Below are 54,000 nucleotides of genomic sequence, written 5' to 3'. Positions count from 1 at the left end.
ATGGATCATCCGTTCCATATCCACGGCACGCAGTTCCAGGTTGTCGAGCACGAACGCGACGGCACGATCGCCAAACCGCCCTATCTGGCGTGGAAGGACACGGTCAACGTGGCGCGCGGCGAGACGGCTCACGCGCCAGGAGCGGCCGGGCGCGCGCATGTACCACTGCCACATCCGGGAGCATGAGCAGCTCGGCATGATGGGCATCATCGACGTTAAGGCATGAGGTCTCGCATCATTCTGAGGGCGGTTTTGCTGGCGCTCGCCGGCCCGTCGCTGGCCGCGGGGCCCGGCGACACCATCGTGGCCGCTCGCCAGGCCTCGATGAAGGAGATGGCGGCCGCCGCCAGGGCGATCGCCGAAATGTTCGACGGCAAGCGCGCCTATGAACCAGCGGCTTTCAAGGCGGCGGCGGACACGCTGAGCGCCCGCGCCGGCGGCCTGACCGGGGAATTCCCGCAGGGCACGCTTGGCGCGCCATCGGCCGCCAGACCGGAGATCGACCAGGCCCGGCCGGAGTTCGAGGCGCTCGCCCGCCATATCGGCCGGCTCGCCGACGCGCTCGCGATCAAGGCGGGGAACGCGCCGCCGGGTATCACCGCCGACATGCGGATGACCGGCCCGCCGATGGATGGCGGCAGCCTGCTCGGCAAGCGCCCGGGCGCGGCTGAAGCCGATCCGGCCAGGATGCCGGCGGAACATCTCCTGCACCTCATCCTGCAGGACTGCACGAGCTGCCATTCGAAGTTCCGGCAAAAGCAACAGTAAACGCGGTCACCGACACGCGCTTTTCCGCACAATCAAATCAGTTTGTGCTAATATGCTGAGGCCATGCTCATCCGTGCATGACAGGTTTAGGGAGGATGCGATGAAGACGATGAATCGCAGGTCTGCAATCGCGCTCGGCGTGTCGGCCGCAACGGTTGCTCCCCTGTTCGCAACGGCAACATTTGCGAAAACCAAGAAGTACGGTGCGAACGAAGGCAAGGAGATTGCGCCGGGCGTCAGAGTGGTCGAGGTCGGCACCGGCAACTCCGACATTCCCGCCTATAAGAGCATCTCGATTGTTGACGTGGTGTTTCAGCCCGGAGCGCACGCTCCTCAAAGTGTGATGGATAACGACATGGTATGCACCATTACTTCCGGCGCATTCACCATCAAGAAGGCGGACAAGGAGTTCAAGCTCAAGGTCGGTGACATGTACACCTGCTCCAAAGGCAAGACCGACGAGGCGACGAATACCAGCAAGGAAGTCGGCGTGCATCGCATCGCCGTCCTTGTGCCCGCGTAAAGGATAGAGCGACCCAGCTCTTTGATAGAGCCCCCGAACTTCAACGGAAGGCCTTGGCGATTTGCCAAGGCCGGCCCGCAGGGACATATCGCGGCCGCCCTGGCCGTGCGGCTTTGCTATGGCGAGAATTCACGGCTGGATGCCTGCGCCATGAGTTCTTTAGGCTAGAGGCCGAGGGTCGCGGCCGCCACCGGCAGGTACCGGCCGGTCTTGGCAACGGTGACGATGGCGATAAAGCTCCATAGGGGCTCGCGCAGCACGCCGGCCATCACCGTCAGCGGATCGCCGATAAATGGAGCCCAGCTCAGCAGCAGGCTCCATCGTCCGTAACGGTGATAGCGCGCCGCCGCGCGGTCGAGCGCGGCAGGCTTTGCCGGAAACCATTTGCGGTCGCCGAAGCGATCGATGCCGCGGCCCAGCAGCCAGTTGACCACCGAACCAAGCACGTTGCCGATCGTCGCGACCAGAACCAGCGCGGCCGGCGAATGGGTCCCGGCCAGGAGAAAGCCGACCAGCGCTGCTTCCGATTGCAGCGGCAGGATGGTCGCGGCGGCGAAGGCGGTCAGGAAAAGTCCGCCGAAAGCGGCAAGGTCACCAAGCATTGCCGTCCGTCAGTTCGCCTCTCGCCATTTCGGATCCTGACTATCGACGGCTTGGGTCATGGCGACCGTCGCCCAGCTCCCGGCGCGTATCACGAAAGTGACGCGCTCGCTCCCCTATATGCTAGGCTTATGTCGTCAAAACAGGGTCATCGTTATGGATGCCAGCGAATTGCAGGCCATAGGCGACACGCTGATGCGCCTCGTCACCCCCGATATGAAGCCGAAAGACCTGCTCAAGGCGGTGCGCAAGGAGCATCCCGACGCCAGGAAGAAGGACATCGCCCGCGCCGCCTTCCATGCCATCATCGCCAATGCCGACCAGGATCCCGGCAAATCGCGCAACCTCCAGGCTTTCGCGCTTGCCGAGCGCACCCAGCAATCGGAATAAATTGCCGCGAATTGTAGCATTGGGCTTGCTGGAAACTTAATAAGCGACTTCTAATTTATGGCTCCGCCGGCAACTGGCCCCAACCGGTACTAAGCCCATGACCAAAAACCTCGGCAATGCCAAACCCAGCGCTCCAGCCAAGGAGATAAGCGCCTCGCTGTTCAGCAGGGCGGCGCCGGCGCTGTTTCCGCTGGTGGTCGCGGCGCTCGGCTATCTTTTCGGCCAGCATTATTTCGGCTTTTGACGCGCGGCCGGCTTCAGGTGGTTTACAGCCTGATTGTGATTGGTCCGTCTCGGCCCCTGCGCTTGCAGCTTTGGTCCTAGGGCCTAGGTCGTTCTTGCCCTCGCATGGGCGCGAGCGCATCCTTTCCTGCAGCCGGCGGCCTCGCAAACTCCGGTCAGGCCCGGCCGCCGAACCCAGTATCACCCCCAAGGCAGCCGGGCCGCCCATCGCTCCCCACCACTCCGTGAGTTATTGTAGTCTTTGCTCGACGGGGCGACGTAGGCGCCATAGTCGTTTTTATCCGTCAGATTTCAAAAATCTACTGAGTATCGGCGAGTGCCTTCGCACTAAATGTCGATCAGCTCCGCTTTCGACAACTTAAGGCGCTCTAGAGCACTTCCTGTGATCGATGAATCGATTGTGATGTGACGGCTGCGTTTTGTGCTGATTCAACGTCCACCTCGATGGAGGTTGACGATGGGAAAAGCATTGAGCATGGATCTTCGGTCGCGGGTCTTGAAGGCTTCGGACGAGGGCATGTCGGCGCGGCAAGCGGCGGCGCGGTTCGGCGTGGGAGTGTCCAGCGCGATCCGCTGGATTGCGCGGGCGAAGATCGGCGAACTGGCGCCCCGCCCGCAGGGCCGCCGCCGCGCCTCCAGCCTCGATGCGCATGAACCCTTCATCGTCAGGCTGATCGAGGAGCGCAAGGACATCACGCTGAACGAGATGGTGGAGCGGCTCGTCGCCGAGCAGTCGGTGCGCATCAGCCGCAGCGCCTTGAGCGCCTGGCTTCGCCGCCACGGCTGGACATTCAAAAAAAGTCCGCGCACGCACTGGAGCAGGATCGCCCCGACATCCTGAACCGGCGCCGGGACTGGTTCGACGGCCAGCTCGACCTCGATCCGGCGAAGCTCGTGTTCATCGATGAGACCGGCCTCTCCACAAAGATGGCCCGCCTGCGTGGAAGAGCGCCGCGCGGCGAGCGCTGCCGGGCCGGCGTGCCGCATGGCCACTGGAAGACCACGACCTTCACCGGAGCGCTGCGGCTGACGGGCATGACTGCGCCCTTCGTCTACGACGGCGCCATGAACGGCAACGTGTTCCTGGCCTATGTCGAACAGGTGCTGGTCCCGACATTGTCGGAGGGCGACGTAGTCGTCATGGACAACCTGCCCGCCCACAAGGCCGCCGGCGTGCGCGACGCGATTGAGGCCGCAGGCGCGAGCCTGCTCTACCTGCCGCCTTACAGTCCCGACTTCAATCCGATTGAGAACGCCTTCGCCAAACTCAAGGCGCTGCTGCGAGCAAAGGCCGAGAGGACCATCAACGCTTTGTGGGACGCGGTCGGTGCGGTCGTCGACCTCTTCACCCCAGCCGAATGTGCCAACTACTTCAAAGCCGCAGGATATGAACCGGATTAAACAGGACGCGCTCTAGATCGTATTGGGTCTAGGCACCAGATACTTGGGCCGAAGGCAGGAGCCGTATGATAACAAGCGAGCCAGACAGTGTGCGTGTGAAAACCGTCAATGGCCAATGGATCGTGCGCATCGTCGACGGTGGCAGGCTGACGCAGCAAGTGTTCGACATTCACGAGCAGGCCGAGAGCTTCGCCGAGGAGGAGCGGCTGCGATTGGGGCTCCCCGGGGAGCCACCGGCCGAGGAGCCGGCGGGGCCGCCGCGGAGCGGACAGGCTGGCTGAGATCGTCGACGCTCATGGCCAACTGTGAAAATGCGAGACAAATCGGCGGACGGCACGCGGGTGTTGCATTTGCCTTCGACGCACTGGCCACGCAACGCCGCTCGCTGACCCAAGCGTTTGAACACAGGTCGCCGGCGGAGCGCGGTGTTCCGACTCCGCTATCCCATATGTTGCGCCCTGAGCGTCTCCTTCATCCGCTCGAGCGCCGGCTCGCCGCCGGTCGCGAGGTCATCGGCGATTCGGGCAAGCTTGTCGTCGGCCTTGCGGTGTTTGCTGCCCCAGGCGCCTAGCGTCGCCAGCACCGGCAACAGGTCGATGCCGGCCTCTGTCAGCCGGTAGATCGCCTTCAGGCCATGGCTGGGGTCGTCGCTTCGCGTGAGGATGCCTTCGTCCTGCAGCGTCTGCAGCCGCTCGGCCAGCGTGCGCGACGAGATGCCTTCGTCGGACTGCAGGAATTCGCGAAAATGCCGTTTCCCGGCGAAAGCCAGGTCGCGGATGATGAGCAGTGTCCAGCGGTCGCCGAGCAATTCGAGCGAGAGGCTGATCGGGCAGCCAGACCGTCCCTTGGTCGCCATCAACATACTTCCATTTGTAAATCAATTTACTATTGACACCATTGCCGCTTTGCGTCAAACGGTTCCAAAAGTAAATCATTGGCGAGGAGAATGAGCATGAGGAAGCTGATCCTTCAGATGCAAATGTCGGTCGACGGCTTTGTCGGCTCCGATGAGGATCGTCGCTGGCAGCTTTGGGAATGGGGCGACGACAGCGACTGGGACGAGGAGTTGAAGCAGGATTTCAATGCCGTCTTCACGACCGTCGGCACCATCCTGTTGAGCCGCAAGATGGTGGAAGAGGGCTACCTTGCCCATTGGGGCAATGCGGCCAAGAAATATCCGAAGGATCGCTTCTATGCTTTCGCGCAGCGTATCGTCGAGGCTGAGAAGGTCGTCGCGAGCGACAAGCTTGCAGCGTCGCGCTGGGAACGGACATGGGTCGTAAGCGGCGACCTGCCGCGCGAGGTCGACGCGCTGAAGCAGGGCGAGGGCGGCGACATCGCCGTGTTCGGCGGCGCCGGCTTCGCCTCGGCGCTGATCGCCGCCGGCCTGGTCGACGAGTTCCAGCTCTTCATCAATCCGGCGGTGCTGGGGAAAGGCCGCCGCATCTTCGACAAAAGCGGGTTCGCCAGGCTGACGCTCCTCGGCTCGAAGTCCTATGCCTGCGGCATGGTGGTGAGCCGCTACGCGCTCGCGCAATGAGAAGCGGCAACCGAGCCCGCACCGCCTTGAATCAATCTCGCGGCGCGCCTTTCTGACTGGCCCCCAGCCTCAGTGCCCCGCCTGGTCGGCGTCGGTCAGCGTGCCGAGGAAGGCGACGATGTCGTCGATCTCGGCATCGGTCAGCGCCGGCTTGTCGCCGGGCTTTCTGCCGTTGAACGGCGGGTCGGTGTTGAGGTTCGGCCAGTAAGCTCTTGGCAGATCGTCGAATTTGTCGACCGTGCCGTCGGCATTCTTCGGGTACCAGCGCGCCGGATCGCTGTCGCGGCTGGAATAGAAGGCGACCGCGTCGCGCAGCGTGTGGAAATAACCATTGTGGAAGAAGCTTTTGCGCAAGGCCACGTTGCGCAGCGTCGGCGTCTCGAACAGGCCGCAATACTCGGCGCGGCCCTTGAAGTCGGTGCGCAGCGGGCCACACAGGCCGAGGTCGAAGTAATCAGGATCGGAATTGGCGGGGATCGCCGGATTGCGCGGCACGGCAATCGCGATCAGGCCGTAGTCGGTGAACTGCGGCGGCTCGCCGTCATTGGCGGGCTCGCTCAAATGGCAGCTCGCGCAATTGCCCTTCGCCTCGTCCTCGAACAGCATCCGGCCGCGCAATTCCTGCGCCGAGAGCTGCGCCTTGCCGGCGAGGAAGGCGTCATAGCGGCTGGAATAGGGATAGAAATCGGCGCTGCTCTGCTCGAAGGTGCCGAGCGCTTCCACCGCGGCATCAAAAGCGTCCTGCGGATGGTCGAAGACATCGGCGCCGAAGGCGGCCTTGAAGGCGTCGGCATAGGGCGCCTTGCGCAGGCTGGCGGCCACCTGGGCCTCGTCCTTGTTGCCCATCTCGAAGGGCGACAGCAGCGGGATTCTCGCCTGGTCCTTGCCGTGGTCGGCGCGGCCGTCCCAGGTCAGGCCGCCGGTCGGGCCGTTGTCGACGCTCTCGTCGCCTTCGTCCTCGGAGTCGTAGAAATGCTCGCTGAAGGCTGGCGCTGCCTGCAAATAGCGCAGCGACGGCACGGCGCGCACGCCGGGCTGGTCGAGCCTGGCTCCGCCCATCTCGACCGGCGAGGCCGAGGCCGGTCCGAAGGCGTGATTGGGATCGTGGCAGGACGAGCAGGCCTGCTTGCCGGAAGCAGAGAGCGAAAGGTCGAAGAACATCTGCCGTCCGAGCGCCGTCAGCGCGTCGACGCGGGCATAAGCTTCCCGGCGCGACATCGGGCCAGGATGGACGCCCAATGGCTCCGCGGTATTGGCGGGTGCGGTCAAGCCGACGATCGAAGCTGCCAGCAGGGCGATCGCGTGATTTTTCCGTCTCATCTGCGCGGCGACATCCCTGATTTCCTTCGCGACGTAAGGTTCAAGTGCAACGGATTGATGACTGGCCGTCCCGCTCACGAAACCGTGTTTGACGGGGACGGAACTGTCACAAAGGTGACAAGGCATCGAAGTAGCTGGGCATTGATGCATCTGCGTTCCTGCATTGCCGTCCTCCAGCCATTCCCCAGCCACGAGGCATCCTTCAATGACCCGGTCCCTTCTCTCCCTTTGCCTCGCCACCACGGCGCTGGCATCGCTCTCCGCCGCTGCCCACGCGGCTCCCCCCGGCTACGACAAGATCGACACCGTCGTCGTCATCTACGCCGAGAACCGCAGCTTCGATAACCTCTATGGCGGCTTCCCCGGTGCCAACGGCTTGGCGAATGTGTCGCCCGGCCAGGCGCGCCAGCTCGACCGTGACGGCAAGCTGCTTTCCGAGTTGCCGCCGGCCTGGGGCGGGCTGACCGGCAAGGGCGTCACGCCGGCGGTGACGGAAGCGCAGAGCGCGCATCTCGCCAACGCGACATTCGCCATCGACGATCCCAACGGCTTCAACGAGGGCACCAACGTCGTCACGCATGACCTCTGGCACCGCTTCTACCAGGAGCAGATGCAGATCGACGGCGGCAAGAACGACAAGTTCGTCGCCTGGGCCGATTCCGGCTCGCTGGTAATGGGCCATTACGACGGCTCCAACCTGCCGATGTGGGCGATCGCCAAGAAGTACGTTCTGGCCGACAATTTCTTCCAAGGCGCCTTCGGCGGCTCCTTCCTCAACCACTTCATGCTCGCCTGCGCCTGCGTGCCCTACTATCCGAATGCCGACACCAGCCCGGTGAAGGGCCAGATCGCCGTCGTCGAGCCGGATGGCGTGACGCTGAAGCCGGCCGACAATTCACCGGCCTCCGCACTCGGCGGCGTGCCGAAATTCGCCAATGACGGCGCAATCACTCCAGACTTTTATGCCGTCAACACCATGCAGCCGCCCTACCAGCCGAGCGCCAACAAGCCGGCCGAAGGCGGCGACAAGGCGCTCGCCGATCCGGCTGCGCCGACCACGCTGCCGCCGCAGCACGAGATCACCGTCGGCGATCTCCTGTCGCTGAAGGGCGTTTCCTGGGCGTGGTATTCAGGCGCCTGGCAGGTGGCGCTCGACGGCAAGAACGCGACGCCCGTGCCGAACTTCCAGTTCCATCACCAGCCCTACAACTATTTCGCGGCTTACGCGCCGGGCACAGCCGCGCGCGCCGAGCACATCAAGGATGGCGGCCTCGGCGGCGAAGAGTTCATCAAGGCGATCGACGACGGCAAGCTGCCGCAGGTCTCCTTCTACAAGCCGCAGGGCAACCTCAACGAACATGCCGGCTATGCCGACGTGACCTCGGGCGACCAGCATCTGGCCGACATCGTTTCGCATCTGGAGAAGAGCCCGCGATGGGCGCATATGCTGGTGGTCGTCACCTATGACGAGAATGGCGGCTTCTGGGATCACGTCGCGCCGCCCAAGGCCGACCGCTGGGGCCCGGGCAACCGCGTCCCGGCCTTCATCATCTCGCCCTATGCGAAGATGGGCATGGTCGACCACACGCAGTACGACACCACCTCGATCCTGCGCTTCATCACCAACCGCTACGAGCTGCCGGTGCTGCAAGGCATCGTCGCCCGCGACAAGGCGCTGCGCAACGACGACCAGCCGCCGATGGGCGATCTGACGGCGGCGCTGGATCTGACGAAGTAGCGTTTTCCTCGCCCCGCCAAAGGCGGGGAGAGGTGTCCGCGAAGCGGACGGAGAGGGGGCCTTCGTAGGGCGCCCACGCTGCCTTTTAGGCGCCGGCGCCGCCCCTCATCCGCCCTTCGGGCACCTTCTCCCCATGAACGGGGAGAAGGCGAGGACGCGACGCCCGCGAAAAGTGTCCAGCGGATAGATGGGTAACACTTTGAACCGGATACATAGGTAACAGTTTTCTCTCCCTATGATGCGGTCGCCGCAGCGCCAAGCGGTCGGCTTGGCGCGGCGCTGCGGCGAACCAGTTTCATGTGCTTCTCATCGATGAAGCCGAGCGGATGGGTGTGGAAGCGCATCGTCCACTCGCCATCCTCGGTCTCTTCAATGGCAATCGGTTCGCCGGCCAACGTGGCCGAGACATAGATCTCGGTGCCCCGCCATTTGACCGCGCCGTTCTGGCGCACGCCGCGCACCGCTGCCTCGGTCGGATAATCGGGTTCAGGGGCTGTCTTCGGCATCGGTCGGGTCGAGGGGCGGTAATGCTGTGCCGGGGTGTCCATGCCCAGCGCCTCGTGCGGACGCTCCTCATTGTAGCTGCGCCGGAAGTTCTCGAAGGCCCTGGCTTGAGCCGCTTTGTCAGCCTTCGGTGCATCGGCCATCGGCAGCATGGTCAGATGGAAACGCTCATGGCGCCCGTTCTGCTGCGGCTTGCCTGGCTGGATGCGCTCCAGGGCGATGCCGAGCTTAATGAAGCGCACTGCCAGCGGCGTCAGCCCTGTGACGCCGGCCGACGCAAAGGGTGGGCCATTGTCGCTTCGAATGCGATCCGGCAGACCGTTTTCCTCAAACAATCGCTCAAACACCGGCCACGCCTCCTCGTCGGCCGTCGAGCCCGTCGCCTCGAGCCCCAGCAGGTAGCGGCTCAATGCATCCATCACCGTCAATGGCTCGCAGCGCCAGCCGTCACGGGTCCGGAACCAGCCCTTGTGGTCTACCGTCCACACCGCATTCGGCGCCGCAGGCTCCGGCCATGGCCCATTGCCCACAGCCCGCCAGCGCCGGCGCCGGCGTCCCACAAGACCATGCCGCTTCAGGATCTCGCCAGCTGTCGAGACTGCCGGCCAGCCACAACTGGGCTCCGCCCGCTTCAGCCGCGCCATGATCTTCTTCGGCCCCCACAGCGGATGCGCTTCCTTCTCCGCCACGATCCGCTCCACCAGCTCGGCTGCCGTTGCTCGGCCGTGATCGAGCGGCGCCCGCGGCCGGTCGTGCAGGCCTTCCGGCCCGGTCTCCCGGTAACGCCCAAGCCATTTGTAGCCGGTCTTGCGTGAGATCTCGAAGGCCGCGCAAAGCTGCGTCATCGTCTCCTCGCCAGCTAGGCATTCAACAACAAAACGAAGCCGCTCATCCATGATGCCAGTCTCTCGCCAAACCATCGCCGGTCCTCCCGGCTGGCAAGAAAACTGTCACCCATCTAATCGGTCCATTCTGTTACCTATCTATCCGGTTCGGACACCAGCCCCTTCTCCCCGTCACTATACGGGGAGAAGATGCCGGCAGGACAATGAGGGGCAGCGCTGACGTTGCAGGTTGTCCTCGTCAATTCGCGTCCGCTATCAATAGCCTCCAAAGTGGAGACGACACGATGGCTGACTTCAAGATCAGAACCCGCAACGCCGGCGCGCTCGCCGTCATGCCGCTGGGCGGCCTGCCGACGATAACCACTCCGACCGGTGGCATGGTCGATGTCGTTACACAAGTCAGCGCCCCCGGCTTCAGCCCGCTTGACCTGCTCTATGCCTCCTTGGCCGCCTGCATGGTGCTCAGCGCCCGCATCGCCGCGACCCGCCTCGGCGTCGCCGACAGGCTCGGCGAGGTGAGGGCGGACGTGACCGGTGAGAAGGCGAAGGAAGAGCCGTCGCGCGTAGAGACGTTCACCGTTAGATTGGAGATCACCGGCGACCTCGACGCGGCCACCAAAAAGCGCATCCTGGCGGATGCGGAAGACATCTGCACCGTCTCCAACACGCTGCGCGGCGCGCCGGCGCTTCATGCGACGCTGGGATGATCGCGATGGCGCATATCTCCGCAATCGACTACGCCACCGCCTCCGACGACATCCGCGCCGAGCATGACCGCGAGCTCAAGCTGCGCGGCCGCATGACCAACATGAAGCGCATCCTGCTGCATTCGCCCGCCGCGCATCGCATCTACGCCGAATGGTTCACGCTGCGAGACCTGCTGAAGCCCGCGCTCGACGACCGCGCCATCTGGCTGTTCTCGAAGGCGATTGCCGAGACGATGCGCGCCGAGGTCCCGGTCACCTTCTTCCGCCGCGCGCTGATCGATAGCGGCCTCGATCCAGAGGCGATCGAGCCGACCGTGGATGAGACGCTTTTGATCGACTTCGGCAAGGCGGTTGCCGCCGATACGAACGCCGTTCCGGACGAGACCTGGGCCGCGCTCAAGGCCCGCTACGACGAAACGCTGCTGGTCAATCTCACCGCCTTCGCCGGCATCATGGTGGCGACCTGCGTGTTCACCAATGCGGTGAAGGTGGATCTCGACCCGGAGCTGGATGGGTATCGGAGGAAAGCCTAGGTCGAGTTCCTTCGCGCCCCCCTCTGTCCTGCCGGACATCTCCCCACAAGGAGGGTTTTGCATGGGAGTCGATATTTAGCGCACGAGGCGGATGGGCGTTTTTTGAAAGGCGCTCTGGCCGCTTTGGCGGGTTATTTTGCCTCGCTCTTGGGGCCTCAGGCCGCCTTGGCAGTGGATTTTGGGCGGACTGCGCCTCATGCCGGCTTCCTCTTCGGGAAAAGGACTGCGGCCGCTCGCTGCAGATTGTAGCCGCAGCCGGCAAGCATGCACTGCGTCCTGTTGGTGGCAAGGTTGAAGAAGCGCAGTCGCCGCATGCCGTAGCGCTGTTTGAACACTGCAAACGGCCGCTCCACTGCCGCCCGCACCTTCGAGATCAGCCGGTTGCGCTGCTTCTGACGCGGCGTCAGCGGATGGTGCTTGTTGGCTCTGTGCATCAGCCGGTCCTTGATGCCGGCCTGCTTCAGCCGGGCATGGCGGGCATGGGTGTAGTAGGCTTGGTCGCCATAGGCCGCCTTCTCGTCCCCGATGATCAGGCCGTCGGCCGGCTCGGTATCGGTGACCGATGCATCCGTGAAGTCCATGCGCCGGATCAGCGTATGAGCATCGTCGACGCCGTTGTGCACCTTATAGCCGAACACGGTCTTGGTGCCCTTGCGTCCCCAACGTGCCTCGCCATCAGCCGATGGCCGCGCCGTCGCCTCCTCACCCTTCTTCGGCTTCGCCGGCGGGCGCGCGGCGGCCTGCATGAAGGAGGCATCAATCAACGTGCCGCGCTTGACGATCAGCCCCTTCTGCTCAAGCTGCCGCGTGATCTCATAAAACACCCGGTCGATCAGCCCATCGCACTTCAGCTCCTCGCGGAAACGCCACAACGTCGAATGGTCCGGCGTGGGGTCCGACAGGCTGAAACCGGCAAAGCGGCGGAACGACAGCCGGTCGCGCAGTTGTGCCTCCAGCGAAGGATCGCTGAGATTGTTCCACACGCCAAGCAGCAGACAGCGCAGCAAGGCCTCGGCCGGATAGCTAATATTGCCCCGTCCTGGTCCGCTGCGCTGACCAAGAAGCGCCTTGATCGGCACCCAGTCGATCACTCGCGAGATCTGGTCAAGCTCCGTCACATCCGACCACACCAGCCCATCCGCAAGGCTCAGTTGTCCAAGCACGCGATCGACCATCCGAATCATCTCCCCTTCATGCCGGACATACGGAATCACCAACTCAGTTCCGTGCAAAGCCCTCACAAGGGGGGAGATCAGCTGTCATCGCCGCTTTCGCCAATCACCGGCGTCGCAAGAAGGAGCGCCGCCGCCTCAGCTGCCAATCTCCCCCCAAGTGGGGGAGATGTCCGGCAGGACAGAGGGGGGCGCTGTCCCGCCGGCTTCTCCAACGATCTCATTCACTCCGCAGGAATCGGGTGGCCCTTACATTGGCTTCGCCCCACTTTGGTTCGCATCGAAGGAGCCGACCCATGACCATCCATTCCCTGAGCACCAAGCGCGCCAGCCGCTCCGCCGAATCCCGCGTCGCCGCGCAGGATTGGCGCGGCGTCGTCTCCGACCTCAATGCGCATGGCTGCGCCGTCATGCCCGGCCTGCTGACGGCCGAAGAATGCGCCGAAATCGCCAGCCTCTACCCGCATGAGGAGCATTTCCGCAGCCATGTGATCATGGCTCGTCACGGCTTCGGCAAAGGCGAATATGGCTACTTCAAATACCCGCTGCCGGACCTGATCGAAGGCCTGCGCACTGCGCTCTATCCGCGCCTAGCCGCGGTCGCCAACGATTGGAACGAGAAGATGGGCGTGGCGCTTCGCTATCCGGCCGACCACGCCGCTTTCCTAAAGCGCTGCCACGATGAAGGCCAGACCAGACCGACGCCGCTTCTCCTGCAATACGGCCCCGGCGACTTCAACTGCCTGCACCAGGACCTTTACGGCGCGCTCGCCTTTCCGCTGCAGGTGGCGATCCTGTTGTCCGAGCCCGGCGAGGATTTCACCGGCGGCGAATTCGTGCTCACCGAACAGCGCCCGCGCATGCAAAGCCGCGCCGAGGTGGTGCCGCTGAAGCGCGGCGACGCGGTGATTTTCGCCGCGCACAACCGGCCGGTGCAGGGTACGAGGGGGTTTTATCGGGTGAATCTGCGCCACGGCGTGAGTCGGTTGCGGTCGGGGCGGCGGCATACGGTGGGCATTATCTTCCACGACGCGAAGTAGGGCGCAGCGCCGTTCCTCGCCCCCGCCGAGGCGGGGGAGAGGTGTCCGCGAAGCGGACGGAGAGGGGGTCTTCGTAGGGCGCTCCCCCTCTCCGTCTCGGCTTCGCCGAGCCACCTCTCCCCCACTTCGTGGGGGCGAGGAACCTTCATCCTGCGGCGCTTCTGCCTCTTCCCCTCGCACCCTCATTCGCGTACACGCCGGGCCAAATCCCGCCACATCAGCGCAGTTTCCCGGACCGCCCCATGATCCGTCTCGAAAATATCGGCAAGCAGAACGGCCGACAGATCGTCTTCATCGAAGCTTCGGCCGCCTTGCAGAAGGGCGAGAAGGTCGGGCTGGTCGGCCCGAACGGCGCCGGCAAGACGACCTTGTTCCGCATGATCATCGGTGAGGAACAGCCGGACGAGGGCCAGGTCTCGGTCGATCGCGGCGTCACCATAGGCTATTTCAGCCAGGATGTCGGCGACATGGGCGGTATGAGCGCCGTAGCCGAGGTCATGGAAGGCGCGGGGCCGGTGAGCGCGGTGGCGGCTGAGATGCGCGAGCTCGAGCACGCCATGGGCGATCCCGAGCGCGCCGACGAGATGGACGCAATCATCGAGCGCTACGGCGAATTGCAGCACCGTTTCGAGGAGCTCGACGGCTATGCGCTGGACGGCCGCGCCCGCGAGGTGCTGGACGGGCTCGGCTTCAGCCAGGAGATGATGGACGGCGACGTCTCAAAGCTCTCAGGCGGCTGGAAGATGCGCGTCGCGCTGGCACGCATCCTGTTGATGCGACCCGACGTCATGCTGCTCGACGAGCCATCGAACCATCTCGACCTCGAAAGCCTGATCTGGCTGGAGAAATTCCTGAAGGACTATGACGGCGCGCTTTTGATGACCTCGCACGACCGCGAGTTCATGAACCGCATCGTCAACAAGATCATCGAGATCGATGCCGGCGCGCTCACGTCCTATTCCGGCAATTACGAATTCTACCAGGAGCAGCGGGCTCTCGCCGACAAGCAGTTGCAGGCGCAGTTCGAGCGCCAGCAGGCGATGCTGGCCAAGGAGATCGCCTTCATCGAGCGCTTCAAGGCGCGCGCCTCGCACGCCGCGCAGGTGCAGAGCCGGGTGAAGAAGCTCGACAAGATAGACCGCGTCGAGCCGCCCAAGCGCCGCCAGACGGTGGCCTTCGAGTTCCAGCCGGCGCCGCGCTGCGGCGAGGACGTGGCGACGCTGAAAGGCATCCACAAATCCTATGGCAGCCGCTCGATCTATTCGGGCCTCGACTTCCAGATCCGCCGCCGCGAGCGCTGGTGCGTGATGGGCGTCAACGGCGCCGGCAAGTCGACGCTGCTCAAGCTTGTGGCCGGCGCCTCCGAGCCCGACGAGGGCTCCGTCGCGCGCGGTCCGAGCGTCAAGATGGGCTATTTCGCCCAGCACGCCATGGAACTGCTCGACGGCGAGCGCACCGTCTTCCAGACGCTGGAGGATAATTTCCCGCAGGCCGGCCAGGCGCCGCTGCGCGCGCTTGCCGGCTGCTTCGGCTTTTCCGGCGACGAGATCGAGAAGAAGTGCCGCGTGCTGTCGGGCGGCGAGAAGGCCCGCCTGGTGATGGCGCTGATGCTGTTCGACCCGCCCAACCTCCTGGTGCTCGACGAGCCGACCAACCACCTCGACATCACGACCAAGCAGATGCTGATCGAGGCGCTGTCGCAGTATGAAGGCACGATGCTCTTCGTCTCGCACGACCGCCATTTCCTGGCGGCGCTGTCGAACCGCGTGCTGGAGCTCACGCCCGACGGCATCCACACCTATGGCGGCGGCTACACCGAATATGTCGCGCGCACGGGGCAGGAGGCACCGGGGCTGAGAAGCTAGGGATCTTTTTCAGAGCGCGTCGTAGACGGCGTCGATCAGCGCCTTGCGGCGCGGGTCGACATCGTCGAACCCCAGCATGCGGTTGGTGACGTAGCCGAACCCGACACCGGCGCCGGGATCGGCAAAGCCGATGGCGCCGCCCCAGCCGGTATGGCCGAAGCTTTGCGGCGATGCGCGACCGGCATAGACGGGATCCTCGATCTGATAGCCGGCGGCGAAGGCGGCCGGCAGCGCGAAGCTGTCGTCCATGCCGCGAAAGCGCGGCCTCCCGGCCTCCTCGATCGCCGCGCGGCCGATCAGGCGCTTGCCTTCAAACGTCCCGCCTGCCGCCATCATTCCGTAGATGCGCGCCAGCGCATGGGCGGTGGACTGGCCGTTGCCACCGGGCACCTCTGCGGCGCGCCAGGCGCGGTCGTTGGGCGCCAGGGCGCGGGGCGCCGGGTTGTCGCATGCATGGGGAAAGGGCGAGGCGCGCACGATGTCGACCCACTCCGAAGCCTTCGGGCCCTCGATCATCTCGGCGGCTCGGAAATCGTCCGTTTGCGGCAGGCCGACATGGAAATCGGCCCCAAGCGGGCCGGCGATTTCTTCCGCGATGAAGCGGCCGACGCTGCGCCCGTCGACGCGCCGCAGCACCTCGCCGGCAAGATGGCCGTAGCTGAGCGCATGATAGACGCAACGGCTGCCGGGCTCCCACAGCGGCGCCATGGCGGCAAGCGCATCGGCATAGGGCGTCCAGGCGAGCAGGCCTGCCTCGTCCATCGGCACGGCAAGGCCGTTCAGCCCGGACTGGTGCGACATGACCTGATCGAGTGTGATGCGCTCCTTGCCGCCGGCCGCGAATTCCGGCCAATAGCGCGCGACCGGCGCGGCATAGTCCAGCTTGCCGCGCTCCACCAGCATGGCGATCGCCAGCGCCACGACGCCCTTGGTGCAAGACCAGACATTGACCAGCGTGTCACGCCGCCATGGCCGGGTGCGCGCGGCATCGGCATGACCGCCCCAAAGGTCGACGACGGTCTTGCCGTCGGCCACGACTGAGACGCCGCCGCCATGTTCGAGGCCTTGGGAGAAACACCAGGCGAACGCGTCGCGCACGCCGGCAAAACGCGGATCGCAGAAACCCTCTATGGTCATGCGCGGATTCCCACCTAATGCGCCTCAGCCGAACAGCTTGGTCACAAAGCCGCTGAACCAGGCAAGCTGCCAGCATCCAATTAGCGCTGGACGCTGGCAAGCCATTCAAGCGCGCCGCCGGCGCTTACCCCTTCGCCAAGCCGCGGTCGATCAGCCGCGCCAGACGCGCCGAGAAGGCTTTGGCGTCGGCTGGCTTGTCGCCGTCGAGCACGCGCGCTTCGTCATAGAGCAGATGCGCGGCGTCCTCCTTGAACGCCTTGTCGCCGTCGCCGAGCTTTGCCAGCGCCGCCACGCGCTCATGGCGCGGGTTGATCTCGAGGATCGGCTTGGCGGCCTTGTCGAGCCGGCCGGCGGCGTTGAGCAGGCGCTCGAACTGGCGGTCCGGGCCATGCTCGGGCGCGACCAGGCAGACGGCGCTTTCGGTCAGCCGGTCGGAGGCCTTCACGTCCGACACCTCGTCGCCGAGCGTCGTCTTCACGAAGGCGAGGAACGCCGCGATATCCGACGACGTCTCGGCATCAGGCTTGGCCGCGTCGTCGGGCAGCGGGATATCCGCAAGCTCGGCCGCGCCCTGCGTCACCGACTTGAACGGCTTGCCGTCGAATTCCGGCGTCATCGTCACCCAGAAACTGTCGACCGGGTCGGTCAAGAGCAGCACCTCGATACCGCGCGCGCGAAACCCTTCGAGCTGCGGCGAGGCCTCCAGCCGGGCGCGGTCGTCGCCCGCCATGAAGAAGATCGCCTTCTGGCCTTCCTTCATCGCGGCGACGTAGTCGGCAAGGCTGCGCCAGCCTTCGCCCGAAGCGGTCGAACGGAAGCGGGCAAGCTTCAGCAGCTGTTCGCGCCGCTCGTAATCCTCATAGAGACCTTCCTTGAGGACGACGCCGAAATTCTCCCAGATCTTGGCATAGGTTTCGGCGTCGTTTTCGGTCGTCTTGGCAAGATCGCCGAGAACGCGGTTGGTCACGCCCTTGCGGATCGCGGCGAGCAGCGGGCTTTCCTGGATCATCTCGCGCGAGACGTTGAGCGGCAGGTCGGCGGAATCGACCAGGCCGCGCACAAAGCGCAAATAGCGCGGCAGGAGATCGGCATCGTCGGTGATGAAGACGCGCCGCACATAGAGCTTCATGCGGCCTTTGCGATCTTGGTCGAACAGGTCGAACGGCCGCGATCCGGGCACGAAGGCGAGCACGCTGTATTCCTGCCGGCCCTCGGCGCGGAAATGGATGGTCGAGGCCGGCTCGTCATATTGCCCGGCGACGCTGCGGTAGAAGTCGGTATATTCCTCCGGCTTGATCTCGCTCTTCTGCCGCACCCAGAGCGCCGTGCCGTCGGCGATGTCGCGCGGCTCGGCGCCGGGCTTCTCGACAAGCGTGATCGGCACCGGCACATGGCCCGACTGCGACTTCGCCAGCCCTTCGAGCCGGTATGGCGTGGCGTAGGAGGTGGCGTCCTCCATCAGATGCAGCACCACGCGGGTACCGCGCTTGGGCGCCGCCTCAAGCGGCACCGGCGCGATTTCATAAGTGCCCTTGCCGTCGGACGACCAGCGGAAGGCCTCGTCGCTGCCGGCCAGGCGGCTGATCACGTCGACCCGGTCGGCGACCATGAAGGCCGAGTAGAAGCCGACGCCGAACTGCCCGATGAGCTGCGTGTCCTCCGTCGCCTTGCCGGCCTCGACGCGCTCCATGAAAGCGCGCGTGCCGGAGCGCGCGATGGTGCCCAGCGCCTCCGCCATCTCCTCGCGGCTCATGCCGATGCCGTTATCCTCGACGACAAGCTCTTTGTTGTCCGGATCGGCGGCAATCATGATGCGCGGCTTCGGATCGTCGCCCAGAAGCTCGGGACGGCTGACCGCCTCGAAGCGCAGCTTCTCGCAGGCGTCCGCCGCGTTTGAGATCAGCTCGCGCAGGAAAACATCCCTGTCCGAATAGACCGAATGCACCATCATGTGCAGCAGCCGCGAGACGTCCGCCTCGAATGTCCTGGTTTCCGCCGTCTTTGTGTCCGTCGTCATTCAGAGTTCCTGGGTTGGTCGTTTTGTCCGCCGCGCCAACACGCGCCCGGGTTAAAATCTTCAGCCATTGTTTCTTGTGCCATTGCTGCTTGTGGATGCGCGCCCTGCCAGTGCCGCGGGCGCCAGCGAGACCATGTCGGGCGCCAGAATATCGTTGCGGCGGGCGAAGGCAACAAGGGTCGCTCGCACCGTCTCCGCGTCGATTTCGCCGGCAATGCCGGCTTTGCAGGCATTGAGCGCGATCGCATGCGCGCTGCTCCTGCTCGCGGCCGGCCAATCCTGCAGCAGGGCATAGGCTTCCGCCACGCTCTCCAGCCGCACCGGCAAGCCCATGCCGACAAGCACCGTGACAGGCTCTTCAAAGCGGTCGTGGTTCATGGTCTGGCCCTTCTTTCGGATGGATGCCCACAGTACCCGGGCGAAGCCCGCCGGCGAACGTATGCCTGCGCGGGTAGGGTGGTTGCAGGACGATGCCATGCGACCGCGGCTGGCCTATGCCGGGGAGGGCCTGCACATTGAGCGCGCCCGCCGGCGTGGTGTGCGTCGCTGAAATCTGCTGGTTCAGGCGCGGCGCCGGCAGCGCGCTGTGCGCCTTGGTCAAGACTTCGATCCAGGCGGCAACGGCCAGCGGCACCGGCGCGCGCCCCTCGATCCAGCGCGTCGCATCGGTCCGGGAACAGCCAAGCTCCTGCGCAAGGTCGCCGGCGTCCCATCGCAAGCTTCTCAGGCATTCCCGCAAGCGTCCTGCAATCATGGCAATCGCAATTCCCTTCGCCCAAATCCCATCGCGACATAGTTGGACGGCCCCCGCTGTGGCGGGGGCCGATTTCGCTCAGCTTCGCGCCGATGTTTCGGTGGACGACACCTGCTGCGCGGCAAGGAACATCAGCGTCGAGGCGACCGTCCGCCGGTTCCACCCGGTGGCTTCGGCCGCGTCGAGCAGTCCTGCCAGCAGCGGTTTCAGCGCGCTCCGGCATTCGGCTTCATAGGCGAGGAATTCGCTTGCCGAATGCGTCGGCGCGGGAATCGAGCCATCTGCGCTCATCATGTTCATAACGCCCTCCCAAGTTTTGGCGGAACGCCCGCTCCCGTAGCCGGGAGCGGGCTCTCGTCAGCGTCTCAGAAGTCCATGCCGGCGCCGGCCGGCACGGCCGGGGCGGCTTCCTTCTTCGGCTTTTCGGCCACCATCGCCTCAGTGGTGACGAGCAGACCGGCGACCGAGGCCGCATCCTGCAGCGCGGTGCGCACCACCTTGGCGGGGTCGATCACGCCCTGCTTGTAGAGGTCGCCATACTGGCCGGTCTGGGCGTTCCAGCCGTAGGCGAAGTCCGTCTTCTCGCGCAGCTTGCCGACGATGATCGAGCCTTCCGATCCGGCATTCTCGGCGATCTGGCGCGCCGGAGCCTCGATCGCGCGCCGCACGATGTCGACGCCGTATCTCTGATCGGGATTGTCGACAGCGACCGCGTCGAGCGCCTTGGCCGCCCTCAGCAGGGCAACGCCGCCGCCGGGCAGGATGCCTTCCTCGACCGCGGCGCGGGTGGCGTGCAGCGCGTCGTCGACACGGTCCTTCTTCTCCTTGACCTCGACTTCCGTCGCGCCGCCGACGCGGATCACCGCGACGCCGCCGGCGAGCTTGGCCAGCCGCTCCTGCAGCTTCTCGCGATCATAGTCGGAGGTGGTCTCCTCGATCTGGGCCTTGATCTGCGTGACGCGGCCCTGGATCTCCTCCTTCTTGCCGGCGCCGTCGACGATGGTGGTGTTCTCCTTCTCGATCGCGACCTTCTTGGCGCGGCCGAGCATCTCCAGCGTGACGTTCTCCAGCTTGATGCCGAGATCCTCGCTGATGGCCGTGCCGCCTGTCAGGATGGCGATGTCCTCCAGCATGGCCTTGCGGCGGTCGCCGAAGCCCGGAGCCTTGACGGCGGCGACCTTCAGCCCGCCGCGCAGCTTGTTGACCACCAGCGTGGCCAGAGCCTCGCCCTCGACATCCTCGGCGATGATCAGCAGCGGCTTGCCCGACTGGACGACGGCCTCGAGCACGGGAAGCAGCGCCTGGAGGTTGCCGAGCTTCTTCTCATGGATCAGCACATAGGGCTCGTCGAGCTCGACGCGCATCTTGTCCTGGTTGGTGATGAAGTAGGGCGAGAGATAACCGCGGTCGAACTGCATGCCTTCGACGACTTCCAGCTCGGTCTCGGCGGTCTTGGCTTCCTCGACGGTGATGACGCCTTCGTTGCCGACCTTTTCCATAGCCTCGGCCAGGAAACGTCCGATCTCGGCATCGCCATTGGCCGAGATGGTGCCGACCTGGGCGATCTCGTCGTTTCTGGTGATCTTGCGCGCATTGGTCTTGAGTTCGGCGACCACCGCATCCACCGATTTGTCGATGCCGCGTTTTAGATCCATCGGGTTCATGCCCGAGGCGACCGCCTTGGCGCCTTCGCGAACGATCGCTTGGGCAAGCACGGTGGCAGTCGTGGTGCCGTCGCCGGCGAGGTCGTTGGTCTTCGAGGCGACTTCGCGGACCATCTGGGCGCCCATATTCTCGAACTTGTCCTCAAGCTCGATCTCCTTGGCGACGGTGACGCCGTCCTTGGTGATGCGCGGGGCGCCGAACGACTTGTCGATGACGACGTTGCGGCCCTTGGGACCAAGCGTCACCTTCACCGCGTCGGCGAGGATGTTGACACCGCGCAGCATGCGCTCACGGGCGTCGGAATGGAATTTGACTTCCTTGGCGGCCATTGGATCACTCCTTGTCTAGGCAGCTTTCATTGACTGGGTTGCGGTTCGGTCGAAGCCCCGGTCAGGCGGCTTTCTTCAGCGTCGCGGCCTGCTCGATCACGCCCATCACGTCGCTTTCCTTCATGATGAGCAGATCCTCGCCGTTGAGCTTGATCTCGGTGCCCGACCACTTGCCGAACAGGATGCGGTCGCCGACCTTCACGTCGAGGGCCACGAGCTTGCCGCTCTCGTCGCGGGCGCCCGGGCCGACGGCGATGACTTCGCCTTCCTGCGGCTTTTCCTTGGCGGTGTCGGGGATGATGATGCCGCCGGCCGTCTTCTCTTCGGCCTCGATGCGGCGGACGAGCACGCGGTCATGCAGTGGACGGAACGTCATATCGTTCTCCTTCAGGACAAACGGATTGCGAGAGGTCCCTCCGCTCCGGACCGGGAGGACCGGAGCGGGGCTCGCGACCCTTTCGGCGTCGCGCGCATGTCGAGCTAATTTTGCCTTCTTCTACTTTCAAGGGGGTGCCAAAAAAATTTTGGCACTCTCGATCGTCGAGTGCTAGCGTGCTGAAAACATGCGGTAAATTGGGTCGCTCCGACAAAGGAAAGGCTTGAATTCGCGATTGAGCTGAACAAGATTATCGGCGCCCGGCAGCGCCGGACCGCTGAGAAATTTGGAACCCGAACCAAGGAGTTTTTGGAGACGGAGGACAGAAATGGACCGACAGACGCTCTCGCCGATCATTCCTTCCCTTGCTCCCGAAATATCAGACCTTTCGCTCGACCGGCTGCTGTCGCCGGCCAGCCATTTTCAGCACCCGCGGGATGTGCTGGAGGACGGCTCGCTCGACATATGGGAAAAGCGGGCGATCCTTTCGTCCTGGGCGTCCGACGCCTGCGCCGTGGAATCGATGCCGGCGCTGCGCCAGCCGCCGGGCGCCGAGCGGCCGGTCTCTTTCGACGACATCATGGATGCGCTGCGCCGGCTCGACGCAACCGTCCCGCCGCCCAGCGGCCCTGCCGATGACGACCACCGGCAGCTGGTCTACCGGCTGAGCGCGTGAGGGCGGAAGACAATGGTGAACGCGGTCAGCGCGGAAATCCGCTTGCAGCAGTCGGACGCTCGCGCAACGCTGGTCTTGGGCGGTCGATCGGGGGCGCCCGCATAGAGAAGATCCACACCAACCGAGCTTCTCTGTTCCGTCGCAAAGTCTTCGTATCCGCCATATGAATGATGCCAAGCGGCTCGATGAATGATGCCAAGCAGCTCGGTGCCTTCTCCCTTTTACAGCGGCGAATTTCAGCATCCATCGAGAGATGAAGTTAACATATGTTATGCCCGGCAGACGGATCACCTGGCAGCGGTTCCGCATAAGTTGCGACCGGCGATAACCTTAATTTCGGTTTCGGTTGCATAGGCTTCCCGAAAGGAAGGTAAAGGGCTAGATTAGCAATTCATTAAGTACGCGTGGGGCGTGAGTAAGGGATGTGTGGTGATGAATTTCAAGTCTCTGATCAAGCGGGCCGAGGACGTCGATAAGGAATTTCAGGAACTCCAATCGGATCTGGCGGAAGCATTCGAGGACGTTCTGAAGGATGATGAACAACCGCCGTCGGGAGACGATGCCGCTGCCGGTCAGGAACTCGTGGCAAGCGACGAGAATCCGCCGCCCGAAGAACAGCAGCCCGAGGCAGCGCCATCGCGGTTGACGCCCCATACCCAGACGCGGCTCGCCGCGCTGGAGGCCGTCGCCGGGCTTTTCCGCGATGGGCAGGGCCATCTGCAGGAGATCGAGGCGAAGCTGGCGGAGATCGCCACCGCGCATCACATGACGCGCGAGGTCCTCAACGTCTTCCATCGCGACGTGTTGCGCTCCAACGAGCTGGAGCTGGCAAATCTCGCTCTTACCGCCGAACACAAAACGCTTTCGGAACAATTGCTTGACGCCGCCCGCAAGCAGCGCGAGCGCGACGGCGCGGCCGAGGCCTGGCAACAGCGCGAGGCGAGCCTCGTCCAGGACCGCGAGCAGTTGCGCTCGGCGCTGGCGGCCGTGCGCCTGGAACTGGTGGAGATGAGCAATGAGAACGCCAGGCGCGAGACGGAGTTCGGTGAGATCGTCAAAGCCTTGACCGCTAAGACCGTCGAAGTCGACAGGCGCGGCGCCGAGAACAAGCTGCTGCGCGAGAAGCAGGTCGGCCTCACGGTCGACCTGGAGCAAGCGCAAAGACGCGAGGCTGAGGCCCGCCACAAGTTCGACGAGTTCGCGGCAACCCACGCCAGCGAAACCGCCCATATTGCCGAGCTGATGGCTCAGATCGGCAATCACGAAAAGGAAGAAACCCGGCTGCAGAAGGCGCTGGAGGCAACCCAGGCCAGGCTCGCCGAAACAGCCGAGGCGGCGCGGATCGCCGAAAGCGACAGCGCCGCCGAATTGGCGCGCAGCCAGGCCGAGATGCGTGGTTTGCGCGCCGAAATGCAGGAACTGCAGTCGCGCCTGGACAAGGTCTCGACCGACAATGGCGAAGCCTCGGCCGAAATCACCAGGCTCAAGGGGCAGTTGAACGATGCCGTCACCGAACGCCAGATCGCCGAGGAAAGGCTCGCCGTTCTCAGGGAAGAGAGCGAAGCCGACAAGAAGAATTTGTCGGAGGTCAGCACCAATCTCTCACAGCTTTCGTTGCAGCAGGCGTCCGAGCAGATCCAGCTCGATATCCAGAAGCAGGAATGCGAGGATCTGCACGCCGAGGTCGAAGCGCTCAATGCGCGCATCCGGGAATTGCTGCCTTACGAGCGGCTGCATCGGGTGACCGACGCAAGGTCGCGCAAGGATGCCGCGCCTCAGGCCAACGGGATCATCGCGGAAGCAGCGCGCCCGGCCGCGCGGCGTGTTCCGCGGCGGAACTTGCGAGCCAACGCGGGCTGAGAAAACCGCCGCGCCTGGAACTGCTGTGGCGGGCTACTTGCCCGTCATGCCGTCGGCAAGGTCCTGAGCTTGCTTGAGCAGCGCCGGGAAGGACGGATCGCCGGGCAGACGCTCAGCCATGCAGGCGCGGTAGTCGGCATCGCCCTTTTCCCAGGCGGCGTTGGCGGGATCGGAAGCCTGCGAGTCGTCCTGGTCCGAGCCCTCGTTGCCCTGCTGGGCTTTCTGCGCGGCGGCGTCGGCGGCTGCCCAGATCGAATCGCAGGCCGCGATCTTCGGCACGGCGGGGGAGGCGGGCGCCTCGGCGATCAGCGCTCGGTCACCTTTGACCACCGCCACCACGACATGCTGCTCGTAGATCGGCCCGACATCCTGCGTCCAGCCGCCGAGCCGGGCCACCACCATGTCGGCGCCGTCGGGCTTCTTCAGCGGAAAGTCGAGCGTGCCGGAGAAGGCGGCGTCGCTGCCGATGGCCTGGGTGTAGAAGCTGTCGAGCTTCAGCGCCGCCCCGATATCGGTGGGCAGCTTGAAATCCGCTTCCGCCTCGGTCGATTTGGACTTGAGCCAGCGCTCGGTCAGCCCGCGCGTCGAGACGACGATGCTCGGGCCGTCGTCGCTCTGGGCATAGCGCAGCCCGTCGAGCATGCCATAGCCGATATCGGAGGCGTTGAGGCTTTCGATGTTGTTGGTGCCGGTCGCCGGAAAACCCTTGACCGAAAGCGGGCCGAGAATGGCGGCGAGACGCTGCTTCAGGTCGGCCAGCGCCTTCTCGTTCTGCGCGTCGATGGTTTCGATGGCCGTGTTGGCGCTTACCTGCGCGGTGATGTCGGCAATCGCCTTGTCGCGCGCCGCGATATAATCGTCTTCCGGCGAGGCGGCGAGCGCCGCGCTGCCCGCCAGCGCGAGGAGAAGTGTCAAGACCAGCCGCATGATGTGCCCCGTTTCGCCGAAAACCGTATGCATGTCTTGCAGGCAAGATTGGGCTAAAAAAAGACTTAGGCGCTGCCGCTGAAGCTGCCAATCTCCCCCACAAGGGGGGAGATGCCCGGCAGGGCAGAGGGGGGCGCGAAGGAACGCAAACCATTGAGGTCGTCATCCTAGGGCGAAGCAAGGAGCGAAGCGACGCAGCGCAGACCCTAGGATCCATGCCGTAACGCTAAGGTGTTGCAACGGTTCAGAATTCTGCTCCGCTGCGTCCTCCGGAGAAGGTCACGGCATGGATCCTCGGGTCAAGCCCGAGGATGACGAAGCGCTGGGACGGGCCGATCCAAGTACCGATCCGTCGGCGGGACAGCGCCCCCTCTGTCCTGCCGGACATCTCCCCCACAAGGGGGGAGATCAGCAGTTCCCGTGCTGCACCTGGCTCAACTGTCCTTGCGCTTGTCGACTTCCGCCTTGCGCAACAGGAACCGCTGGATTTTGCCGCTCGGCGTCTTCGGCAGCTCGCTCACGAACTCGACCTCGCGCGGATAGGAGTGTGCCGAGAGCTGCTTCTTCACATGCTGGGCGAGTTCCTCGGCCAGCGCCTCGCTGCCTTTGTAAGCGGGCGCCAGCACCACGAAGGCCTTGACGATTTCGGTGCGCTGCGGATCGGGCACGCCGACCACCGCCGCCTCGTTGACCGCCGGGTGCTCGATCAGCGCGCTTTCGACATCGAAAGGCCCGATGCGGTAGCCGGAAGAGGTGATGACGTCGTCGGCCCGGCCGATAAAGGAGACCGAGCCGTCCGGCTCGTACTCCACCGTGTCGCCGGTGCGATAATAGCCGCCAGCGATCGCCGGCGTTTCCGCCTGGTGGTAGCCGTCGAACCAGCGCAGCGGCGAGTTGGCGATGTCGACGGCAAGCACGCCCGGCTGGTTGGGGCCGAGCTCGTTGCCTTCATCGTCCAGCACCACCATGCGATAGCCCGGCATGGCGAAACCGGCCGAGCCCGCGCGTACCGGATGCCTGAGCCCGTGATGGTTGTTGACCATCATGCCGTTCTCGGTCTGGCCGTAATGGTCGTGGATCGGCGCGGCGAGATGGGCGTCGAACCAGCGGATCACTTCCGGGTTGAGCGGCTCGCCGGCGCTGCTCGCCACGCGCAGCTTTCCTTTGACGCGGGCCGCGGCCTCGGGCCCTTCCGCCATCAGCAGGCGGTAGGCCGTCGGCGAGCCGGCAAGGCTCGTGACGCCCAGCCGCTCGATGATGTCGTAGGTCGATTTGGCGTTGAAGGCGCCTTCGTAGAAGGTGGTGGCGATGCCGAGCAGCAAGGGCCCGGTGATGGCGTAGTAGAGCCCGTAGGCCCAGCCGGGATCGGCGATGTTCCAGAAGACGTCGTCGGGGCGAAGCCCGATCGCGTCGCGCATATAGGCGCCGAAGGCAAGAAGCGCGCTGAGCGGCACCGGCACGCCTTTCGGGTGCCCGGTGGTGCCGGAGGTCGACATCATCATGAACAGGTCCGAGCCCTTGCGCATCACCGGCTCGCAGTCGGGGGAGGCGGCGGCGAGCGCCGCGCGGAAATCGATGTCGCCTGCGGGCAGCGTCTCGCCGGGGGCGAGAATGGTCGCGATGCGCGGGCGGTTTTCCACCTCATCGAGCTTGCCGCGGTTGGCGGGGTTGGTCACCACCAGCTTCGCCTTGCTGTAGCTCAAGCGATGCTCGATCGCCTTCGGTCCGAAGGCGGTGAACAGCGGCTGATAGACGGCGCCGATCCGCCATGTGCCGAGGATCAGCGCTACAAGCTCGGGAATGCGTGGCAGCATGCCGGCCACGACATCGCCGGGGCCGACGCCGAGACTTTTGAGCAGGGTGCCGACACGGCCCGACATGTCGGCGAGGTCTTCGAAGGAATATTCGCGCAATTCGCCGCCGGCCGAGATCGCGCGCAGCGCCAGCCGGTTCTCGCCTGTATAGCGGCCGCAGCATTCGACATAGGCGTTGATGCCGGTCGCCGGATCGCCGTGAAGCCTGGCGATCTCGTCCTCGATGCGGAAGCGCTCGACGGCATCCTCATAGCGCGGCAGCGCCGCCGGCGTGTCGGTCATGGCAATCCTCCCTTGGCGGCGGTCATCTCCCATGATCGCCGCCAAGGGAGATTGCCCGAAAAGAGGGCGCTGGTCGATTGCGGCGAAAGTCGATGGACCTTGGCAAGCGAGTGAGGTCGCGCTCCACGGCGCCCCCTCTGTCCTGCCGAACATCTCCCCACAAGGGGGGAGATTGGCAGCTTCAGCGCCGGCCCTCCCTTACTACATCGGCGATTGGCGAAACCCGGCGCGACATCCGATCTCCCCCAAGTGGGGGAGATGTCCGGCAGGACAGAGGGGGCGCGAAGGAATGCAAACCCTCTATGGCCGCCTACGCCGCGAGCTAAGGCAAGCGCAGCCCCTGCGCCTCCATATGCCGCTTCCAGCGGTTGCGCAGCTCTCCCGGCCGGCAGCCGATGCGCTCGTCGAGGAACTCCGCCGCGCTGACGCGGTCGGTGCGGAAATGGCGGAAATTCTGGCGCAGCTCGCACCAGGCGGCGAGCAGCCGCACCGTCTCGGCGTAGCCGATCATGGTCGGCCAGATCACGCGCTCGCTCTCGTCGCCCTGTTCGTTGCGGTAGCGGATCCGGATCTTGTGGCCCTTGCGGATCGAAGCCCGCGCCTTGGCGATATCCAGCCCGTCCGGCAGGCTCGCGCGGCTGAGCGGCGCGCCGACGGTTGGATTGCTGACGAAGGGGCGCAGCCGCTCGGGCACGACGGTGGCGATCTTGGCGATCAGGTCGCGCGCCGCGCCCGCCAGCACGGGGTCGCCCTTGTCGGCCACCCATTGCGCGCCGAGCACCGCCGCCTCCAGCTCGTCCGGCGTCAGCATCAGCGGCGGCATGTCGTAGTCGCGGTCGAGCACATAGCCGAGGCCGGCCTCGCCTCGGATCGGCACGCGCTGTCCGATGAGGTCGGCGATGTCGCGATAGACCGACCGGCGCGAGGTCTCGAGCTCCTCGGCGATCCGGCTGGCGGTGATCGGCCGGCTCGAGCGCCGCAGGATCTGGATGATCTGGAACAGTCTGTCGGCGCGGCGCAAGGCAAGTCTCCTGTTGCCACTATGCTGGCAGCAGGCCTGGTCCACAAGCCGGGGCAGGGCTCCTGAACGGGCGCGCCCAGCCGCGAAGATCTCTTCGTCGGCCAGCCGACGGAGAAGACCAGATGAATTTCGTTTCGACCCGCATCATCACCGCCGACGTCAAGCGGCTCGTCGCCTTCTACGAGACAGTCACGGGCATGAAGCTCACGCTCTACACCGAGGACTTCGCCGAGCTGGTCACGGAAGCGGGCACGCTGGCGATCGGCAGCACGCGCACGCTTGCGCTCTTCGGCGGCGACCACGTGGCAAGCCCGGCGGCAAATCGCACCGCCATCATCGAGTTCCGCGTGGCCGATGTCGATGAGGAATACCGCAGGCTTGCCGGGAGTCTGGGCGAAGCGCTGGTGCAGGCGCCGACCACAATGCCCTGGGGCAACCGCTCGCTACTGTTTCGCGATCCCAACGGCAATCTGGTGAACTTCTTCACGCCGGTGACGGAGGCGGCGATAGCGAAGTTTGGCGGGTGAGGGATTGCTATGCCCAGCGCGAAGGAATGAGACGCGGCCGGCTAGCGTGCTTGGCTCTGCGTCAACCGTGCGGTTGACGCCGTGCGCCATCCATCCGATATCCCGCGCAAATCTGTTCCGGGATGTCCATGACTACCGATCTCAAACAACCGGCCGCCGACGCCGCCTGGCAGGACGATGTCCGCGCCGGCGTGCGCCATGTGCGCGACCTTGCCCCGCTGCCGCTCTCGCCGGCCGAGCGCGCCGCCGCGCAGGAGGCCGCCGCGGCCCACAAGGTGCGCGTGCCAAAACCCTATCTCGACCTGATCGACTGGAACGACCCGGACGATCCGATCCGCGCCCAGGTGATCCCTTCGCCCGACGAGCTGGTCGCCGCCGAGGGCGAGCTCGACGACCCGATCGGCGACCATGCCTTCAGCCCGGCGCCCAGGCTGACGCACCGCCATGCCGACCGCGTGCTTCTGTTCCCCACCTATCAATGCGCGGTCTATTGCCGTTTCTGCTTCAGGAAGGAGTCGCTGACCTCGATCGGCCGCGGCTATACGCGGGAAGCCCTGGAGCCGGCGCTGGCCTATATCGCCGGGCATCCCGAAATCCGCGAGGTGATCCTGACCGGCGGTGATCCGCTGTCGCTGCCCGACAAGGCGTTGGCCGAGATCCGCGCCCGCCTGGAGGCGATCCCGCATCTGAGGCTCCTGCGCATCCACACCCGCGTGCCGGTGGCGCTGCCGTCGCGCATCACGCCCGGCCTGGTCGAGGCGCTGCAGGGCCGGCTGATGGTGAGCGTGGTCACGCACTTCAACCACGCGCGGGAAATCACACAGGCCACGGAGGAAGCTTGCCGCGCGATGCGGCAGGCGGGTTTCGTGCTGCTCAACCAGAGCGTTTTGCTGAAAGGCGTCAACGATAAGGTCGAGGTGCTGGAGGAGCTCTGCCGCGAGCTGATGTACCGTCTCGGCGTGAAACCCTATTACCTGCACCACGGCGACCTCGCGCGCGGCATGGCGCACCGTCGCACAACGATCGCCGAGGGCCAGGCGCTGGTGGCGGAACTGCGCCGGCGGCTCTCCGGCATCTGCATCCCGACCTATGTCATCGACCTGCCGGACGGCTGCGGCAAGGTGCCGCTGGCGGCGAGCCATATCGAGGGCCGCGACGGTGACACCTGGCTGATCAGAGGCCAGGACGGCAAGGTGCGGGAATACAAGGAAGTGGTTGGCCAGGACTGACGCCGTATCTGTCTTGCCGGCGTCCGGCGACGGCGCTTGCCCGCCCGACTTTGGCCCCCATTGCGCAGCAGAAGGAACTCCATCTCGCGCCCCGCATTCTATGAGCGGGGACTGAAGGAGCGCCGCGTGAAGGCTTTGTTGGGAATTGCCGGTGGGTTCGTGCTGACCTTGGCCGTGTTCGCCAGCGGGCTTGCCTTCGCCACCTGGATGCTGGCCGCCAAGCCGGTGCGCCAGGCAACCCCCACGATCGGCGTTTCCGAGCTCTGGACGAAGGACGCGCAGCCGGTCGATCCGCAGAAGCAGAATCTCGAGCGCATTCCCGCCCAGCAGGCCGCGCCCGCCAAGGCGGGCGGCGAGCCGACCCCGGGCGAACCAGCCAAGGCGGCTGGCGCCACCCAGCTCGCGGCGCCGGCGGCGACCGCACAGCCGAAGCTGCAGCCATTGCCGGACGTTTCCGCTCCCATCCAGCCCGCGCCGGCCGCCAACGCGGCCCAGCAGCCGACGCCGGCCGATCAGCAGGCTCAGCAACAATTGCCCGTCGCCCATCTGCAATGGTGCGCGACGCGCTACCGCAGCTACCGCCCGGACGAAAACAGCTACCGTTCCTACAGGGGCGAGCTGCGCCCCTGCATCTCGCCCTATTACGATCCCGGCGACCGCACCGCCTCGACCGGCCAAAGCGATCAGACCAGCGATCAGGGCGCGAACGACCGGCAGGCCGCCACGGCCGGCGACGGGATCAACGAGACGAGCGACGACCAGGCCGAGATGCAGGGCTATGCCCCGTTCGGCGACGGCTACGCCACAACCTATGGCGGCCCGCCGGAGGAGATCTCGCCGGAGGCGGAGGCCGCCCAGGCCTCCAGCCGGCCGGTCTCGGCCGACCATATCGACTATTGCTTCAGCCGCTACCGCTCCTACGATCCGCGCGACAACACCTACCAACCCTTCGACGGCGGCCCGCGCCGCCAGTGCGAGTAGGGCCAACGCTTTTCCTCGCCTCCGCCAGCGGCGGGGGGTCCGAACGACGGGCGAGACCCGTGGCCGGAACGGTGGCCGCGAAGCGGCCGGAGAGGGGGCCTGCGGCGCCGGCGGGCTCGCTCAGCATCCTTACGTCGGCGCTCCCCCTCTCCGTTTCGGCTTCGCCGAGCCACCTCTCCCCCGATCGACGGGGTAGAGGAAGGCGCCAAGCTTTTTGCCGTCAACGCTCGTCCAGCAACGCTCCCCTCCTTTCCCTCCGGAGGAGGGGAAAGGTGGCGCTGCGAAGCAGCGACGGATTGGGGGAACCACCTGGCAATCGAGCCGAGGCCTGATCAGTCACGCCCGTCACAGAAGATGTGTGCATCCCCTGGCCACATTCGTGGGGGCCAAGAAAAGAGGGCAGCGCCGCGTTCCGCCACACCCCTCTGTCCTGATTGCTTTCGAGCGACGAAAGCCGGCAGGCCAGAGGGGGCGCTCTCCCGCCCGCATCTCAAGGCTAGCCCACCGATCTCACCCCACGACCTTCCCCGGATTCATCACATGACCCGGATCGATCAGCGCCTTGATCGCCTTCGCCAAATCCCGCTTCACTGGGTCGGCGTAGCGCTCATACGCCTCGCGCTTCTCCAGCCCGACGCCATGCTCGGCCGAGAACGAGCCGCCGGCTTCGCGCAGGCCCTGGTAAAGCACGTCCTCGATCGCCGCGTGCCGCTCATGCGGAAGCGGGCCGTCGCAATTGATCGAGATGTGCAGATTGCCGTCGGCGAGATGGCCGTAGACATAGGGCGCGTAGGCGGCGTCGATCCGCTTCAGCCCGGCCTCGATGCGCGCCACATAGGCGTCCAGCGCGCCGCCCGGCACCGACACGTCGAAGGAGGGCGCCATCGGGTGCGCGCGCTCGATCTCAACTGTCTCCTCGCGCAGCCGCCACATCTGGGCGGCTTGCGCCTCGGAGCTCGCGACCAGCCCGTCGATGATGCCGGCCTCTTCCCAGATCGCCGCCAGCCCGTCCTCAAACACCCCTCTGGCCGCCTCGACACTGTCCGCGCTGAGCCCCAGCACCAGTAGGCAGGGCGCATCGAGCGGCAGCTGCCCGGGCGCATAGCCCAGCCCCCGCTGCATCAGCGAGGCGAAATTGCGCCACAGGATCTCGGCGGCGCTGAGCCGCGCGCTGGTCGAGCCCAGAAAATGCCGCACGATGCGCTGGGCGCTTGCCGCATCCGGCACGCCGACCAGCGCCGTGGCGCTGGCGCCTGCCACCGGGTCGAGCCGCACCGCCACGCGCGTGACCATCCCAAGCGTGCCCTCCGCGCCAATGAAGAGATGTTTTAGATCATAGCCGGCGCTGGTCTTGAGCACCCTTGTGAGGTCGGAAAACACCCGCCCGTCCGGCAACACGGCTTCAAGGCCGAGCACGCGGTGGCGCATCGTGCCGTTGCGAAACGCCATGATGCCGCCGGCATTGGTGGAAACCATGCCGCCGATCGTGGCGCTGCCGCGCGCCGCAAGATCGATGCCCGGGTCGAGCCCATGCGCCGCCGCCGCCTCCCGCAGCCCCCAGCGTCACCCCCGCCTGCACGATCGCCACCCGCGCGAACGGATCGATCTCCTCGATTTGGGCAAGCCCGCCGAGATCGCAGATGATCTGCCCTTGGGAAGTCGCTGCCCCGCCCGCCAGCCCCGTGCGCCCGCCTTGGGCGACAAGGCTGATGCCACGCTCCGCGCAAAACCGCACCAGCGCCGCGACGCCCTCGACATCACGCGGCCGCACCAGCGCCGAAGCGCCGAAATTGCGGGCATCGAAGCCGGGATCGCGCGAGGCGAGCTCGGCGGCGTCCCAGATGGTGGTGGAGGGCAGGGCGGCGCGCAAAGCGGCGATGAGGGAGGCGGACATGCGAAGGCTCCGGGGCGGGAAGCGATATTCTATAGAGGAACCGGAGCCTCCGAGTCACGGAGCTTACCGAAGAGCCCGCGCGAAGACAGCGCCATCCAAACCCGTCACCGGGCTGGGCGCGAGATCGGCAAAAAAGACGCGCCTGACGGTCTGGCGTCAGCCCTTTTTGGCAAAGCCGGCGGTAACCTCGTCCTTGTGCGCAGCGAAGGCCTTCAGGACCTCCGACTTTTCGGCCTCCGGCACCTTGAAGTGGTCTAGGGTCCGCCCCAGTTCCGCCGCGACCTCGTCGAATTCCGCCGGAGAGATCCGCAAGTCGCGATGCGCCTCCTCGAGGCCGAGCGGCGTCGCGCCGGGCCTCGTGGCCACGAACTTATAGGGGCCGCCGGAAACGTCGCAGACCCACAGCGTGCGCATGAATTTGAGGCCGGGGAGCCGTTCAAGGTTCTTGGTGTGCCATTTCCGTAGCTGTGGGTTCTTGGACTTCTTGCCGACAATGGGATTCTTCACTACGGCGTCGCTGAAGTAATCCACCACCGCGGCGATGGCGAACACGCCCCCCAACCGCTCGTACAGGCTTTTGTCAGGCGTGGTTTGCTTGTTCTGCGCGCGCGCCATGTCGGCCGGCAATACAGCGGTCGATGCGGCGGCCACCGTCAGCCCTGCGACGACACATCGTCTTGTGAAAAAGGTCGAAACAGCCGTTGTCATCTCTGGTTCCCTTTGAGGTTATGCCAGAGCAAGCCGCGGCCTGTCTGGCGGCGACAATGAGTTAGATCTTCGGATATGTCCACTTTGCCTTACCTGGCATCGTCTGAGAAACTAACGAGTCCCCAGTGCCAAATATTCCGGTCGAGGCCTGTTTCATGGCCACGCCAGTTTAAAGACCCGCGCTAGCGCGTCGTCCAGGTTCAGGAACATTCCGCGTCGAACGGAGTTTGAAACGACGGCCCCCGCTCGCAGTGGCCAAGATCGGTCGATGAGGCGAGCTTATGTCGTCTCGGTGAGAAATGCGATGAACGTCAGCGGCGAAGCGACCAGATCTTTTTGGATGCTCGATACCAGCTTCCCCAGCGCTCCCCGCCTCGAACAGGACGAGCAGTGCGACGTGGCCGTCATCGGAGCCGGCATCGCCGGAGTTTCCGTCGCCTACGAGCTGGCCTTGGCAGGTCGCAAGGTGGTGCTTGTGGATCGCGGCCCTCTGCTCGGCGGCATGACTTCCCGCACGACCGCCCATTTGGCGCCCATCTGCGATGACGGTTTGAGCGCTCTGGTTAAGATGCGCGGCGAGGCCCTCGCGCGCGGATTTCAGGAAAGCCAGCAAGCCGCCGTCGACTGTATCGAACAGCATGTCGGCAGGCTGGAGATCGACTGCGACTTCCGGCGGCTGGACGGCTTCCTTTTCCCCGCCGCCTGGATGGATGAGAAAGAGGCCGCCAGAGAATGCAACAAGGAATATGCCGCCGCGGCAAAGATCGGCGTCGCGGTTGAGCATGGCAAGGGTGTAGCGCTCAAGGGCCATGAAAAGGCGCCCATCCTGCGCTATCCGAACCAGGCCACTTTCCATCCGCTGAAATATCTTCGCGCGCTGCTCGCCGATTTCCAGAAGCGAGGCGGCAAGGCATTCACCGATAGCGCCGTCGTCGAAATCGAGGAGGGAACGCAGGTTCGCCTGAAATGCGACGGCGGCTCCACCATCACCGCTTCGAACGCGGTGTTCGCCACCAATTCGCCGATCAACACCTGGGTAAAGATCCATAGCAAGATGGCGCCTTACCGCACCTATGCGATGGCTTTCGACATTGAAAGGGGAATTCTTCCCGACGCGCTCTACTGGGACATGGACGATCCCTATTATTATGTCCGACTCAATCCCGGCCCCAGCGAGACCGACTGTCTCATTGCCGGCGGCCGCGATCACAAATCGGGCGAAGCCGATGACGGCGAGGCTCGCTTTACTGCGCTCGAAGCCTGGATCAGGGCATTGGTGCCCGATCTTGGCAGAGAAAGAGCGAGATGGTCCGGTCAGGTTCTCGATACGATCGACTATTGCGGCTTCATAGGCCGCAGCCCCGGCAACGGCAACGTCTTCATCGCCACCGGCGACTCCGGACAGGGCATGACGCACGGCGCATTGGCCGGACTGCTGATCCGCGATTTGATCGTGGAAGGATCGAACCCCTGGGAAGCCGTGTACGCCCCGGACCGGACGCCGCCCGCAGCCTTTGCGCAATACGTCAATGAGAACCTCACGACGGTGAAGAACCTTGCTGGCTATTTGCTGCCCGGCGAGATCAAATCGGCTGACGATCTCAAGCCTGGTGAAGGCGGCATCCTTCAGGACGGCTTGAGCAAGCTCGCCGTATGTCGCGACTGCGACGGAACGCTGCACCGGCATTCGGCGAGCTGCACGCATCTGGGCTGCATCGTGCATTGGAATTCCACGGAGCAGTGCTGGGATTGCCCCTGCCATGGCTCGCAGTTCTCGCCAGACGGAACCGTCCTCAACGGGCCGGCGATCCGGCCTTTGGCCTAGCCCGGCGGGAGAGGCTTGACCGCTGCAATTCGCCCAATATTCGTCGGTTATAGCGCCCCAGCCACCGGCTCCGATTGTTCTGTTTCGTAGGATTCGCCTATCCCACCCAAACCGAGCACCCGACCTTCTGCCCTGTAGCGCTGTCCCGCACAACCTTCGCATCCACGCGCTGCAAGCCCACCCGGTTGGCCCGCACTTCCTTGCTCGCGAGATAGGCCGGATCGCCCACTTCCCAGTGGTAGCGTGTGTTGGCGGGCGCCCGCGTCCAGGTGAATTTCGAGAGGTAGGCCACCTGTCCTGGCGTGGTGTCGGCGAAGCGGCAGTCGATGGTGGCGGGCATCAGGCCCTTCGCGGCCATCGCGTTGACGACCTTGTCGGCGTCGGCCGTCGCCAGCCATTGGTCGATGCCGCTCGTCTGGTATGCATCTATGCCTGTCGGCTGGTGCGTCATGCATCCTCCCAGCAACATCAGCGCCGCCAGTGCCGTGCCTGCCTTGCCTGCTCGCCTGCAGTCTTCCCGATAAATGCCCATTGCCCGTCTCCTTGTCCCTGAAGAGTGGAAAGTCCCGGGCGGGATGGTGCTCGGCTGCAGATCGCCTGTATATTAGCCGCTTCACATGCGCGACTCGATCGGGCTTGGCCGTTCTATCTGCTTGCGCGGGCAGGGGGAGCGATCGCGCCTGGGACGATGTCGGTGTTCTGGGCCACCTTGATCCGCCATCCAAGCTGTTCCTTCTTCACCACCAGAAGCAGGATGCCTTCCCGCGTTCCGGCGGGCGAGCCGTCCGGGGCGGATGCGCCGGTCAGGGTCCATCTGTAGTGCACCGATCCGAGGCCGGGAGACAGCTCGACGACCGACGCGGCGACACCCTCAAGCCGGCTGTCGCGAAACATGGTCTTGTGAGTCGCGCGGTGCGCCGCTTCGATCTCGGCCCGGTCTTTCCACCACATGCCAACGACATTGACGAAATTGGCGTCCTCGCAAAACAGCGCCGCGAAGTCGTCCATGTCATGCTTGTTCCAGGCATCGGCGAAGGCGGCCGCGGCGTCCTCGGGCTTGCTGATCTCCATGACATGATCTCCCTTGCTTTCCGCCAGGCTGGGGTGAGACGATAGCGGCATCGGCAGGCCCTGTCACCGTGCGGCCACAGAACTTGGCCGCGCCACTTCCTTAACGGCCCTGATCCCCAAAATTAACCTTTTGTTAACCATTCGCCCGGCACCCTTTAACCATTGAGTAAGGATTCGCCTGGACGTGACCTTCGCCGCCCCCCTGCACAACAAATCGATCCGCTTCCGCGCCCGTTCCTTCGTCGCTTTCACGCTGACGCCGGAGGCGCCGATCGCCGACTGGCTGGAGGGGCTGGATCGCTGGATCGCCAACTCGCCGGGCTATTTCAACGGTCGCCCGGTGGTGCTGGATCTCAACCTCCTCCAGCCGGGACCGGAGGAGATCGGCGCGCTGGTCGGCGTGCTCGGCTCGCGCGGCATCCGCGTCTATGCCATCGAGCTGGAAGGCGCCGAGCTCGGGCCTGAGCTGCCGCCGCTCTTGGCCGGCGCCAAGGAGGCGACCGCCGAGGGGCTGCTGGGCCGGGCCGCGCGCAAGGCGCGGGCCGAGGAATTGGAAGTCGTCGCCGGGGAGCAGGCTCAGGCGGCTGGAGAGATCCAGCCGGTCGCGGAGGCGGCGCCTGCCGAGGCTCCGCAGATCGCGATGTCCGCCGACGAGCCGGTCGACCCCGAGCTGGCGAAGCTCGAAGCGGTCAGGATCGAACCGGCGCAAGCCGCAAGCGCGGGCGCCGAGCCGGCGCGGCATTCCGCCGGCACGCTGATGATCAAGGCGCCGATCCGCTCGGGACAGTCGGTGTTCCATCCGCATGGCGACGTCATCGTGCTCGGCTCGGTCGCGTCCGGCTCGGAAATCGTCGCCGGCGGCTCGATCCATGTCTATGGCACGCTGCGCGGCCGCGCGATCGCCGGCTCGGAAGGCAATGTTTCGGCGCGCATCTTCTGCCGCAAGAACGAGGCCGAGCTGCTCGCCGTCGACGGCTGGTACACGACCGCCGAGGAGATGGAAGGGGTGTCGCGCGGCAAGGCCGTGCAGGCCTTCCTCGACAATGATGCGCTCTGCGTGGTGCCGCTCGGCTGAGGCCGCAAGCTTCGGACCGGTTTCGCGTGCCAAAGTTGTTAACGAGTCCGCCGTGCCCGGCACGGTCATGAATAAAAATCGCCAACGGAGGCTGTATAAATGGGCAAGGTAGTCGTGGTCACATCGGGCAAGGGGGGCGTCGGCAAGACGACCTCGACGGCCGCGCTCGGCGCCGCCGTGGCCAAGACCGGCAAGAAGGTGGCGCTGGTCGATTTCGACGTCGGCCTGCGCAACCTCGACCTCATCATGGGCGCCGAGCGCCGCGTGGTGTTCGACCTCGTCAACGTCATCCAGGGTACCGCGAAGCTGTCGCAGGCGCTGATCCGCGACAAGCGGCTGGAGACGCTCTATCTGCTGCCGGCCTCGCAGACCCGCGACAAGGACGCACTCACCGAAGAGGGCGTGGCGGAAGTCATCGCCCGGCTGCGCTCGGTGTTCGACTATGTCTTCTGCGACAGCCCGGCCGGCATCGAGCGCGGCGCGCAGCTCGCCATGCGCTTCGCCGACGAGGCGGTCATCGTCACCAACCCGGAAGTGTCGTCGGTGCGCGACTCCGACCGCATCATCGGCCTGCTCGACGCCCGCACCATGAAGGCCGAGCAGGGCGAGCTGGTGCAAAAACACGTGCTGGTCACGCGCTACGACGCGGCGCGCGCCTCGCGCGGCGAGATGCTGTCGATCGACGACGTGCTGGAGATCCTCTCCACGCCGCTGCTCGGCATCATCCCGGAAAGCCAGGATGTGCTGCGGGCCTCCAATCTAGGCTCGCCCGTCACGCTCTCGGAACCGCTCAATGGGGCCGCAAAGGCTTACCTCGAAGCGGCAAGACGCCTTGAAGGCGAAGACCTGCCGGTGGTCGTCCCCTTCGAACGCAAGGGCTTCCTCGACCGGCTGCTCGGAAGGAGGGCCGCATGAGCATCCTCGACCTCTTCAAGCGGCGCACCAGCGCGCCGGTGGCGCGCGAGCGGCTGCAGCTGCTGCTCGCCTATGAGCGCCAGAGCCGCGGCCAGCCCGACCTCGTCTCCATCCTGCGCGAGGAGATCATGGCGGTCATTGCCAAACATGTGCAGATCGACCAGGACTATCTCCAGGTCTCGATGGACCGCGGCGCGACCATGTCGACGCTGGAGATCGACATCCAGATCCCCAACAAGAGCGCCGCCCCGCTGGCGATGGCGGGATAGGACTTGGGTTCCTCGCCCCCGCCAAGGCGGGGGAGAGGTGCCCCGCGCAGCGGGGCGGAGAGGGGGCCTGCGACGCTGGCGGGTTCCCTCCGACTGCTTTCCAGGCCGGCGCGTTTCCCCCTCTCCGTCGCGGCTTCGCCGCGCCACCTCTCCCCACCTTCGTGGGGGCGAGGAACCAAGGTTCCGAAGCGCCTCGATCCTTCGCGCTCCTCACTCCGGCTGGTACAACTCATCCATGCTGCGCGCCGCCAACTCGGCGAACGGCGCCTGCTTCCGCACCCGTCCATGCTCCAGGATCACCAGGTCGTCGCAGAACGAGATCGTCGAATGGTGGTGGCTGATGACGATCGTGGTGCGGCGTCCGGCGCGCGACTTCAGTGTTTCCACGATCGCCGCTTCCGAAAGCCCGTCGACAGCGTTGGTGGCCTCGTCGAGGATCAGGATGTCGGGGTCGCGCACCAGCGCGCGGGCGAGCGCGATGCGCTGTCTCTGGCCGGCCGACAGGTTGACGCCGCGATAGCCGACGACCGTCTGGTAGCCCTGCGGCAGGCGCTCGATGAATTCATGCGCCTCGGCAAGCTCTGCCGCGCGCCGCGCTTCTTCCTCGCTCGCTGTGTCCTTGCCGTAGGTGATGTTGTCGAGGATCGTGCCGTCCACCAGCTCCAGCTCTTGGCTGGCGAGGGCGATGTGCGCCCGCCATGCGGCCGGATCGATCTCGCCAAGCGGCGCGCCGTCGACGAGGATGCGGCCGCCGTCCGGCTCGACGAAGCGGCAGAGCAGGTTGACGATGGTCGTCTTGCCGGCGCCGGAGCGGCCGATCAGGGCGGTGGAGCGGCCGCTTCTTATGTCGAAGCTCGCCGCGTGCAGCACCGCCGCGCGCTGCTCCTCATTGACATAGCTGAAGCTCACGCCCTCGAAGGCGATTTTTTCGCCTAAAGACGCGAACGGCCGGCGGCCTTGCGGCGCGGCCGGCTTGCCCTCGGGATCGAGCAGCCAGGTCACTTCCTCCAGCGAGCCGGAAAGCCCCTGTAATTGGCTCCATGTCATCTGCAGGGCCCTGGCATGCGGCTGCAGCCGATAGAGCAGGATGAGGAAGGCGGCGACCATCGGGAAGCTCAGGCCCGCCAGCCAGGCCCCGATCACCACCGCCAGGAACAACATGGCGTGCAGCACTTCGGTCAGCGGCGCCAGCGCGCCCTGGCGGTTGGAAAGCTGGAAGGCCGCCCGGCGCACGCCGTCCGACGCCGCCTCGAACGCCGCCTTCTCGCGCGCCTCCTGGCCGAAGATGCGGATCAGCCGGCCGGCATGGACCAGGTGCAGCATCCGTGAGGCCAAGGCGCTGTTGCGCGAGGCAACGCTTCGGCTTGGCTTTCTCAGATGCGCCGACAGCGCCATATGCGCAAGCTGGACCAGCGCCAGCCCGAGCATCACCAGCAGCGTCATCTGCCAGGAGAGCAGCAGCAGGAAGACGAGCAGGATGAGCGACGCCGAGGCGCTGACGATCGAGCCCAGCATCGCCTGGATGGCGTCCGAGGCCCGCCAGGATTCGCTGGAGATGATGTTGAGCAGCCGCCCGGGGCTCTCCTTCAGGAAGAACGGATAGCCGACATTGAGCAGCCGCTCGGCGAGCGCGCCGCGGATCGCCTGGCTGGCCTTGCCGTAGATATGTGCGGTCAGCACCGAATTGGCGAAGCCGAGCAGGTTCTTCAAGAGGATCGAGCCAAGGATCGCGGCCGCGATGGCAATCAACCGCTCGCGCTCGCCGAGCCCGGCGCCGACCTTCTGCAGGAGGGCCGAGAAGCCCGCCATGCCGGCTGTGTCGCCATGCCCCATGATGATGCCGAGCAGCGGGATGATCAGCCCGATGCCGAAGCCTTCGAGCGCCGCGCTTGCAAGCCCGAGCGCGACGACGGCGGGCAGCAGGCCAAGCTGCCGGCTGCCGAGCGCCCGGCGCAGCATCGACAGGGTCGGGCGCCCGCTCATCGCGCGCCGGCCTCCGCCCTGGCCTCGTTGGTCTCATTGCCCGACTGAGGCTTTCGAGCCGGCCGCTTGACAAGCACGAGAGCGATGAACTTCGCCGCGCCCGCGAGGTTCATCAGAACGATCGGCCAATGCGACAGTTTGAGCTCCTGGTCGAAGCGCGGCCCGCCGACGAGCTCGCGCATGGCGGCCCGGGCCGCCCAGTAGAAATGGCGCAGCAGCCAGGGCGCGCGGCGAAAATGCTTCAGCAACAGCGCGCCGTTGCCGAAATGATAGTCGCGGTGCAGCCGGTCGATCGCCATGCGGTCGCGCCGTCCGTGATGGTGGAAGATCGTCATGTCGGGCACATATTCAACCGCCATGCCGGCGAGCATCGCCCGCACCAGATAATCCGTGTCCTCGGCCGAGCGCAGCGCCCCGCCGGCGCCAAAGCGTTCGTCGAAGGGGCCGATGCGGGCGGCGACGTCGCGGTGCATGGTCATGTTGCAGCCGAGCACGAAGCCGCCCGGGTGGACCGCCGGCGTCAGCCGCTCGCGCTCGTCGCAGCGCTTGATGGTGAAGGGCAGGTCCAGCACGTCGCCGGTCTCGACGCGGCCGCCGCGGATCAGCCATTTCTCGCCGCTCGCATAATGCCGCTCGAGGTCGATGAGATAGCTGCGGTCGAGCCTGCAGTCGTCGTCGACGAACACCAGCACCCGCCCGCGCGCCCGCGCCAGCCCCGCATTGCGCGCCGCCGCCAGTCCGGGGCGAGGCTCCGAGATTGCGGTCAGGGCGATGTCAGAGCTAGCGGCGGTCGCCGAAAGATAACTGGCCGTGCCGTCGCGCGAGCCGTTGTCGACCACCACCAGTTCGGCTGTGTAGGCCGGGTGCGCCCGGCAAGCGGCGCGGATCGATTCGATGCAGGCTTCGAGCACGGCCAGGCGGTCGCGCGTGCAGACGATGAAGGAGACCTGTGGCCGCTGCCTGGGCCACGGAGGAGGGGGCAGGGCGGGGCGCAGGTGGCGCAGCAGCGGATGGCGCTCGACGTTCATGGCGCGGCCATCCTGTAGGGCGCGAGCACTGACGCTGCCGGCGCAGATTTGAGGCGGTAGGCAAGCCCGTCGGCGCGCTTGCCCGCCCACATCGAGGCCTGGCTCAGCCAGGGCGCCCAGGCGCCGGGGCCGAGCGCGTATTTCTCCCGGCGGCGGATTGCGTTCCATTTCCCGGTCAGCGTCAGCAATTCATGTGTCAGCGCCGGCCGCTCCTCGTCATTGACGAGCTGGTAGAGGAAATAGAACAGGTTCAGCGCGCCGGCTTCCAAGCTCGGCCGCGTCGGGTCGGGCAATGCCGCGATCCGCTCTTCAAGCGCCCGGATAAAGGCGGCCGCCCGTCGCACGGTGTCGAGGCAGACGCGATCGCCGATAGCGCGCAGGTCCTCGCAGCTCTGCGCCAAACCCAGGCGCTCGAGATTCTCGCCGACAATCTTGAGATGCGTGCGCCGCATCTCCTTGCTGTGCCGGCTGGTCACGCTGCCGGGATGGACGCGGTAGACCAGAAGGCTTTCCGGCATCAGCGCCGCCGGATAGCGGTCGGCCAGCCGCCGGAAGAGGTCGAAATCCTCGGCGTGCCGGTAGTTGCCGTCGTAGTGAAGGTCGGCCTCGGAGATGACCTTGCGGTTGTAGACCACCGTCGGGTGCAGGAAGATGGTGAAGAATTTCGACAGCACGGTGAGGTCGAGACGGAACACCGGGTCGAGCCGCCCCTTAAGGACGCGGCCGTGCAGCAGCGTGTCCACCAGCGCGCCGCAGAAGCCGAGCTCCGGCCGCGCGGCAAACAGCGCCGCCTGGCGCGACAGCCGCCAGGGATAGGCGAAGTCGTCGGCGTCCATGCGCGCGACCAGCTCGCCCCGCGCGACCGCCAGTCCCTCATTGAGGCTGGCGACGAGGCCACGGTTTTCCCGCGAGATGATCGATACGCGGCCGTCGTCCCAGCGGCAGCGTTCGAGGATCTCCAGCGACCTGTCGGTCGATCCGTCGTCGATGGCGATGATTTCGAGCCGGCCGTAGTCCTGCCGCAGGATCGACTGCATGGCGGCGGCCACATAGGGCTCGGCATTGTAGACCGGCAACAGCACGGAAATGAGAGGTGCCGCGGTCATGGTCGGCTCCGGTCCGTCGGCCGCAGATCGAGCGCCGGGGCGGCGCCGAACCGGAGGGCCTCGCTCGCGCCGCGCGGATGAGCGGGCGCGACATAGGGGAAATAGCGCTTGAGGCCGTTGAGCGGCTTCTCGAAGAACACCCAGGAGAGCGAGGCGACGACCAGCGTGGCGGTGCCCGCGACGAGGAACCGCCCCGGCCCCTGTTCCGAGACGTTGACCGGGATCCATGGCTGCGCCCTGACGGCACAGGCCAGAAGGATCGAATGATAGAGGTATACGCCGTAGCTGATGCGGCCGAGCCATAGCAGCGGGGGGAGTTCGGCCACCCTGCCCATTGTGCCGCGCAGGCCGTTCGAGCATGCGTCGACGATTGCCAGCATCGGCACCAGCGGCAGCACCTGCACCAGCGTCCAGCGCGGCCATTCCCAGGCCGAATCCGCCGGCCCGGGATCGGACTGGACCACGAACAGGAACGCCACCGCCAGGGCCGGCCAGCAGAGCCGCATCCATTGCGGCGCATCCGCGCCCCTGGCGCGGCGGACGGCAAGCAGGGCGCCGCAGCCAAGCGCGTCCATCGAGGCCGGCGGCAGCAGGTCGCGGGCCAGCGCCGGGTTGGCGGCGATCGGCCAGTAGAACCGGTAGGCGAGCGAGAACGCGATGACGCCGATGGCGATCGCCTCGATGCGCCGGCGCGGCGCCAGAAGCACGATCAGCGGCCAGGCGAGGTAGAATTGCTCCTCGATGCTGAGGCTCCAGAAATGGCAGAGCAGCCAGGGCGTCCAGTCGTTCTGCCGCGCGTACCAGAAATTCGAGAGGTAGAGCGCATGCCAGGCGAGCGAGGGCCTGGATTGTTCCGAGGCGAACCATGCGAGCGCCAGGACCGCGAAGTAAGGCGGGAATATCCTGAGCATGCGCCTGGCATAGAAGGAACGCAGCGCCGGCCCGGAGGCGAATGCGCTGGTGTCACGCGCGTCCAGCAACAGCCGGGTGATCAAGAAGCCGGAAAGCACGAAGAACAGCCTGACCCCGAGATGGCCGACGAAGGACGAGCCGCCTGGAGCGAGGAAATGCGAGTAGAGCACCAGCGTCACCGCAACGCCCCGCAAGGCGTCGAGCTGGATGTCGCGCGCGTTTGTCATCAGCTGCGTTCGCCAGGTCTGTAATGCCGCGCGGCAGAGGGCGGGCAAATCCCGCCGTCGCGGGCCAGCCGCTTGCCGTCGTGGCCGGGGGCGCAATCCCTGCCGGCCGGCGGAATGCCCATCCGAGTCACAATAATGGCATCCTCCAACAGGCATGCCCCCGCTCCACGATTGTCGCGGCGGATGTTGCGGTGCAACACAAAATGCTTACGATCCTGAAATAAGATGTGATCCCATTGTGGGCCGAAAATAGTTGTGCAGTGAAATATCCGTACGGGTTGATCCAATGGTCCTATGAAGTCATGGGCAGTTGGTCTGATCTGCAGAAAGTATCAATCGCGATGGATGTCGGAGAGTTATCCTTGCAACCGCAGCGGGTATGGTGGCAATATTGAAAGAAGGGCTCGATCGCGGCGCCAAATTCTACAGAAGAGTCCGCGGAAACATCTTGAATTTCAAGCTATTGTGCGGTGCAGCGGGCCTGCCGCCCGAGGAAGAGGCCGCCTTGTCCCATCATCCACTGCCCGCTGCCTCACGACGGCGGCGCCGCAAAGGCCTTATCTCCGGTCCCGACCAAGGCAGGGGACGGAGAGCAAGTGACGTCGACGCCGATTGCAAAACCGCAGGCGCAAATGGGCGCTGTGCCCGTGTTCGGCCTGCTTGGCTCGATGCTGTCGGTGCAGATCGGCGCCGCCTTTGCCAAGGGCCTGTTCCCGGTGCTGGGGCCGGAGGGCACGACCATGCTGAGGCTTGCCATCGGCGCGCTGATGCTGGCCGCGGTGCTGAGGCCATGGAAGGTGCTGCCCTCGCGGAGGAACCTGCCCTGGCTCGCCGCCTACGGCATCACCGTCTGCGCCATGAACCTGCTGTTTTATGCCGCGCTCCAGCGCATTCCGCTGGGTATCTGCGTGGCGCTCGAATTCACCGGGCCGCTGTTCGTTGCGACCCTCGGCTCAAGGCGCCTGCTTGACCTTGTCTGGGTGGGGCTGGCGATAGCCGGCATCGCGCTGCTGTCGCCTTTCGCCGGGATCAGCCGCGGGCTCGATCCGCTGGGCGTGGCGCTGGCGCTGGCGGCCGGCGCCTGCTGGGGGCTCTACATCATCTTCGCACAGAAGGCCGGCGCCGAGCTCGGTGCGCGCACCTCCGCCTATGGCATGGCGATCGCCGCGGTGCTGGCGCTGCCTTTCGGCTTCAGCGCCGCTGAAGCCCATCTCGCCGACCCGCACGTCATGGCCGGCGCGGCCGTGGTCGGCCTGTTCTCCAGCGCGCTGCCCTTCTACCTGGAAATGCTGGTGCTGGCCCGCATGCCGGCCAGGGTCTACGGCATGCTTGTATGCCTGGAGCCGGCGGGCGCCGCGCTGACCGGCTTCCTGTTTCTGGCAGAGAAGCTCAACCTTCTGCAATGCGCCGGCATCGCCGCCGTCATTGCCGCCGCCTTCGGCACGGCGGTCGCAGCGCGGCGGCCCGCGCCTTCGCCGGCCTGACTCCACGGAAGCCGTCATGCGCACCAGAATCCATTTCTGAGCGACGCGCTCCAAAGCGTTGCCCGGCTTGGAGAAATCGATGCGCGCGCGGCAATTTCCGACCACATCCGGTGGTTGAAATAAGACTTAGGTCCTATCAAAAATAGCAATAAGTCCGAGTGGACAAGACAAGGGTCGTGGGCCACTTCCTAATCATGGGCTGATTGGGGATGCTTATGCTGCGACATTGCCGGTGGGGTAGTTCGGCCGACGGGCTGAAGGGCTGGCGTGGGGAGAGCGGGATGCGCTTAACGCGCAGGGGCTGCAGGCTGGTCTTGCAAGCGCTGACTGCGTTGGCGCTTGTTGTCGCGCCTTTCAGTCTCTCCCTCGATGGTGTCGTTGTGACCAAGGCCTATGCCGGCAAAGGCGGCAATGGCGGCGGAAACGGCGGCGGCAATGGTGGTGGTAACAGCGGCGGGAACGGCGGCGGCAATAGCGGCGGCAGTGGTGGTGGTAACAGCGGCGGCAATAGCGGGAACAGCGGCGGAAATAGCGGGAACAGCGGCGGAAATAGCGGGAACGGCAATAGCGGCGGAAACAGCGGAAACGGAAACGGCAACAGTAACGGCAACAGCAGCGGGAACAACAGCTCGAGCAACAGCGCCAGCCAGGCAAGCGCCGCCGATGTCGACAGCCACGTGAACGCGGCGACCGGCGATAAGGTCGAGGCCACCGCCGGCAGCATCCAGGTCACGCACCGCAACGGAATGAAGGAGACGATCGAGAAGGGCCGGTTCAGGATGGAAGACAAATACGGACGCACCATCGTCGACCGCAAGGCCACCATGGCCGATCTCAATCGCCTGAACAGTTTGTGAAAGCACAGTTTGTGAGAGCGAGGTTTTATCCGGATTAGATCTTAAGGGACCGAAGGTCAGCGCTGCAAAATCAGGTTGCCACCTTTTGCTTCGTCTCTGCGGTCCTGATCGTCTTGCGATGGAATCTGGCTACTCACCTTACCCCCGCCTCCGTGCGGGGGTAATTTTTTCAAGCTGCGGCGATTGCTGCTGTTGCGACATTGGTCACCCATGGCGGCGGAAATGGTCTGATCGGCCGGAGCATGGGTCGTGGGCCGCTTTCGTCGCGTCGGAGGAATGTGATCCTTGCCTCCGTCAAGCGACCGGTTCCGCGGTGCCCGTGCCGAAAGCGGACCTTCGGCAAATCGAGGTGGAACTGGCAAGAAGGAAAAGAATGCGCCAACCCGCCCGCAAAAGGCTAGCCGACCTCTCGCTGCGCCTCGCTGTCGCGCTGGCGGTTGTGGTCGCGCCCTGCCTGCTGGCGCCCGGCAACGTGACAAAGCTGTTGTCCGCCGCCTACGCCGGCAACGGCAATAGCGGCGGCAATGGCAATGGCGGCAATTCGGGTTCCGGCGGCGGTTCCAACTCCGGCTCCGCAGGTGGCTCCAACTCCGGCTCGGCCGGCGGCTCGAATTCCGGCAACGCCGGCGGCAATTCCGACAACAGCAATGCCGGCGGGGGCAACCCCAATGCGGGACCAGGCAACAACAGCGGAAAGGGCCATGCCAATCCCGGCGGCAAGAGCAGCTATACCAACGCGGCAACCGGCGACACGCTCTCGATCGACGGCAACAAGATCACCGTCGTCCACCGCAACGGCATGAAGGAAGAAGTCCAGAACGGCCGTTTCGAGATGACCGACGCGCAAGGCCGCACCATCATCGAGCGGCAGGCGACGGAGGAGGATCTGAATCGTCTGCTGAGCTTGTGAGGGCCGGGAAAGGCTACCCCCTTTTTCCGATACCCTCGCATGTCACCCCCGTCCCTTGAGGCGGGGGTGATTTGCGTTGGGGGCGGGGGACTGGGGAATTGGGATTGAAAAACTGAAGAACTGAAGAAATGAAGAGATGAACAGATGAAGAGATGAAGAGATGAAGGAAGAGGGATCGGTCACAGGTCCTTGCTTCCTCGATCTCCAGCTTCTCTATTTCTTCAATTCTTCAATTCTTCAATTCTTCAATTCTTCAGTTCCTCAATTCCCCAACTCTCCGTCCAGCCCCTCAGTTCCTCTCCCTCGCCTCATGCATCAGCAGCGCCGCTTCGGTGCGGTTGCGGACGTTGAGCTTGGCGAGCACCCTGGTCATGTGATGCTTGACCGTCTTTTCCTGCAGCGACAGCCGGGCGGCCACTTCCTTGTTGCTCAGCCCCTCCGCGACCAGCTTCAGGATCTCGGCTTCGCGGCCGGTGAGCTGGGCGAGCGGGTCCGGCTTGCTGCCGGTGGGCTGCAGAAGGTCGGAAAGCAGTCTGGCCGAGAGGCTCGGCGAAACATAGCTCTGGCCGTTGGCGACATCGCGAAGGATCTCGGCCAGCGCCTTGGAGCCGACGCCTTTCAGCACATAGCCGCGCGCGCCGGCCTTCAGCGCCTGGGCGACGTCGGCATTGGTCTCCGACACCGTCAGCATCACGATCTTCTGCTCGGGCATTGCTGAAAGGATGCTGGCAAGCGCGCTGAGGCCGCCGCCCGGCATGCTGATGTCGAGCAGAAGGATATCGGGCATGCTGGCGCGCACCAGCCTTTCGGCGTCCTCGGCGCTGGCGCCTTCACCCACGAGTTCGAAGCCGCCTATCTCGCCGAGGCTGCGCGCAACGCCCTCGCGAAACAGGGGATGGTCGTCGACTATTGCGATGCGGATGGGTGTGCTCACGGTTGCTCCTCGACAGACAAGGTGATCACCAGTCTCGTTCCTCCGGGGCCCGTCAGTGTCTCGAACTGACCGCCTATGCTTTCGATACGTTCCCTCAGGCCCGCAAGCCCAAGTCCCTCGCTTCGGGCCGGGTCGAAGCCGGGGCCGGTGTCCACGACCTCGACGAGAAGCTTGCCGCCTTTCGTCGTGGCCCTGACCTGCTGGCCCTTGCCCTTGCCGTGCCGGAAGGCGTTGTTCAGGCCTTCCTGCACGAAGCGATAGATGCTGATCTTTTCCGAGGTGCCCAGTTCCGGCAAGCGCTCTGGCAGGGTTAGCAACACATTGGTGCTGGTGCGGCGCTCATGCTCGGCCACCGCCAGGCGCAGGATGTCGGCGATGGCCTGGGTCTCGATCTGCGGCAGCACCAGCCCGTTGCAGATGCCGCGTATCTCGCGCATCGCTTCGCCGAGCGTCTTGTGGATACCAGCGATCTCTGCTTCACGCAGCGTGCTCGACGTGGCCGGGTCGACCAGCGCCGGGCTGTCCATCCTGAGCGCGGCGAGCGCCACAAGTTGCGCCGGCCCGTCATGCAGGTCGGCGCCTATGCGCCGCAGATAGCGCTCGTTGATGGCGGCGGCGCGGCGCGAGGCGCGCTGAACGCGCTGCCGCAGCGTCGAGTTCTGCGCCAGCGCCGCCTGCAATTCCGAGACCTTGGCCTCGAGCGCCGCCTGCTGGGTGACGATGGTGCGGCTGCCCCGGAAAACGATGCCCGAGAGCAGGGCAAGCGCCGCCGCCGTGGCGCCCGCCACCACCAGCCAGCTCCACAACAGGGCCGAGTGCAGCGATTCCTCGAAATCGCCGGACAATTCGTAAAATTCAGACACGGCCACGACCTCGCCTGACCAGGGTTCGCGCACCGGGTTGTAGATCTCGAGCAGCGGCACCCCCATCGACCGTTCCTTCTCGTCTTCCTCGTCTTCGAGCCTGTTGGAGTTGTATTTGACCATGACATTGCCGGCGAAAGCGGCGACGAGATTGGCGTTGGGCTTGAACTGCCTGCCGATGAGGTCGGCGTCCTTCGAATAGAGAATCGTGCCGTCGCGCCGCCATAGCTTGAACGAGACCAGTCTTTTCCCGAGCGCCCCCTGGCCGAGCGTCTCGTCCAGGGCCCGTTTGACGGTGTCGTCCAGCTCCTGGCTCTTGCGCATGTCGGGCAGCAGCGGCGCGATCACGCTGTCGACATAGAGCGCGGTGGTGGCGGCGGAATTGTGCAGGACGCCGTCACGGATCTGAGATGTCACCCACAGCCCGACCACGAGCATCACCGCCAGAAGGCCGATGCCGCCCGCGATCACGAACTGCCAGGCAAGCGAGAGCCCGCTCCAGATTCGTGCAAGCCGCTTCAGATACCTCCCAAACATCGGCACCGTTCACCCACCCGTTCGCGACAGTATAGGCGAGGTGACGCAATTGCGACACCGACCTTGGTCCGTGCCGATGAGGAAGGTTAATGACGGCCCGTTTGCCGGCGGGGCAGCTGTGATTCGCAAGCGGCAAGATCGCCCATACCCCGAATGGCAAATGCCCGCGTCGCTCCTGTTTGACGGGGAAGACGCGGGCCGGCTGCCACCTGAACTTCTTTCAGCGCCGACACAACCACCAATCCGGCCCCAGGTCCAGACCAAAAGACGTATGCCCCGCAGAACATAGCGCCGCGCCGCCGCCGTCCGGTCTGGCGCGGTCCTGTCATCGGGCGTTGCGGATATGAATATATAACGACGTCTGTCGGATGCCCCAGCCCAGGGCCGGGCAGCCCTGTCCTTGCATAAGACGCGGGAAGTCGCGACGGCATTTGCCCCCAAAAGAAGTCAGGGCCAAGGCCTTGATCGGCCGGACACGCGCCGCCTATACGATAGACGTTACCTTGCTGTTCGTGGCAACGCAGTATGGACGTAGGCACAAAAAACCATAAGAGAAATCACCGGCTGTCGATCTTTGATCTCGACGCATTGCGGGAAGCTTTCAGGCAGTCTGTTCGTGAGAACGACGTCACGGAAGCCGAATGGGCGCGGTACGCCGAGCATTTCGTCAAGAGCACGCTCCAAAAAGGCAGCCGGCTCACACGGGCTTGAGCGTTCGTGCGTCCGGGATCCGGGTGATTCCAGGCAGGAACGTTTCGGTCCTGGCCGCTCGGACCATTGCGCCGGCGCATAGGACCTCAGCGACAATTGCGGGCGCAGGTGGAAACGGACACTGTGTCCGTGCGCCGGCTACCCCCCAAGGAAACCCAATGGTCGGCGCTTTAGCCCGGCTTGCCTGTAAGAGAGCCGTACTCTTTTACCGCCAAGGCAAGCCGGGCTACCCCGCTCCCTGAACGCTTCAAGGCTGGTGCGTCGTCGAAACGCGGCGCCGAAGAATTAATGGCCGTGGGCCATTTCAATGCGGCGGAACGAAAAGCAGGTCGGGCGCGTTCTAGGCCGCGATGTCGAGGAGTCCTCACCATCACAAGGCCGAAAAGCCGTTTCAGGCCTCAACAGACGAGGCGGAGCGCTTGGCGCGTGCGGAAAAGAATGCCAGGCTGAAGGAGCTTCGCACCCACGCTTCCTGGCTGGTGCTCGATCCGCAGGCGCATTTCCAGGAGGAGATCGACTGTTCGGTCCTGTTCGGCGACCTGTCGATCCGAAAGGTCGGCCGCGAGGGCTAGGACAATCCCAGGAACGGGCTTTCAGCCCGTCACGCGAGCTGCAATCCGGCCGCGCCATCCTCGCGCGCGATCTCGATCAGCCGCGCGATCGCCCATGGCGTCATCAGCGCAAGGAAAGCAGTGAGATCGAAGAAGAGCGACCGCGCCAGATCGAACCCGCTGTGATCGTAGCAGACTGCAAACTCCATAGCGCCTTACCCCTTTTGACCCCCCCGCAGCGCACGTAATTTCGCGCACCCTTGAGCATGATCCTGATTTGCATCGAATACAAGGGGTCGCTAATCAAGCCGAATGTGCACCGCTATCGGCGAATCTGAAAGATCGCGACGCCGCTTTAGGCCGGCTTCGGCCAGAACAGCCAGGTGAGCGCCAGCGCCGCCAGAACCCAGACCGCGATCATGAAAGCGAGCCCCGCCTTGCTGACCGGCTTCTCGCGCCGCGCGGCTTCTTCGCGGAATTCACGCATCAGATCGGGCGGCACCAACCTGACCGCGAGCATGATGCCGAGAGGCACGACCAGCAGGTCGTCCAGATAGCCGATGATCGGGATGAAATCCGGGATGAGATCGATCGGGCTCAGCGCATAGGCCGCGACGGCGCCCGCGATGGCTTTTGCGTACCAGGGCACCCGCCAATCACGGGCCGCAATCCAGAGCGCCACCACGTCGCGCTTGATGGCGCGCGCCCATTGCTTTGCCGAGTCGAGAGCCGACATGAGCCCATTGTATAGGGCCGTATGGGCCTTCAGGCCAACGGACGAATACCGGATTGGCCTCTCAGGCGCAGTCCTTCAACTCGACAACCTCGACGCCGAGGCGGAAAGCCTGGCCATCGGCGTAGGAACGCGCATATTGCTCGGCTTCGAAGGGGAAGATGAGTGTGGTGCCGTAGGCGGTGACGCGCACCGTCCACTTCTGTCCCCTGACGAGTTCAACACCGTGAAGCTTCGCCGTCACCATCTCACCCTCCTCAGATCCGGCACGCTCGCAACATCCGCATAACGTCGCGAAAGTCATTTGAATACAAACAATTCGACTTAATCGTGTCGTTGCGATGTCGATTCCGACATTGGGTCGTTTGCGTCCGTGAAATGGTTCACCGACAGAAGGGTTTTTTGCCGCCGGCCGCGCGCGGGCATCATGGTGATCGGAACCGAGGCAGGCACGGCGGGTTGGAGTCATGGCCCGCACAGGAGGTTTCCATGATCCGCAAACTGAAAACCGGCGAATACCGGCTCTATTCGCGCAAGATCGATCCCAGGACCGGCAAGCGCCGCAATCTCGGCACCTTCAAGTCGCGCGAAGCCGCCGAAAAGCACGAACGCGAAGTGCAGTATTTCAAGCGGCACTAATTCCTCAACACAGTGATTTTGAAAGATTGCAGACTTGTCGAGCAAGGCCATCAACGTTGGGGTAGTCAGCGCAAACGCTGGCGATGAGCTGAAGGCTCCTGAACCTCGTCATTCTAGGGCGGAGCAAGGAGCGAAGCGACGCGCGCAGACCCTAGAATCCATGCCGTTACTTAGACCGAAGCGTGCAACGGTGCAGAATTTCTGGACCGCTGCGGCGCTCCCAAGTCACGGCATGGATCCTCGGGTCTGCGCGCGTCGCTTCGCTCCTTGCTCCGCCCGTGGATGACGACCGCGATAGGCGTCTCGGCCAATCGCCAACGCATGCCAATGCACACATAGCCAACCGGTCAAAATTTCTGTGTTAAGGAACTAGGACAATTCGGTGAGCGTCGGTACGGAAACGCCCAGGGAGCGGCCGCCGTTTCACCGGGAAGGTTTCATCCGTGCGGCGTCGGTTGCGTGCGCGGGCGAGGGTGGCCAGCCACGTTCGAGCCGATATGGTCGAGGTCGCAACGTCTCGTCACCATCTCGACCGACCCGGTGTCGACGGTCACCCGCCCCAGCACCTGCACCGTCGTGCGTCCGAGATCCTCGTCGACATGGACGACGTCGCCCTCCAGCCTCAGCTTGTCGCCTGCCTTGGCGTTTGGCTCGACCATCGAATAGCGGTGGCCGTTGCCGTCGAGGCTCAGCGTCACGCGGTCGTTGGTGCGCTCGACCACGGTGGCGATCACCGCCACCCTGTCGCCTATTTCAACAATGGGCCGTGCCATTGCGGCCTCCTTTCTGCTCCGCGCGGTCGTTGGCCGGGAGCCAATTGGCTGACGATATGACGGATGCCGACAGCTGCTGAAATAACGGGAAAACAAGTGTTTGGTTGCCTCTGCGCCGCCTGCCCCCGCAGCCCGCCGATCACATGAAGCCGGGATTTCGCGGCAGATACTGCGTCCAGTCGCGATAGCCGGGCGATGCCATCAACAGCATCGGGAAGGTGATGCGCATGCCTTGATCGACCGCAAGGCTGAGCGCGCTCTCGCATGTGCCCGGCAGGAAGGCCGATACCTTTTCGGCCGAGCGATCTGCCGCCAGCCGCAATGCCGTTGCGAAGGCATCGCGAAGAAAACCGGGCCGCGTCACCGCCAGGGGCCCGATATGCCCGCCGGCGCTAAGGTAGCTGTAGCCGATCGCCTCACTGCCGGCGAGGAGCAAGACACCTGTCGTCGCGGCATCGGTGCGCAGATAGCGGTGGTGCTTCTCTCGCGAGACCCCCAGGGCACTGGCATCGATTGCGACGAGTTTTTCCATTGTCGCGGCGCTGCGGTCCATTTCGACGGCGCGCAATGGCGATTGAGGCAAAGCCTTGGTCACCCGTTCGCGCGCGGCGCTGAAAACGTAGATCGGCGTTTTGGGAAACAGGCCGTGCCGCATGTAGAGGCCCTGCGAGACACGGTTGAAGGTGAACGTGATGAGCGCCCTGTGGGCTGCGCCCGATTTGCGGGCGTGCTGCATGGTTCGCTCCAGCAGCGTATTGCCGATGCCGTGGCCTTGTCGGCCAGGATCGACGAAAAGCTGGGCGAGAAACCAGATGTCGCCGCAGACCCAACTCCAGGCGAAGCCCGCAATGTCCCCATGGTCTTCCGCCACCCACAGGCCGTCGGGGTCGTCCTCGAGTGAGAACAACTGGAAATTGGGCGGGCTCGTCGCCGCCATCGGGCCGAAGCCGTGCCGAACGGTAAGCTCGTTGATGCTGGCGACCACCATTGCATCGGTCGCGGCCAGGTCATCGGCGCGAGCAGGTCTGTAAACGAGCGACATGGAACAACCCCAACCATAGAGCGCGAGCCGCAGTTGCACCGATCATATCAGCGATCCATGCCTGCCGTCTTGGCCACGATCGGCGCTATCGCAGCTCCACCGGAGGCCACATCGGCCCCCGGTGCTTACGCTGCCCGTCAGACCGCCCCCGCTAGGGCGACTGCGTCGG

58 protein-coding genes and 1 pseudogene (2 of these 59 running past the window's edge) are annotated in these 54,000 nt (G+C 65.0%); 27 read left to right on the top strand and 32 right to left on the bottom strand.

Translation table 11 applies throughout. The features are described from left to right. The 3 genes from EJ072_RS37455 to EJ072_RS00630 form a co-directional block, all read left to right on the top strand. Positions 1 to 186, top strand: the final stretch of a protein-coding gene (locus EJ072_RS37455; protein WP_292281143.1) for a multicopper oxidase domain-containing protein. Its footprint begins 252 nt before the window's first position; 186 of the gene's 438 nt are visible here — the last part of the coding sequence; its start codon lies beyond the left edge, outside the window; its stop codon occupies positions 184 to 186. Positions 187 to 222: 36 nt separating this feature from the next. Next, on the top strand, positions 223 to 768 hold the full coding sequence (locus EJ072_RS00635; RefSeq protein WP_126078137.1) for a cytochrome c: 546 nt from the start codon (positions 223 to 225) through the stop codon (positions 766 to 768). Positions 769 to 868: 100 nt separating this feature from the next. Continuing rightward, on the top strand, positions 869 to 1,291 hold the full coding sequence (locus EJ072_RS00630; protein ID WP_126078136.1) for a hypothetical protein: 423 nt from the start codon (positions 869 to 871) through the stop codon (positions 1,289 to 1,291). A gap of 164 nt (positions 1,292 to 1,455) precedes the next feature. On the opposite strand, the gene EJ072_RS00625 is transcribed toward EJ072_RS00630, so the two are convergent. Beyond that, on the bottom strand, positions 1,456 to 1,893 hold the full coding sequence (locus EJ072_RS00625; RefSeq protein WP_126078135.1) for a YqaA family protein: 438 nt from the start codon (positions 1,891 to 1,893) through the stop codon (positions 1,456 to 1,458). A 154-nt stretch (positions 1,894 to 2,047) separates the two neighbouring features. On the opposite strand from EJ072_RS00625, the gene EJ072_RS00620 reads away from it, so the two are divergent. The 4 genes from EJ072_RS00620 to EJ072_RS00610 all read left to right on the top strand — a co-directional run bounded on the left by EJ072_RS00620 (position 2,048) and on the right by EJ072_RS00610 (position 4,206). Beyond that, on the top strand, positions 2,048 to 2,281 hold the full coding sequence (locus EJ072_RS00620; protein WP_126078134.1) for a hypothetical protein: 234 nt from the start codon (positions 2,048 to 2,050) through the stop codon (positions 2,279 to 2,281). Positions 2,282 to 2,378: 97 nt separating this feature from the next. Beyond that, a complete protein-coding gene (locus tag EJ072_RS35770) occupies positions 2,379 to 2,525 on the top strand; it encodes a hypothetical protein (protein ID WP_189342223.1) in 147 nt (48 codons plus the stop codon). Positions 2,526 to 2,981: 456 nt separating this feature from the next. Beyond that, positions 2,982 to 3,925, top strand: a protein-coding gene (locus tag EJ072_RS00615) for an IS630 family transposase (protein WP_189510039.1) whose coding sequence is annotated in 2 segments (ribosomal slippage) — positions 2,982 to 3,318 and positions 3,318 to 3,925 — 945 coding nt in all. Because the reading frame shifts where the segments join, the coding sequence is not laid out codon by codon here. 95 nt (positions 3,926 to 4,020) lie between these two features. Continuing rightward, positions 4,021 to 4,206 carry a hypothetical protein gene (locus EJ072_RS00610; protein WP_245467142.1) on the top strand — a complete coding sequence of 62 codons (186 nt, stop codon included), beginning with the start codon at positions 4,021 to 4,023 and terminating at the stop codon, positions 4,204 to 4,206. Between the two features lie 158 nt (positions 4,207 to 4,364). On the opposite strand, the gene EJ072_RS00605 is transcribed toward EJ072_RS00610, so the two are convergent. Continuing rightward, positions 4,365 to 4,781 (bottom strand): helix-turn-helix domain-containing protein, encoded by a 417-nt coding sequence (locus EJ072_RS00605; protein WP_126078132.1) that lies wholly within the window; start codon positions 4,779 to 4,781, stop codon positions 4,365 to 4,367. A gap of 96 nt (positions 4,782 to 4,877) precedes the next feature. Between EJ072_RS00605 and EJ072_RS00600 the strand changes: the two genes are divergently transcribed. Beyond that, the gene (locus tag EJ072_RS00600; RefSeq protein WP_126078131.1) at positions 4,878 to 5,465 is read left to right on the top strand and encodes a dihydrofolate reductase family protein; all 588 of its coding nucleotides are present in this window, start codon (positions 4,878 to 4,880) and stop codon (positions 5,463 to 5,465) included. Between the two features lie 69 nt (positions 5,466 to 5,534). Here the strand turns inward: EJ072_RS00600 and EJ072_RS00595 are convergent, their stop codons facing one another. Continuing rightward, positions 5,535 to 6,785, bottom strand: a complete 1,251-nt coding sequence (locus tag EJ072_RS00595; RefSeq protein WP_126078130.1) for a cytochrome-c peroxidase — start codon at positions 6,783 to 6,785, stop codon at positions 5,535 to 5,537. A 205-nt stretch (positions 6,786 to 6,990) separates the two neighbouring features. Between EJ072_RS00595 and EJ072_RS00590 the strand changes: the two genes are divergently transcribed. Beyond that, entirely contained in the window at positions 6,991 to 8,523 is a 1,533-nt protein-coding gene (locus tag EJ072_RS00590; RefSeq protein ID WP_126078129.1) for an acid phosphatase, read from the top strand. 233 nt (positions 8,524 to 8,756) lie between these two features. On the opposite strand, the gene EJ072_RS00585 is transcribed toward EJ072_RS00590, so the two are convergent. Continuing rightward, complete coding sequence (locus EJ072_RS00585) at positions 8,757 to 9,947, bottom strand: integrase core domain-containing protein (RefSeq protein ID WP_126078128.1); 1,191 nt, start codon at positions 9,945 to 9,947, stop codon at positions 8,757 to 8,759. A 209-nt stretch (positions 9,948 to 10,156) separates the two neighbouring features. On the opposite strand from EJ072_RS00585, the gene EJ072_RS00580 reads away from it, so the two are divergent. Both EJ072_RS00580 and EJ072_RS00575 read left to right on the top strand, forming a co-directional pair. After that, the gene (locus EJ072_RS00580) at positions 10,157 to 10,579 is read left to right on the top strand and encodes an OsmC family protein (protein WP_126078127.1); all 423 of its coding nucleotides are present in this window, start codon (positions 10,157 to 10,159) and stop codon (positions 10,577 to 10,579) included. 5 nt (positions 10,580 to 10,584) lie between these two features. Further along, on the top strand, positions 10,585 to 11,112 hold the full coding sequence (locus EJ072_RS00575; protein WP_126078126.1) for a hypothetical protein: 528 nt from the start codon (positions 10,585 to 10,587) through the stop codon (positions 11,110 to 11,112). Between the two features lie 194 nt (positions 11,113 to 11,306). Here EJ072_RS00575 and EJ072_RS00570 read toward each other — a convergent pair whose 3' ends face one another. After that, positions 11,307 to 12,287: an IS5 family transposase gene (locus tag EJ072_RS00570; RefSeq protein WP_189343098.1), complete on the bottom strand. Its 981-nt coding sequence runs from the start codon at positions 12,285 to 12,287 to the stop codon at positions 11,307 to 11,309. 293 nt (positions 12,288 to 12,580) lie between these two features. On the opposite strand from EJ072_RS00570, the gene EJ072_RS00565 reads away from it, so the two are divergent. Continuing rightward, positions 12,581 to 13,324 carry a 2OG-Fe(II) oxygenase gene (locus tag EJ072_RS00565; protein WP_126078124.1) on the top strand — a complete coding sequence of 248 codons (744 nt, stop codon included), beginning with the start codon at positions 12,581 to 12,583 and terminating at the stop codon, positions 13,322 to 13,324. 242 nt (positions 13,325 to 13,566) lie between these two features. Next, positions 13,567 to 15,189: an ABC-F family ATP-binding cassette domain-containing protein gene (locus EJ072_RS00560; protein ID WP_126078123.1), complete on the top strand. Its 1,623-nt coding sequence runs from the start codon at positions 13,567 to 13,569 to the stop codon at positions 15,187 to 15,189. A gap of 9 nt (positions 15,190 to 15,198) precedes the next feature. Here EJ072_RS00560 and EJ072_RS00555 read toward each other — a convergent pair whose 3' ends face one another. From EJ072_RS00555 to groES, 7 genes are all read right to left on the bottom strand, one after another. Continuing rightward, on the bottom strand, positions 15,199 to 16,326 hold the full coding sequence (locus EJ072_RS00555; RefSeq protein ID WP_126078122.1) for a serine hydrolase domain-containing protein: 1,128 nt from the start codon (positions 16,324 to 16,326) through the stop codon (positions 15,199 to 15,201). A gap of 124 nt (positions 16,327 to 16,450) precedes the next feature. After that, positions 16,451 to 18,343: a molecular chaperone HtpG gene (gene htpG, locus EJ072_RS00550; RefSeq protein WP_126078121.1), complete on the bottom strand. Its 1,893-nt coding sequence runs from the start codon at positions 18,341 to 18,343 to the stop codon at positions 16,451 to 16,453. 60 nt (positions 18,344 to 18,403) lie between these two features. Then, positions 18,404 to 18,721 (bottom strand): DUF982 domain-containing protein, encoded by a 318-nt coding sequence (locus EJ072_RS00545; RefSeq protein WP_126078120.1) that lies wholly within the window; start codon positions 18,719 to 18,721, stop codon positions 18,404 to 18,406. After that, positions 18,702 to 19,097 carry a hypothetical protein gene (locus EJ072_RS35765; RefSeq protein WP_189343181.1) on the bottom strand — a complete coding sequence of 132 codons (396 nt, stop codon included), beginning with the start codon at positions 19,095 to 19,097 and terminating at the stop codon, positions 18,702 to 18,704. The genes EJ072_RS00545 and EJ072_RS35765 overlap by 20 nt, the downstream gene beginning before the upstream one ends. A 78-nt stretch (positions 19,098 to 19,175) precedes the next feature. Further along, positions 19,176 to 19,397 (bottom strand): hypothetical protein, encoded by a 222-nt coding sequence (locus EJ072_RS00535; protein ID WP_126078119.1) that lies wholly within the window; start codon positions 19,395 to 19,397, stop codon positions 19,176 to 19,178. A gap of 65 nt (positions 19,398 to 19,462) precedes the next feature. Beyond that, the gene (groL, locus tag EJ072_RS00530; protein ID WP_126078118.1) at positions 19,463 to 21,091 is read right to left on the bottom strand and encodes a chaperonin GroEL; all 1,629 of its coding nucleotides are present in this window, start codon (positions 21,089 to 21,091) and stop codon (positions 19,463 to 19,465) included. A gap of 61 nt (positions 21,092 to 21,152) precedes the next feature. Further along, the gene (groES, locus tag EJ072_RS00525; RefSeq protein ID WP_126078117.1) at positions 21,153 to 21,467 is read right to left on the bottom strand and encodes a co-chaperone GroES; all 315 of its coding nucleotides are present in this window, start codon (positions 21,465 to 21,467) and stop codon (positions 21,153 to 21,155) included. 328 nt (positions 21,468 to 21,795) lie between these two features. Here groES and EJ072_RS00520 point away from each other — a divergent pair, with 328 nt between their 5' ends. Further along, positions 21,796 to 22,143 (top strand): hypothetical protein, encoded by a 348-nt coding sequence (locus tag EJ072_RS00520; protein ID WP_126078116.1) that lies wholly within the window; start codon positions 21,796 to 21,798, stop codon positions 22,141 to 22,143. A 432-nt stretch (positions 22,144 to 22,575) separates the two neighbouring features. Next, positions 22,576 to 24,003, top strand: a complete 1,428-nt coding sequence (locus EJ072_RS00515; RefSeq protein ID WP_126078115.1) for a hypothetical protein — start codon at positions 22,576 to 22,578, stop codon at positions 24,001 to 24,003. A 33-nt stretch (positions 24,004 to 24,036) separates the two neighbouring features. Here EJ072_RS00515 and EJ072_RS00510 read toward each other — a convergent pair whose 3' ends face one another. The 3 genes from EJ072_RS00510 to EJ072_RS00500 all read right to left on the bottom strand — a co-directional run bounded on the left by EJ072_RS00510 (position 24,037) and on the right by EJ072_RS00500 (position 28,047). Beyond that, on the bottom strand, positions 24,037 to 24,930 hold the full coding sequence (locus tag EJ072_RS00510) for a hypothetical protein (protein WP_126078114.1): 894 nt from the start codon (positions 24,928 to 24,930) through the stop codon (positions 24,037 to 24,039). 434 nt (positions 24,931 to 25,364) lie between these two features. Continuing rightward, the gene (locus EJ072_RS00505; protein WP_126078113.1) at positions 25,365 to 27,026 is read right to left on the bottom strand and encodes an acyl-CoA synthetase; all 1,662 of its coding nucleotides are present in this window, start codon (positions 27,024 to 27,026) and stop codon (positions 25,365 to 25,367) included. Between the two features lie 322 nt (positions 27,027 to 27,348). Then, positions 27,349 to 28,047 (bottom strand): YafY family protein, encoded by a 699-nt coding sequence (locus EJ072_RS00500; RefSeq protein ID WP_126078112.1) that lies wholly within the window; start codon positions 28,045 to 28,047, stop codon positions 27,349 to 27,351. Between the two features lie 122 nt (positions 28,048 to 28,169). Between EJ072_RS00500 and EJ072_RS00495 the strand changes: the two genes are divergently transcribed. From EJ072_RS00495 to EJ072_RS00485, 3 genes are all read left to right on the top strand, one after another. Beyond that, on the top strand, positions 28,170 to 28,574 hold the full coding sequence (locus tag EJ072_RS00495; protein WP_126078111.1) for a VOC family protein: 405 nt from the start codon (positions 28,170 to 28,172) through the stop codon (positions 28,572 to 28,574). A gap of 128 nt (positions 28,575 to 28,702) precedes the next feature. Further along, positions 28,703 to 29,803: a KamA family radical SAM protein gene (locus EJ072_RS00490; RefSeq protein WP_189343180.1), complete on the top strand. Its 1,101-nt coding sequence runs from the start codon at positions 28,703 to 28,705 to the stop codon at positions 29,801 to 29,803. A 126-nt stretch (positions 29,804 to 29,929) separates the two neighbouring features. Continuing rightward, positions 29,930 to 30,784, top strand: a complete 855-nt coding sequence (locus tag EJ072_RS00485; RefSeq protein WP_245467139.1) for a BA14K family protein — start codon at positions 29,930 to 29,932, stop codon at positions 30,782 to 30,784. Between the two features lie 510 nt (positions 30,785 to 31,294). On the opposite strand, the gene EJ072_RS00480 is transcribed toward EJ072_RS00485, so the two are convergent. From EJ072_RS00480 to EJ072_RS00470, 3 genes and pseudogenes are all read right to left on the bottom strand, one after another. Further along, positions 31,295 to 32,077, bottom strand: coding sequence for an FAD-linked oxidase C-terminal domain-containing protein (locus tag EJ072_RS00480; RefSeq protein WP_245467328.1), 783 nt, complete (start codon positions 32,075 to 32,077; stop codon positions 31,295 to 31,297). A 141-nt stretch (positions 32,078 to 32,218) separates the two neighbouring features. Then, a pseudogene (locus tag EJ072_RS00475) lies at positions 32,219 to 32,678 on the bottom strand (FAD-binding oxidoreductase); the annotation flags it as partial. Between the two features lie 156 nt (positions 32,679 to 32,834). After that, the gene (locus EJ072_RS00470) at positions 32,835 to 33,386 is read right to left on the bottom strand and encodes a group 1 truncated hemoglobin (RefSeq protein WP_126078107.1); all 552 of its coding nucleotides are present in this window, start codon (positions 33,384 to 33,386) and stop codon (positions 32,835 to 32,837) included. 340 nt (positions 33,387 to 33,726) lie between these two features. On the opposite strand from EJ072_RS00470, the gene EJ072_RS00465 reads away from it, so the two are divergent. Next, positions 33,727 to 35,211, top strand: coding sequence for an FAD-dependent oxidoreductase (locus EJ072_RS00465; RefSeq protein ID WP_348526950.1), 1,485 nt, complete (start codon positions 33,727 to 33,729; stop codon positions 35,209 to 35,211). Between the two features lie 97 nt (positions 35,212 to 35,308). Here the strand turns inward: EJ072_RS00465 and EJ072_RS00460 are convergent, their stop codons facing one another. Then, positions 35,309 to 35,743 carry a hypothetical protein gene (locus tag EJ072_RS00460; RefSeq protein WP_126078105.1) on the bottom strand — a complete coding sequence of 145 codons (435 nt, stop codon included), beginning with the start codon at positions 35,741 to 35,743 and terminating at the stop codon, positions 35,309 to 35,311. Between the two features lie 113 nt (positions 35,744 to 35,856). Further along, a complete protein-coding gene (locus EJ072_RS00455; RefSeq protein ID WP_126078104.1) occupies positions 35,857 to 36,282 on the bottom strand; it encodes an SgcJ/EcaC family oxidoreductase in 426 nt (141 codons plus the stop codon). A gap of 184 nt (positions 36,283 to 36,466) precedes the next feature. Between EJ072_RS00455 and minC the strand changes: the two genes are divergently transcribed. From minC to minE, 3 genes are all read left to right on the top strand, one after another. Next, a complete protein-coding gene (minC, locus tag EJ072_RS00450; RefSeq protein WP_126078103.1) occupies positions 36,467 to 37,357 on the top strand; it encodes a septum site-determining protein MinC in 891 nt (296 codons plus the stop codon). A gap of 99 nt (positions 37,358 to 37,456) precedes the next feature. Then, the gene (gene minD, locus EJ072_RS00445) at positions 37,457 to 38,272 is read left to right on the top strand and encodes a septum site-determining protein MinD (protein WP_042638294.1); all 816 of its coding nucleotides are present in this window, start codon (positions 37,457 to 37,459) and stop codon (positions 38,270 to 38,272) included. Next, complete coding sequence (gene minE, locus EJ072_RS00440; protein ID WP_042638296.1) at positions 38,269 to 38,541, top strand: cell division topological specificity factor MinE; 273 nt, start codon at positions 38,269 to 38,271, stop codon at positions 38,539 to 38,541. Before minD ends, minE begins: the two co-directional genes overlap by 4 nt. Positions 38,542 to 38,751: 210 nt before the next feature. Here the strand turns inward: minE and EJ072_RS00435 are convergent, their stop codons facing one another. Genes EJ072_RS00435 through EJ072_RS00420 form a run of 4 tightly spaced genes read right to left on the bottom strand, consistent with a single transcriptional unit; the run spans position 38,752 to position 43,797 of the window. Then, positions 38,752 to 40,524, bottom strand: coding sequence for an ABC transporter ATP-binding protein (locus EJ072_RS00435; RefSeq protein WP_245467138.1), 1,773 nt, complete (start codon positions 40,522 to 40,524; stop codon positions 38,752 to 38,754). After that, entirely contained in the window at positions 40,521 to 41,552 is a 1,032-nt protein-coding gene (locus EJ072_RS00430; RefSeq protein ID WP_126078102.1) for a glycosyltransferase, read from the bottom strand. Before EJ072_RS00430 ends, EJ072_RS00435 begins: the two co-directional genes overlap by 4 nt. Next, positions 41,549 to 42,658, bottom strand: a complete 1,110-nt coding sequence (locus EJ072_RS00425) for a glycosyltransferase family A protein (RefSeq protein WP_126078101.1) — start codon at positions 42,656 to 42,658, stop codon at positions 41,549 to 41,551. Before EJ072_RS00425 ends, EJ072_RS00430 begins: the two co-directional genes overlap by 4 nt. Next, positions 42,655 to 43,797, bottom strand: a complete 1,143-nt coding sequence (locus tag EJ072_RS00420) for an acyltransferase (protein WP_126078100.1) — start codon at positions 43,795 to 43,797, stop codon at positions 42,655 to 42,657. Before EJ072_RS00420 ends, EJ072_RS00425 begins: the two co-directional genes overlap by 4 nt. A 632-nt stretch (positions 43,798 to 44,429) precedes the next feature. On the opposite strand from EJ072_RS00420, the gene EJ072_RS00415 reads away from it, so the two are divergent. The 3 genes from EJ072_RS00415 to EJ072_RS00405 all read left to right on the top strand — a co-directional run bounded on the left by EJ072_RS00415 (position 44,430) and on the right by EJ072_RS00405 (position 47,048). Then, positions 44,430 to 45,281, top strand: coding sequence for an EamA family transporter (locus tag EJ072_RS00415; protein WP_245467137.1), 852 nt, complete (start codon positions 44,430 to 44,432; stop codon positions 45,279 to 45,281). A 281-nt stretch (positions 45,282 to 45,562) separates the two neighbouring features. Continuing rightward, complete coding sequence (locus EJ072_RS00410; protein WP_126078098.1) at positions 45,563 to 46,138, top strand: hypothetical protein; 576 nt, start codon at positions 45,563 to 45,565, stop codon at positions 46,136 to 46,138. Positions 46,139 to 46,511: 373 nt separating this feature from the next. Next, positions 46,512 to 47,048 carry a hypothetical protein gene (locus tag EJ072_RS00405; RefSeq protein WP_126078097.1) on the top strand — a complete coding sequence of 179 codons (537 nt, stop codon included), beginning with the start codon at positions 46,512 to 46,514 and terminating at the stop codon, positions 47,046 to 47,048. Positions 47,049 to 47,337: 289 nt separating this feature from the next. On the opposite strand, the gene EJ072_RS00400 is transcribed toward EJ072_RS00405, so the two are convergent. Together EJ072_RS00400 and EJ072_RS00395 are read right to left on the bottom strand one after the other, a co-directional pair. Next, a complete protein-coding gene (locus EJ072_RS00400) occupies positions 47,338 to 47,982 on the bottom strand; it encodes a response regulator transcription factor (RefSeq protein ID WP_126061648.1) in 645 nt (214 codons plus the stop codon). Next, entirely contained in the window at positions 47,979 to 49,382 is a 1,404-nt protein-coding gene (locus EJ072_RS00395; protein WP_126078096.1) for a sensor histidine kinase, read from the bottom strand. The genes EJ072_RS00400 and EJ072_RS00395 overlap by 4 nt, the downstream gene beginning before the upstream one ends. Positions 49,383 to 50,512: 1,130 nt before the next feature. Between EJ072_RS00395 and EJ072_RS00390 the strand changes: the two genes are divergently transcribed. Continuing rightward, positions 50,513 to 50,665, top strand: a complete 153-nt coding sequence (locus EJ072_RS00390; RefSeq protein ID WP_189343179.1) for a hypothetical protein — start codon at positions 50,513 to 50,515, stop codon at positions 50,663 to 50,665. A 29-nt stretch (positions 50,666 to 50,694) separates the two neighbouring features. Here the strand turns inward: EJ072_RS00390 and EJ072_RS35760 are convergent, their stop codons facing one another. The 3 genes from EJ072_RS35760 to EJ072_RS00380 form a co-directional block, all read right to left on the bottom strand. Next, positions 50,695 to 50,853 carry a hypothetical protein gene (locus EJ072_RS35760; protein ID WP_189341655.1) on the bottom strand — a complete coding sequence of 53 codons (159 nt, stop codon included), beginning with the start codon at positions 50,851 to 50,853 and terminating at the stop codon, positions 50,695 to 50,697. A gap of 146 nt (positions 50,854 to 50,999) precedes the next feature. Beyond that, positions 51,000 to 51,380, bottom strand: coding sequence for a YkvA family protein (locus tag EJ072_RS00385; protein WP_126078094.1), 381 nt, complete (start codon positions 51,378 to 51,380; stop codon positions 51,000 to 51,002). A gap of 61 nt (positions 51,381 to 51,441) precedes the next feature. Next, positions 51,442 to 51,624 carry a hypothetical protein gene (locus EJ072_RS00380; RefSeq protein WP_036258067.1) on the bottom strand — a complete coding sequence of 61 codons (183 nt, stop codon included), beginning with the start codon at positions 51,622 to 51,624 and terminating at the stop codon, positions 51,442 to 51,444. Positions 51,625 to 51,866: 242 nt separating this feature from the next. Here EJ072_RS00380 and EJ072_RS00375 point away from each other — a divergent pair, with 242 nt between their 5' ends. Next, positions 51,867 to 52,016 carry a hypothetical protein gene (locus EJ072_RS00375; RefSeq protein WP_108702822.1) on the top strand — a complete coding sequence of 50 codons (150 nt, stop codon included), beginning with the start codon at positions 51,867 to 51,869 and terminating at the stop codon, positions 52,014 to 52,016. Positions 52,017 to 52,453: 437 nt separating this feature from the next. Here the strand turns inward: EJ072_RS00375 and EJ072_RS00370 are convergent, their stop codons facing one another. The 3 genes from EJ072_RS00370 to EJ072_RS00360 all read right to left on the bottom strand — a co-directional run. Continuing rightward, a complete protein-coding gene (locus EJ072_RS00370; RefSeq protein ID WP_126078093.1) occupies positions 52,454 to 52,789 on the bottom strand; it encodes a hypothetical protein in 336 nt (111 codons plus the stop codon). A 139-nt stretch (positions 52,790 to 52,928) separates the two neighbouring features. Beyond that, positions 52,929 to 53,831, bottom strand: a complete 903-nt coding sequence (locus EJ072_RS00365) for a GNAT family N-acetyltransferase (protein WP_126078092.1) — start codon at positions 53,829 to 53,831, stop codon at positions 52,929 to 52,931. A gap of 137 nt (positions 53,832 to 53,968) precedes the next feature. Beyond that, a protein-coding gene (locus EJ072_RS00360; protein ID WP_126078091.1) for an SDR family oxidoreductase crosses the window boundary here: on the bottom strand, positions 53,969 to 54,000 show its final stretch. Its footprint extends 724 nt past the window's final position; only the last 32 of its 756 coding nucleotides appear in the window; its start codon lies beyond the right edge, outside the window — the gene reads right to left on this strand; its stop codon occupies positions 53,969 to 53,971.

The organism is Mesorhizobium sp. M2A.F.Ca.ET.046.03.2.1 (assembly GCF_003952425.1).
GTDB lineage: Bacteria > Pseudomonadota > Alphaproteobacteria > Rhizobiales > Rhizobiaceae > Mesorhizobium.
The sequence above is the reverse complement of the archived record's forward strand: the minus strand, read 5'-3'. Positions and strand labels throughout refer to the sequence as shown.

Coding starts and splice junctions, on each gene's coding strand:
- EJ072_RS00635 (WP_126078137.1), top strand. CDS start 223: ATGAGGTCTCGCATCATTCTGAGGGCGGTTTTGCTGGCGCTCGCCGGC.
- EJ072_RS00630 (WP_126078136.1), top strand. CDS start 869: ATGAAGACGATGAATCGCAGGTCTGCAATCGCGCTCGGCGTGTCGGCC.
- EJ072_RS00625 (WP_126078135.1), bottom strand. CDS start 1,893: ATGCTTGGTGACCTTGCCGCTTTCGGCGGACTTTTCCTGACCGCCTTC.
- EJ072_RS00620 (WP_126078134.1), top strand. CDS start 2,048: ATGGATGCCAGCGAATTGCAGGCCATAGGCGACACGCTGATGCGCCTC.
- EJ072_RS35770 (WP_189342223.1), top strand. CDS start 2,379: ATGACCAAAAACCTCGGCAATGCCAAACCCAGCGCTCCAGCCAAGGAG.
- EJ072_RS00605 (WP_126078132.1), bottom strand. CDS start 4,781: ATGGCGACCAAGGGACGGTCTGGCTGCCCGATCAGCCTCTCGCTCGAA.
- EJ072_RS00600 (WP_126078131.1), top strand. CDS start 4,878: ATGAGGAAGCTGATCCTTCAGATGCAAATGTCGGTCGACGGCTTTGTC.
- EJ072_RS00595 (WP_126078130.1), bottom strand. CDS start 6,785: ATGAGACGGAAAAATCACGCGATCGCCCTGCTGGCAGCTTCGATCGTC.
- EJ072_RS00590 (WP_126078129.1), top strand. CDS start 6,991: ATGACCCGGTCCCTTCTCTCCCTTTGCCTCGCCACCACGGCGCTGGCA.
- EJ072_RS00585 (WP_126078128.1), bottom strand. CDS start 9,947: ATGGTTTGGCGAGAGACTGGCATCATGGATGAGCGGCTTCGTTTTGTT.
- EJ072_RS00580 (WP_126078127.1), top strand. CDS start 10,157: ATGGCTGACTTCAAGATCAGAACCCGCAACGCCGGCGCGCTCGCCGTC.
- EJ072_RS00575 (WP_126078126.1), top strand. CDS start 10,585: ATGGCGCATATCTCCGCAATCGACTACGCCACCGCCTCCGACGACATC.
- EJ072_RS00570 (WP_189343098.1), bottom strand. CDS start 12,287: ATGGTCGATCGCGTGCTTGGACAACTGAGCCTTGCGGATGGGCTGGTG.
- EJ072_RS00565 (WP_126078124.1), top strand. CDS start 12,581: ATGACCATCCATTCCCTGAGCACCAAGCGCGCCAGCCGCTCCGCCGAA.
- EJ072_RS00560 (WP_126078123.1), top strand. CDS start 13,567: ATGATCCGTCTCGAAAATATCGGCAAGCAGAACGGCCGACAGATCGTC.
- EJ072_RS00555 (WP_126078122.1), bottom strand. CDS start 16,326: ATGACCATAGAGGGTTTCTGCGATCCGCGTTTTGCCGGCGTGCGCGAC.
- htpG (WP_126078121.1), bottom strand. CDS start 18,343: ATGACGACGGACACAAAGACGGCGGAAACCAGGACATTCGAGGCGGAC.
- EJ072_RS00545 (WP_126078120.1), bottom strand. CDS start 18,721: ATGAACCACGACCGCTTTGAAGAGCCTGTCACGGTGCTTGTCGGCATG.
- EJ072_RS35765 (WP_189343181.1), bottom strand. CDS start 19,097: ATGATTGCAGGACGCTTGCGGGAATGCCTGAGAAGCTTGCGATGGGAC.
- EJ072_RS00535 (WP_126078119.1), bottom strand. CDS start 19,397: ATGAACATGATGAGCGCAGATGGCTCGATTCCCGCGCCGACGCATTCG.
- groL (WP_126078118.1), bottom strand. CDS start 21,091: ATGGCCGCCAAGGAAGTCAAATTCCATTCCGACGCCCGTGAGCGCATG.
- groES (WP_126078117.1), bottom strand. CDS start 21,467: ATGACGTTCCGTCCACTGCATGACCGCGTGCTCGTCCGCCGCATCGAG.
- EJ072_RS00520 (WP_126078116.1), top strand. CDS start 21,796: ATGGACCGACAGACGCTCTCGCCGATCATTCCTTCCCTTGCTCCCGAA.
- EJ072_RS00515 (WP_126078115.1), top strand. CDS start 22,576: ATGAATTTCAAGTCTCTGATCAAGCGGGCCGAGGACGTCGATAAGGAA.
- EJ072_RS00510 (WP_126078114.1), bottom strand. CDS start 24,930: ATGCGGCTGGTCTTGACACTTCTCCTCGCGCTGGCGGGCAGCGCGGCG.
- EJ072_RS00505 (WP_126078113.1), bottom strand. CDS start 27,026: ATGACCGACACGCCGGCGGCGCTGCCGCGCTATGAGGATGCCGTCGAG.
- EJ072_RS00495 (WP_126078111.1), top strand. CDS start 28,170: ATGAATTTCGTTTCGACCCGCATCATCACCGCCGACGTCAAGCGGCTC.
- EJ072_RS00490 (WP_189343180.1), top strand. CDS start 28,703: ATGACTACCGATCTCAAACAACCGGCCGCCGACGCCGCCTGGCAGGAC.
- EJ072_RS00480 (WP_245467328.1), bottom strand. CDS start 32,077: ATGGTCACGCGCGTGGCGGTGCGGCTCGACCCGGTGGCAGGCGCCAGC.
- EJ072_RS00470 (WP_126078107.1), bottom strand. CDS start 33,386: ATGACAACGGCTGTTTCGACCTTTTTCACAAGACGATGTGTCGTCGCA.
- EJ072_RS00465 (WP_348526950.1), top strand. CDS start 33,727: ATGCTCGATACCAGCTTCCCCAGCGCTCCCCGCCTCGAACAGGACGAG.
- EJ072_RS00460 (WP_126078105.1), bottom strand. CDS start 35,743: ATGGGCATTTATCGGGAAGACTGCAGGCGAGCAGGCAAGGCAGGCACG.
- EJ072_RS00455 (WP_126078104.1), bottom strand. CDS start 36,282: ATGGAGATCAGCAAGCCCGAGGACGCCGCGGCCGCCTTCGCCGATGCC.
- minD (WP_042638294.1), top strand. CDS start 37,457: ATGGGCAAGGTAGTCGTGGTCACATCGGGCAAGGGGGGCGTCGGCAAG.
- minE (WP_042638296.1), top strand. CDS start 38,269: ATGAGCATCCTCGACCTCTTCAAGCGGCGCACCAGCGCGCCGGTGGCG.
- EJ072_RS00435 (WP_245467138.1), bottom strand. CDS start 40,524: ATGAGCGGGCGCCCGACCCTGTCGATGCTGCGCCGGGCGCTCGGCAGC.
- EJ072_RS00430 (WP_126078102.1), bottom strand. CDS start 41,552: ATGAACGTCGAGCGCCATCCGCTGCTGCGCCACCTGCGCCCCGCCCTG.
- EJ072_RS00425 (WP_126078101.1), bottom strand. CDS start 42,658: ATGACCGCGGCACCTCTCATTTCCGTGCTGTTGCCGGTCTACAATGCC.
- EJ072_RS00420 (WP_126078100.1), bottom strand. CDS start 43,797: ATGACAAACGCGCGCGACATCCAGCTCGACGCCTTGCGGGGCGTTGCG.
- EJ072_RS00415 (WP_245467137.1), top strand. CDS start 44,430: ATGGGCGCTGTGCCCGTGTTCGGCCTGCTTGGCTCGATGCTGTCGGTG.
- EJ072_RS00410 (WP_126078098.1), top strand. CDS start 45,563: ATGCGCTTAACGCGCAGGGGCTGCAGGCTGGTCTTGCAAGCGCTGACT.
- EJ072_RS00405 (WP_126078097.1), top strand. CDS start 46,512: ATGCGCCAACCCGCCCGCAAAAGGCTAGCCGACCTCTCGCTGCGCCTC.
- EJ072_RS00395 (WP_126078096.1), bottom strand. CDS start 49,382: ATGTTTGGGAGGTATCTGAAGCGGCTTGCACGAATCTGGAGCGGGCTC.
- EJ072_RS35760 (WP_189341655.1), bottom strand. CDS start 50,853: ATGGAGTTTGCAGTCTGCTACGATCACAGCGGGTTCGATCTGGCGCGG.
- EJ072_RS00385 (WP_126078094.1), bottom strand. CDS start 51,380: ATGTCGGCTCTCGACTCGGCAAAGCAATGGGCGCGCGCCATCAAGCGC.
- EJ072_RS00380 (WP_036258067.1), bottom strand. CDS start 51,624: ATGGTGACGGCGAAGCTTCACGGTGTTGAACTCGTCAGGGGACAGAAG.
- EJ072_RS00375 (WP_108702822.1), top strand. CDS start 51,867: ATGATCCGCAAACTGAAAACCGGCGAATACCGGCTCTATTCGCGCAAG.
- EJ072_RS00370 (WP_126078093.1), bottom strand. CDS start 52,789: ATGGCACGGCCCATTGTTGAAATAGGCGACAGGGTGGCGGTGATCGCC.
- EJ072_RS00365 (WP_126078092.1), bottom strand. CDS start 53,831: ATGTCGCTCGTTTACAGACCTGCTCGCGCCGATGACCTGGCCGCGACC.